This is a genomic window from Indolivaga capnocytophagoides DSM 22835 (assembly GCF_000426485.1).
Lineage (GTDB): Bacteria > Bacteroidota > Bacteroidia > Bacteroidales > Dysgonomonadaceae > Dysgonomonas_A > Dysgonomonas_A capnocytophagoides.
Genome location: NZ_AUFL01000019.1, coordinates 57,672 through 103,023, shown reverse-complemented (window position 1 = coordinate 103,023; position 45,352 = coordinate 57,672). Strand labels below are relative to the sequence as shown.

The 45,352-nt window shown below is 38.2% G+C and carries 41 protein-coding genes, 1 rRNA gene and 1 riboswitch (1 of these 43 running past the window's edge); of the genes, 16 read left to right on the top strand and 26 right to left on the bottom strand.

Annotation, left to right across the window (positions count from 1 at the left end):
- From K322_RS0111540 to K322_RS0111520, 5 genes are all read right to left on the bottom strand, one after another.
- Positions 1–75: ribosomal RNA gene (locus K322_RS0111540) — 16S ribosomal RNA — on the bottom strand; the annotation flags it as partial.
- Positions 76–420: 345 nt separating this feature from the next.
- The gene (locus K322_RS0111535; RefSeq protein ID WP_026627034.1) at positions 421–1,167 is read right to left on the bottom strand and encodes an ATP-binding cassette domain-containing protein; all 747 of its coding nucleotides are present in this window, start codon (positions 1,165–1,167) and stop codon (positions 421–423) included.
- A gap of 148 nt (positions 1,168–1,315) precedes the next feature.
- A complete protein-coding gene (locus tag K322_RS0111530; protein WP_026627033.1) occupies positions 1,316–2,623 on the bottom strand; it encodes an HlyD family secretion protein in 1,308 nt (435 codons plus the stop codon).
- Entirely contained in the window at positions 2,624–4,819 is a 2,196-nt protein-coding gene (locus tag K322_RS0111525; RefSeq protein WP_026627032.1) for a peptidase domain-containing ABC transporter, read from the bottom strand.
- Positions 4,820–5,240: 421 nt separating this feature from the next.
- Positions 5,241–5,666: a cysteine peptidase family C39 domain-containing protein gene (locus K322_RS0111520; RefSeq protein WP_026627031.1), complete on the bottom strand. Its 426-nt coding sequence runs from the start codon at positions 5,664–5,666 to the stop codon at positions 5,241–5,243.
- Between the two features lie 326 nt (positions 5,667–5,992).
- Here K322_RS0111520 and K322_RS0111515 point away from each other — a divergent pair, with 326 nt between their 5' ends.
- The 6 genes from K322_RS0111515 (at position 5,993) to ppc (ending at position 17,236) form a co-directional block, all read left to right on the top strand.
- Entirely contained in the window at positions 5,993–6,541 is a 549-nt protein-coding gene (locus K322_RS0111515) for an NUDIX hydrolase (RefSeq protein WP_026627030.1), read from the top strand.
- 100 nt (positions 6,542–6,641) lie between these two features.
- Positions 6,642–9,641, top strand: a complete 3,000-nt coding sequence (locus K322_RS0111510; RefSeq protein ID WP_026627029.1) for a tetratricopeptide repeat protein — start codon at positions 6,642–6,644, stop codon at positions 9,639–9,641.
- A 48-nt stretch (positions 9,642–9,689) separates the two neighbouring features.
- Positions 9,690–11,465, top strand: a complete 1,776-nt coding sequence (locus K322_RS0111505) for a TonB-dependent receptor (protein WP_026627028.1) — start codon at positions 9,690–9,692, stop codon at positions 11,463–11,465.
- Positions 11,466–11,853: 388 nt separating this feature from the next.
- Positions 11,854–12,062: riboswitch (cobalamin riboswitch) on the top strand.
- 146 nt (positions 12,063–12,208) lie between these two features.
- On the top strand, positions 12,209–12,508 hold the full coding sequence (locus tag K322_RS21375) for a cysteine-rich CWC family protein (protein ID WP_035331951.1): 300 nt from the start codon (positions 12,209–12,211) through the stop codon (positions 12,506–12,508).
- A gap of 269 nt (positions 12,509–12,777) precedes the next feature.
- Positions 12,778–14,508, top strand: a complete 1,731-nt coding sequence (locus K322_RS0111500) for a hypothetical protein (protein WP_026627027.1) — start codon at positions 12,778–12,780, stop codon at positions 14,506–14,508.
- A gap of 91 nt (positions 14,509–14,599) precedes the next feature.
- A complete protein-coding gene (gene ppc, locus K322_RS0111495) occupies positions 14,600–17,236 on the top strand; it encodes a phosphoenolpyruvate carboxylase (RefSeq protein WP_026627026.1) in 2,637 nt (878 codons plus the stop codon).
- Between the two features lie 81 nt (positions 17,237–17,317).
- Here ppc and asnS read toward each other — a convergent pair whose 3' ends face one another.
- The 3 genes from asnS to purB all read right to left on the bottom strand — a co-directional run bounded on the left by asnS (position 17,318) and on the right by purB (position 21,516).
- Positions 17,318–18,712 (bottom strand): asparagine--tRNA ligase, encoded by a 1,395-nt coding sequence (asnS, locus tag K322_RS0111490; protein ID WP_026627025.1) that lies wholly within the window; start codon positions 18,710–18,712, stop codon positions 17,318–17,320.
- A gap of 188 nt (positions 18,713–18,900) precedes the next feature.
- Positions 18,901–20,109: a pseudouridine synthase gene (locus K322_RS0111485; RefSeq protein ID WP_026627024.1), complete on the bottom strand. Its 1,209-nt coding sequence runs from the start codon at positions 20,107–20,109 to the stop codon at positions 18,901–18,903.
- A gap of 63 nt (positions 20,110–20,172) precedes the next feature.
- A complete protein-coding gene (purB, locus tag K322_RS0111480) occupies positions 20,173–21,516 on the bottom strand; it encodes an adenylosuccinate lyase (protein ID WP_026627023.1) in 1,344 nt (447 codons plus the stop codon).
- 425 nt (positions 21,517–21,941) lie between these two features.
- On the opposite strand from purB, the gene K322_RS0111475 reads away from it, so the two are divergent.
- Complete coding sequence (locus K322_RS0111475; RefSeq protein ID WP_026627022.1) at positions 21,942–22,541, top strand: ribonuclease HII; 600 nt, start codon at positions 21,942–21,944, stop codon at positions 22,539–22,541.
- Position 22,542: 1 nt separating this feature from the next.
- On the opposite strand, the gene K322_RS19275 is transcribed toward K322_RS0111475, so the two are convergent.
- The 8 genes from K322_RS19275 to K322_RS0111435 all read right to left on the bottom strand — a co-directional run bounded on the left by K322_RS19275 (position 22,543) and on the right by K322_RS0111435 (position 29,815).
- Positions 22,543–23,124 carry a DUF4468 domain-containing protein gene (locus tag K322_RS19275; RefSeq protein ID WP_051290768.1) on the bottom strand — a complete coding sequence of 194 codons (582 nt, stop codon included), beginning with the start codon at positions 23,122–23,124 and terminating at the stop codon, positions 22,543–22,545.
- Positions 23,125–23,254: 130 nt separating this feature from the next.
- Positions 23,255–24,409, bottom strand: a complete 1,155-nt coding sequence (locus tag K322_RS0111465; protein ID WP_026627021.1) for a 1-acyl-sn-glycerol-3-phosphate acyltransferase — start codon at positions 24,407–24,409, stop codon at positions 23,255–23,257.
- 3 nt (positions 24,410–24,412) lie between these two features.
- Positions 24,413–25,396 (bottom strand): D-alanine--D-alanine ligase, encoded by a 984-nt coding sequence (locus K322_RS0111460; protein WP_026627020.1) that lies wholly within the window; start codon positions 25,394–25,396, stop codon positions 24,413–24,415.
- 196 nt (positions 25,397–25,592) lie between these two features.
- Positions 25,593–26,654, bottom strand: a complete 1,062-nt coding sequence (locus tag K322_RS0111455; protein ID WP_395847159.1) for an RluA family pseudouridine synthase — start codon at positions 26,652–26,654, stop codon at positions 25,593–25,595.
- Positions 26,655–26,656: 2 nt separating this feature from the next.
- Positions 26,657–27,241 (bottom strand): PASTA domain-containing protein, encoded by a 585-nt coding sequence (locus K322_RS0111450; protein WP_026627018.1) that lies wholly within the window; start codon positions 27,239–27,241, stop codon positions 26,657–26,659.
- 256 nt (positions 27,242–27,497) lie between these two features.
- Positions 27,498–27,962, bottom strand: coding sequence for an Lrp/AsnC family transcriptional regulator (locus tag K322_RS0111445; protein ID WP_026627017.1), 465 nt, complete (start codon positions 27,960–27,962; stop codon positions 27,498–27,500).
- Positions 27,963–28,152: 190 nt separating this feature from the next.
- Positions 28,153–29,157 carry an FKBP-type peptidyl-prolyl cis-trans isomerase gene (locus K322_RS0111440; protein ID WP_026627016.1) on the bottom strand — a complete coding sequence of 335 codons (1,005 nt, stop codon included), beginning with the start codon at positions 29,155–29,157 and terminating at the stop codon, positions 28,153–28,155.
- 73 nt (positions 29,158–29,230) lie between these two features.
- A complete protein-coding gene (locus K322_RS0111435) occupies positions 29,231–29,815 on the bottom strand; it encodes an FKBP-type peptidyl-prolyl cis-trans isomerase (protein WP_026627015.1) in 585 nt (194 codons plus the stop codon).
- A gap of 164 nt (positions 29,816–29,979) precedes the next feature.
- Here K322_RS0111435 and K322_RS0111430 point away from each other — a divergent pair, with 164 nt between their 5' ends.
- Complete coding sequence (locus tag K322_RS0111430) at positions 29,980–30,666, top strand: SIR2 family NAD-dependent protein deacylase (protein WP_026627014.1); 687 nt, start codon at positions 29,980–29,982, stop codon at positions 30,664–30,666.
- A gap of 19 nt (positions 30,667–30,685) precedes the next feature.
- On the opposite strand, the gene K322_RS0111425 is transcribed toward K322_RS0111430, so the two are convergent.
- From K322_RS0111425 to K322_RS0111385, 8 genes are all read right to left on the bottom strand, one after another.
- Entirely contained in the window at positions 30,686–30,934 is a 249-nt protein-coding gene (locus K322_RS0111425) for a DUF4834 family protein (protein ID WP_026627013.1), read from the bottom strand.
- 276 nt (positions 30,935–31,210) lie between these two features.
- On the bottom strand, positions 31,211–31,951 hold the full coding sequence (locus tag K322_RS0111420) for a CDP-alcohol phosphatidyltransferase family protein (RefSeq protein WP_026627012.1): 741 nt from the start codon (positions 31,949–31,951) through the stop codon (positions 31,211–31,213).
- A 3-nt stretch (positions 31,952–31,954) separates the two neighbouring features.
- Positions 31,955–32,623 carry a phosphatidylserine decarboxylase family protein gene (locus tag K322_RS0111415; RefSeq protein WP_026627011.1) on the bottom strand — a complete coding sequence of 223 codons (669 nt, stop codon included), beginning with the start codon at positions 32,621–32,623 and terminating at the stop codon, positions 31,955–31,957.
- 323 nt (positions 32,624–32,946) lie between these two features.
- A complete protein-coding gene (locus tag K322_RS0111405) occupies positions 32,947–33,882 on the bottom strand; it encodes a ribose-phosphate pyrophosphokinase (protein ID WP_026627010.1) in 936 nt (311 codons plus the stop codon).
- 258 nt (positions 33,883–34,140) lie between these two features.
- Positions 34,141–34,965 (bottom strand): patatin-like phospholipase family protein, encoded by an 825-nt coding sequence (locus K322_RS0111400; protein WP_026627009.1) that lies wholly within the window; start codon positions 34,963–34,965, stop codon positions 34,141–34,143.
- 190 nt (positions 34,966–35,155) lie between these two features.
- Positions 35,156–35,650 carry a CvpA family protein gene (locus K322_RS0111395; RefSeq protein WP_026627008.1) on the bottom strand — a complete coding sequence of 165 codons (495 nt, stop codon included), beginning with the start codon at positions 35,648–35,650 and terminating at the stop codon, positions 35,156–35,158.
- Positions 35,651–35,745: 95 nt separating this feature from the next.
- Positions 35,746–35,898 (bottom strand): 50S ribosomal protein L34, encoded by a 153-nt coding sequence (gene rpmH / locus K322_RS0111390; protein WP_026627007.1) that lies wholly within the window; start codon positions 35,896–35,898, stop codon positions 35,746–35,748.
- Positions 35,899–36,106: 208 nt separating this feature from the next.
- Positions 36,107–37,810: a SulP family inorganic anion transporter gene (locus tag K322_RS0111385; RefSeq protein WP_026627006.1), complete on the bottom strand. Its 1,704-nt coding sequence runs from the start codon at positions 37,808–37,810 to the stop codon at positions 36,107–36,109.
- Positions 37,811–38,005: 195 nt separating this feature from the next.
- Between K322_RS0111385 and K322_RS0111380 the strand changes: the two genes are divergently transcribed.
- The 5 genes from K322_RS0111380 (at position 38,006) to K322_RS0111360 (ending at position 42,093) form a co-directional block, all read left to right on the top strand.
- On the top strand, positions 38,006–38,815 hold the full coding sequence (locus tag K322_RS0111380) for an alpha/beta hydrolase (RefSeq protein WP_026627005.1): 810 nt from the start codon (positions 38,006–38,008) through the stop codon (positions 38,813–38,815).
- A gap of 148 nt (positions 38,816–38,963) precedes the next feature.
- On the top strand, positions 38,964–39,626 hold the full coding sequence (locus tag K322_RS0111375; RefSeq protein WP_087880862.1) for a DUF5715 family protein: 663 nt from the start codon (positions 38,964–38,966) through the stop codon (positions 39,624–39,626).
- Positions 39,627–39,654: 28 nt separating this feature from the next.
- On the top strand, positions 39,655–40,443 hold the full coding sequence (gene truA / locus K322_RS19270) for a tRNA pseudouridine(38-40) synthase TruA (RefSeq protein WP_051290767.1): 789 nt from the start codon (positions 39,655–39,657) through the stop codon (positions 40,441–40,443).
- A gap of 36 nt (positions 40,444–40,479) precedes the next feature.
- Positions 40,480–41,379, top strand: a complete 900-nt coding sequence (locus K322_RS0111365; protein WP_026627003.1) for an EamA family transporter — start codon at positions 40,480–40,482, stop codon at positions 41,377–41,379.
- A 66-nt stretch (positions 41,380–41,445) separates the two neighbouring features.
- The gene (locus K322_RS0111360) at positions 41,446–42,093 is read left to right on the top strand and encodes a DUF3256 family protein (protein ID WP_026627002.1); all 648 of its coding nucleotides are present in this window, start codon (positions 41,446–41,448) and stop codon (positions 42,091–42,093) included.
- 79 nt (positions 42,094–42,172) lie between these two features.
- Here the strand turns inward: K322_RS0111360 and K322_RS0111355 are convergent, their stop codons facing one another.
- Complete coding sequence (locus K322_RS0111355) at positions 42,173–42,451, bottom strand: GNAT family N-acetyltransferase (RefSeq protein ID WP_026627001.1); 279 nt, start codon at positions 42,449–42,451, stop codon at positions 42,173–42,175.
- A 631-nt stretch (positions 42,452–43,082) separates the two neighbouring features.
- On the opposite strand from K322_RS0111355, the gene trmB reads away from it, so the two are divergent.
- The gene (gene trmB, locus K322_RS0111350; RefSeq protein WP_026627000.1) at positions 43,083–43,865 is read left to right on the top strand and encodes a tRNA (guanosine(46)-N7)-methyltransferase TrmB; all 783 of its coding nucleotides are present in this window, start codon (positions 43,083–43,085) and stop codon (positions 43,863–43,865) included.
- 14 nt (positions 43,866–43,879) lie between these two features.
- A complete protein-coding gene (locus tag K322_RS0111345) occupies positions 43,880–44,989 on the top strand; it encodes an Mrp/NBP35 family ATP-binding protein (protein WP_026626999.1) in 1,110 nt (369 codons plus the stop codon).
- Positions 44,990–45,046: 57 nt separating this feature from the next.
- Here the strand turns inward: K322_RS0111345 and K322_RS20650 are convergent, their stop codons facing one another.
- On the bottom strand, positions 45,047–45,166 hold the full coding sequence (locus tag K322_RS20650) for a ComC/BlpC family leader-containing pheromone/bacteriocin (protein WP_084158571.1): 120 nt from the start codon (positions 45,164–45,166) through the stop codon (positions 45,047–45,049).
- A gap of 170 nt (positions 45,167–45,336) precedes the next feature.
- On the opposite strand from K322_RS20650, the gene K322_RS0111335 reads away from it, so the two are divergent.
- Positions 45,337–45,352: the 5' end (the start) of a sensor histidine kinase gene (locus K322_RS0111335; RefSeq protein ID WP_026626998.1), read on the top strand. 1,373 nt of this gene lie beyond the right edge of the window; 16 of the gene's 1,389 nt are visible here — the first part of the coding sequence; the start codon lies at positions 45,337–45,339; its stop codon lies beyond the right edge, outside the window.

Genomic DNA, 45,352 nt, shown 5'->3' with positions numbered 1-45,352 from the left:
ATGCTACCCCTCGACTTGCATGTGTTAGGCCTGTCGCTAGCGTTCATCCTGAGCCAGGATCAAACTCTTCTTTGTATATCTTTTTTTATATTCTCAGAATTATTCTAACCTTTATTATTGACTCTAGGTATTGACTTAGAGTTGATACCGGTCGTAAGACCGTATCACCCGTCTAATGCTATATTTTTTTGTTCCTTTTCAAATCTTTCAAAGATCGCTTCTTTTATTTTTCGCTTCTCTTAGTGACCGTCTCTCGGTCTTAAAGCGAGTGCAAAAGTAGTCCCTTTTACTATACACTCCAAATATTTTTATGCCTTTTTTTAAAATATTTTTATGCCTCCTTTACAACAACATTATTTACAACTACTTAGAATTATATCTTTTTTTAAAAAAATTACTCGATATGTATCCAATACCCCGTCAACACTGAATTCGGTGGTCTTCCCGTGAAAAACAAACTCGGTGTGGGAGAGGTAAACTCTTTTTCATATTTACTTCTTTTTGGAGGTATTTCTTCACATCCTTAACCTGTCCTTCCAATATAAGATTGCCTTCTTCCAGAAATCCGATGGTTGAACATATGCCTTCGACATCAGTCAACCCCCGATTGGTAAGAAGTATCGTTTTACCTATTTTTCGTAATTTCAGCAACAGTTTATATAACTGGGTTTTGGATTGCTTCCCTAAATCCCTGAAAAGATCATCCAAAACCAAAAAGTCAGGATCGTGATATAATGCCAGTCCTATACTTAATCTTTTTTGTTGCTCCAGTCTCAGGGCTCTGACTTTCTTATTACGCACACTAGCCAGCCCTATTAATCTTAATACTTCGATAATGCGCTCTTCCCCCAAATGATATTTCACCTCAAAGAACTTAAAGTTCTCCCATACCGTCAGAAAATTATGAAAGCAAGGAATGTCTACAACACTCCCCGTAATTACGGGAATTTCTTTCCTACGCTTTGCATAATCCTCACCATACAAATAAATAGTATCTTCGGGAGCACCCAATAATCCTAAGACAAGACCAATGATAGTAGTTTTTCCTGATCGGGGATTTCCGATAAGTCCATATATTTCCCCTTTTTCTATCGATAAATTAAAGTTACTCAAGATAAGGTCTTCTTTGTAACAATAATCCAGGTTTTTGATATCCAGAACAGTCATTCTTCAAATTAGATTTGATTTTGAACGGCAAAAAAACAAAATAGATTCGATATTTTATATAACCATATTTTCATTTAACGTCAACCCTCCTATAATAATCTTATAAAAGATTATAAAAAATTGAGGTATGTTGAGAAACATATATTATCTACTTAAAATTATTTGTCAGAAGATATTTCAAAGGAGACAATATGCGATTAGCCAATGAACGGTCTTCAGTTACAATTTCGGCGGTACCATTCAGTTCTCCTGTAAAATTAAATACTGCACCCGTAGTCGATTTCATACCCGAACAAAGAGCAATCTCTACGGCATACTTATTCTGGTTAGCCACCAACGAAATACTTTTGACGGTCCCCTGCAAAACTCCATATTCAAGATACGGATATCCTGATATTTTCAGATTTGCCAATTGTCCTATTTTTATCTTCCCTGCTCCGGATTCGGGAATCTCAACCTTACCGATCAGGTCTCCCTGATTGGCAGGCACTACAACAAATACCTTGTCTCCTGTACTTACTATCTGATTTTTTGTCCAATAAGAATTAAACGTCACAACTCCTGACTGAGGTGCAATCAGCATATACTTTTGTTCCCATGTTTCGATTTCCGACACCAATTCTCGATACGCAGAAACCAGTTCGGAGTGTTTACTGTTTTTATCCTGAAGATACTCGACCGTTAGTTTTGATGCTGAATTAGACAGCTTATTATTTTCTATTTTTTCTGATAATATAGTTGCTTCAAGTTGTTGCAGAACCAATCTGAGCCCCAGATAAGTTTTCTCCGACTCTTCGACTTCCGATTTAGACAGCACTCCTTTTTCGTACAATTGCTTATCTCTATCATAGGTTGATTTAGCTAAAGCTAATTCCTTTCGCTTCAGGTCTAACTGAGTATTCAGGTTTGAAGTGTAAACAGTTCGTCCTTGTATCTGCTGACGGATAGAAACTTCATCCTGCTTAGTCAAATTTAATGACACAAAATTCTCGTAATTAACTGCAGCTTTTATAAAATCCGAGAATGAAGCCTGCAATTCACCCAATTCATACGTATGGTTAAGTAAATTTTGAGACAGTAAGACAACAGAGTCAGATACAATTGTTTCGGTCTGCAGATATCTCTTTACAGCTTTTACATCTTCTGTTGATGCCGGATTATCAATGACAGCAATCAGATCGCCTTGTTTTACAAACTGCTTATCGGATATATAAAGGTCTTTCAGTCTACCGGTCGATTTTGCTAAAAGCCACGAAGGGGGATTTTGGGTTGTAACACTTACACTTCCCTTCACAATATCGGGATAACGAAAAATAAAGCATCCTACAAAAATCAATCCCAGTACAACAAAAATCACTGTTGTACCATAACGTACCAATGAGTGCGGCGGACGAGTAAGAATATCTTTAACCTCATCGCTCCTTAATTCTATATTTTTATGTTTAGACTCTTTCATTTATAATTCCAATTGATTCTTCACTAAGTGATAATAAGCACCTTTCTTTTCCGATAAATCGTCGTGAGTCCCCACTTCCACCACCTTCCCTTTGTCAAGTACTATAATCTGGTCGGCATCACGCACTGTACTCAATCGGTGAGCAACAATTATGGATGTACGACCTTTGAAAAACTTATTCAGATTTTCCATTATCACTTTTTCGTTATTGGCATCGAGAGCATTGGTCGCCTCATCCAGAAAGACAAATTCGGGATCTTTGTAAATCGCTCGTGCGATGAGTATCCGTTGTTTTTGTCCCTGACTAAGCCCATGTCCGTCATTACCTATCTTAGTATTATACCCCAAAGGCAGAGAGTCTATAAAATCGGATAGATTAGCCATTGTCGCAGCCATCAGCAGCCGCTCTTTATCAATAATTTCAGCTGCCGGAGCAATATTACGGGCGATACTGTCCGAAAATATAAAACCTTCCTGCATCACTATACCGCAACGACTTCTCCATTCTTTGCGGCTATAATTATCTAATCGGTTCTCTCCCAATAAAATGATTCCTTTTTGCGGGGGATAATATCCTAAGAATAATTTCAGAAGGGTTGTTTTGCCGCTCCCGCTGGTTCCCACTATTGCTGTTTTTTTCCCGGATGGAATCATTATTCCGACATCATCCAACACATAAATACCTTCTGATGTACCATCGTAAGCAAAGTACAGTCCTCCGGCAAGCAGATTTTTTCCGGATGGGATCTCTTGAATACGGCTGTCGTCAAGAGTCGCTTCATCTTCCTGAGTCTGTAAGTCGCTCAAACGATCGAGACTCAAACGGGCATCCTGAGTTTTTCTGGCGAATTCAATAATCTGGTCTACCGGACTATTCAACTGCCCAATTATATATTGTACGGCAACCATCATACCGATAGTCATCTCCCCATCGATAACGAATTTTGCGACCAATGCCGTAATAAGTATATTTTTTGTCTGATTTATAAATATAGCTCCCGAATCCTGATACTGACTCAAAGCCATTCCCTTGACCCTTATTCTAAAAAGGCGTGCTTGTATTGCTTCCCACCCCCATCTCTTTTGCTGTTCGCATGCATTCAGTTTTATTTCCTGCATGCCTGTTATAAGTTGTATGACTGTGCTCTGATTAGCAGATTGCTGCGCAAAATTTTTATGATCCAATTCTGCTCTTTTTTTCATGAATAACCAGACCCATAAAAAATACAAAAGGCTGCCTATGATAAATATGGCAAATATCTTCAAGCTATAAAAAGCAAGCACCAATCCCAGAATAACAATATTAAAAAACGAGAATAAAACATTCAGACTCGAATTGGTAAGGTAATCCTGTATGCGGGTATGATCATTTATTCGCTGAAGAATATCTCCCACCATCTTAGTATCGAAATACCCCATCGGCATACGGGTAAGCTTAATCAAGTAATCGGATATCAGCGCAATATTAATACGGCTACCCAGATGCAATAATATCCATCCTCTGATAAACTGAACCGTAGCATTACTAAACGTTAAAACCAACTGAGCCGCAAGTACTAAATAAACAAAATTCAGATTATAGGTACTAATTCCGATATCAACTACCGCCTGTGATAGAAAAGGTAAAATCAGCAACAACAAACTACCCAATATCAATCCCAGTATCAATTGAACCACCATTTTTTTGTATGGTCTCAGGTAAGAAAAGAGAAATCGAAATCCTGTACGCTGCTCAGTCTCTCCTTCATAACTGTAAAATTCGGGCGAAGGCTCCAGCAGCAAAGCTATGCCATGAGGCACCCCCTCGTCTTCGGTAGAGATCCAATTGCGGCAGAATTCATCCTGAGTATACTTAAGCCTTTCTCCGGCAGGATCGGCTACATACACAGTAAAACCATTCTTATGCTTTTTTATATCGTAAACAACCACAAAATGCTGTTGATTCCAAAACACAATGCAAGGCAGTGGGGCTTCACAAAGCTGTTCGAAAGAGATGCTTACCCCCATCGTTCTGAATCCGAGCGATTCGGCGGCCTCACTAACACCCAACAATGAAACTCCTTCTTTTGTAATACGGGATTTCTGCCTAAGTCGTTCCAAGGAATAATGCCTACCATAAAAAGCTGCAATCATACGTAAACATGTAGGACCGCAATCCATTGCATCGTGTTGCTTGTAGTGAGGAAATTTTCGCATATTATAATAGTAAGTAACTGTAAGTTTTAACGATATATTATTTCGATTTAACTATATGTTGTTATGTTTCCTAAAGATCAAAAAGTATTCCGACCTTAATAATAAAGATACCAACACTGCGACCATCCGCAATCAAAAAGACTCAAGGTTTATTATAGCTTTGTAAAATCCTGCTAATGTATTAAAAAAACAGGACATTTCGGAAGCCGGATAAAAGAACATTTAAGTCTCAAACCTATTTGACTCGCCTTTGCTTCGGCGATTGTCAATTGTTGAATTTGCAAGCATAACAGCTAAAGTATATTATCGCATTAAAGTATGTCACCAAGCACCTCCTGTTGCTCATTATTCTTTTCTTACTTAAAAAAAAAGTGGTTTGAATGAATCAAACCACCTTAAAAATTTATGAGAGGATGTAAAATCAGGATCTTACTTTCTCACATTTTTTATTACTACTCTTCACAACACTTTCATTTGAATAGATAACAACATTACTCCAAAGTTTAAGGAAAGCCGGTTTAGAAATCTGTATATTCTTATTGATAACCGGATCAAAAAAAGTAACATTGCCGTCTGTACTTATATTTTTTAACATAACGAAACGTCCATCACTGATTCTAAGATGCAGGAATGCATTTTTCCGCTCTTTTTGCAAAGTATCGAAATCGGCCAGATAAGTCCGGCTCTGCAAATCATAATCTTTTAACAAATTCGCAATTGTAACAATTGAAGACTTCTTAGGCTCAAATTCGTACTGAACCTTCAAAACATTTCTATTATGAACAATATTACGGGCTGATAAAAAAGAAGATACTAAATTTACTATATAAAAATGAGAAGCCTTCATATGACACTGAAACTATAAAATTATTATACAACATCCACATTTACCCTGACAAAGGAAAGGCTTTTATCATCACCTCCTTATAATATTTTAATCATATTTTCTTTACACTTACACAATCCTAGAGTTATGGATATGCAAAAAAACACAAAAAAAACGGGTTAAGTATTACATTTTTCACCCTATAAATTACAAATACACTTCCTTTTTTAATTAAAAAACCTCTTTTTTTTCTCTTTTTTCTTTCCTTTTAGAGTAAAAAAATATCTCCATTAATCATATCTTTTTATTTAGCTATCTTTGTGGTTTAAGTGTAAAACTATTTCGTTATGCCAGAAAAAGAACATCCATTACATTTATTCCGGTATTGCCCCAAGTGCGGGTCAAACCATTTTGTAGAAAACAATTTTAAGTCTAAACGCTGCGAAGACTGCGGCTTCATTTATTACTTCAATCCTTCGTCAGCAACTGTAGCGGTTATTATCAACAAGAATAAAGAATTATTAGTGGCAACCAGAGCAAACGACCCCGCCAAAGGGACATTTGATCTTCCGGGAGGATTTGTTGATATGAACGAAACAGGAGAGGAAGCTGTTATTAGAGAAGTGCTGGAAGAAACAAGCCTGAGCATAACATCGGTGAAATATCTTTTTTCTATTCCTAATACCTATATGTATTCGGGATTTGAGGTACAAACCACCGATATGTTTTTCTTATGTAATACCGATGACGACAGTTCGTTCAAGGCTCACGACGATGTTGCCGCATTACAGTTTATACCGATAGGAGATCTGGATCCGGCTCTTTTTGGGTTGGAATCAGTAAAGAAGGGAATCGAAAAACTAAGATCCGATACTTTCTTGCTGACTATTGAGTAAACGGATTTACTTAAAAATCATTAAACTTAATATTATAACAGGCTTTGGATATTTATCAACCAAAGCAATAAAGAGGTCTGAGACCTTAGTTAGAAAATATATGAAAAAAATATTCTTTATAGTCGGGATTGCATCATCTATTCAATTCTCGAATGCACAGAAAAGCATTACCAATGAATTGCCCGCCAGACTATTTATTCAGGGGAAAGAGATGTTCCTCAATAATAATTACACAGGAGCAGAAAATACACTGACCGAGTTCAAACAATCGAGCAAAGACAAAAGCCTGCTTCTCGAAGCCGATTACATGATTGCAGCCTCATCTTATTTCAGAGGAAAAGAAAATGCCGCAATTGTTCTGCGTGAATACCTCGATACATATCCCGAATCGTATCACCGCAATGATATTTGCTTTTATATCGGATCTTCATTTTTCAAAGACAAAGAGTGGGATAAAGCCTTATACTGGTTCAAACAATCCGATGTTTCCTACCTCAGCCTCAACGATCAGGAAGATTATACCTTCCGTTCTGCATATTCTAATCTGCAACAAGGCAACAAGGCCGAAGCCTATAACAGGTTCAGCGCACTGGCAAAAAACAGCAACAGGTATTACGAACCCGCGACATATTATAAGGCGTATATCGATTTTCACGATGGAAATTACGATGAAGCACTCAATGTTTTCGGCAAGTTGAAAAATGTACCCGAATACAAAGAACAATCACTGTTTTTTATCACACAAGGTCAATTTCTGAAAGGAGATCTCAATGGTGCGATCACCGCCGGACTGAATTATCTGAACAGTTATCCAGATAATCAAAATTCCGGCGAAGTATACCGTATCCTAGGAAACAGTTACTATCGTCAGGGACAACAACAAGAAGCTATTTCGTTTTATGAAAAATACCTGAGCAAAACAGATAAACCTTTCAGAGAAGATATGTTCCAGCTCGGAACAGCGTATTCTCAGTCCGGATCGCCACAGGATGCGATCAGGGCATTACAGTTTGCTGCATCCAAAGAAGACAAATTGGGACAGGCATCTTATATGCTCCTCGGACAAAATTATCTGAAAATAAACGATAATACCAATGCGTTAATGGCTTTCGACGCGGCATCACGCGTTCAGTTCGATCCTGCTGTCAGTGAAGTCGCTCTGTATAATTACGCGATGCTTGTACACAAGACATCATTGTCGGTATTTGACCAATCGATAACAGTACTGCAACGTTTTCTACAAGAATATCCTAACTCGAGATATGTTAACGAGATTAATAAGCAGTTGGCTTCAACGCTTCTTGCCACTAAAAATTATCAGGCGGCTTTAAATGTTATTGACCAGATGCGTAATCCGGGACAACAAATATTGGAAGCTAAACAAACTATTCTTTTCCAATTAGGGGCTCAGGACTTCATCGATGGTAAATACGATAATGCAATCCAGCGTTTCAACAACTGTATAAGCATGGGTAACTACGATATCAAATCGAAAAACGAAGCTTATTTCTGGAGAGGAGAAAGCTACTACCGAAAGAATGAATACACAACAGCAACCAAAGATTACCAGTCATATATATCACAGACAACCCCATCTGCCGAAAATTACACCTCTGCATTATATAATTTGGGATATAGTTTTTTCAAAGAAAAACAATATCCGAACTCTCTGAATAGTTTCCGTCAATATGTTTCGCAGGAAAAAAACAGACAAAATCTTACTTATGCCGATGCTCTGAACCGTATAGGAGACTGTTATCTGTACAGCCGTAATTTTGGAGAGGCTGAACGTGCTTATGCTCAAGCGTCAAACAACAATCAACAAAGTGCCGAATACGCAGAGTTTCAAAAAGCATTTGTCATGGGGCTTCAACATAATTACAATGGAAAGATATCTGCATTGGATGCCATGATTCGCAAATATCCCGAATCTCAGTATGTAGATGATGCCATGTACGAAAAAAGCCGAGCATTGGTGATGTTAAACAGAGAACAGGATGCCACCTCCGTATTAAGTCAAATGCTGAATAAATATCCCGACTCAAATATTGCGGCAAAAGCAGGAGTTCTACTTGGTCAGTCTTATTACAATATCAACCAAACCAATCAGGCTATCGCCGCATACAAGAAAGTAGTCGATATCAATAAAAATACAGAAGAAGCCCGTATCGCATTGCAAAGTCTCGAAGGCATCTATCGTGATATGAATGATATATCATCTTATGCCAATTATGCCAATTCTTTAGGATCGGGAGTTATCATATCTACAAGCCGTCAGGATTCATTGACATATCTTGCCGCAGAAAATGTATATATGAAAGGACGGTCGGCAGAAGCTGTCAATGCCATGAAGAAGTATTTGCAATCGCATCCCAACGGTCAATTTACCGGTGATGCACATTATTATATAGGAATTGTAGCTTACGAGAAAAAAGACAACTCGACAGCCCTGTCGGAATTTAACCGGACAGTACAATCGGGTAATGCTAAAAATCTGAGCAAAGCCCTTCTTCACATAGGAGAAATACAGCTGGCGAATAACGATTCTCAATCGGCATACAATACCTTCAAGCAACTCGAAAGAGCAGCAGTCAATGCCGAAGAACGGAATGCCGCTCAACTCGGAATCCTTAAAACAGCAGGGACTTCCGGTAACAACAATGAAATAATAACTGTGGCAACCCAGCTTTTATCTTCGGACAAAACTTCGCCGGAAGTGATCAGCGAAGCCCGCCTGGCCAGAGCCAAAGCATATTTAGCTACATCAGCCACAAGCAAAGCCATAGAAGACCTGACCAAAGCAGCAACCGATACCCGCAGTATTTATGGTTCGGAAGCTCACTACTTGTTAGCAGAAACTTACTTCAAAGCTAAATCCTATGACAAAGCAGAACAGCAAGTTTTATCGTTAATGAAGCAAGGAACACCTCATGCTTATTGGCTGGCCAGAGCTATTATCGTATTATCAGACACGTATAAAGCAAAAGGAGATAAGTTTCAGGCGAAACAATATCTTGAAAGTCTCAATGCAAATTATACAGGCGATGAATCCGACATAAGAACTATGATCAGCGAACGTCTTGCGTCACTAAACAAATAAGCAGGTTAAAAATTATAAAGAGGTCTGAGACCACAAATATTAGAAACGATGAATATTACATACAAAACCATCCTATCAAGCATTATAGCTGTTTATGCGATACAATCGATTGACGCACAGACAGCCACAAAAGATACACTGCTCAATCGTCAGGTGTCTTTGGAAAGAGAGTACACTCCAACCATACAGGATGCTTCTAAAATAAACACTTTACCGGCATTGCATGAACCACAGAAGAAACAGTACGATATACGATTCGAAAATGCAGCCCCTTCAGTAAACTTTGCATCATACCCTATAGGTGACACCGGATCGGGAGATATCCGCACAGGAATTACATCTTCCAAACAAAGAGGATACCTCAACTTCGGAGCCGGTATGTATTCTAATCTCGAAGGAGCTTTAGGTTACCGTATCGTAGATGCGCCTAATGACCAGTTTGACCTTTTCGGAACACATAATTCTACGAATGGAAAAATCAAATATCTGAACGGCACAGAAGCTTATGATGAAGAAAAAGCCAAGAACATGGAAAATTTCATAAAAGCCCGTTACAGCCATAAATTCGAAACTGCAACATGGTATCTAAGCGGATCGTTCCTCAACAACGGATTCAACTATTACGGTAATCCTAATATATTTTCTACCTTCTCACCTAGTGCTAATATAGTTAGTGCCGACAATAAGAATGTATCGGAAAACCAATCGGTAAATATATTCGAAGTAGAAACCGGAGTCAATTCAATAGAGTCCAGTGACAATCTGAATTACTCGGCCAGTCTTAAATACAACCGCTTTTCATCAAAATATTCTTCTGATATGGCAGAAGATGGTCCAAGAGGAAATATTATAGATGCAAAAGTCGATTTGTCTCAGCCGTTCTTTTCCGATAAGAAAGTAGGTATCAGAGGAAACCTGTTCTACCAAAAATACGATGGACACACCAATAACTACAGCAACGAACAAAACGACCTGTATCATAATCTGACCATATTGAGAGCCAATCCTTATCTGAAAATAGATAACGGAGATGTAAGGCTTCTTATTGGAGCAAATATCAACTGGGCTATCGATGCCAGTAATAAATTTGCTGTTGCTCCGACTGTCGATTTATCTTGGAACTTTAATGACAACAGCCTGCTGTATCTGAATGTTGACGGAGGAATCAACGACAACAGCTTTATCAATATTTATAAAGAAAACCGTTATATCAATCCTATTGGACGTGTGAACATCTCCAAAACATTATATGATGCACGGCTGGGGATCCGTTCGGGAGCAATCACCGGTTTCGAATTCGATATATTCGGCGGTTACAAATATACCAACGATAATCATCTGTATATACAGACACAGACTACATCATGGAACAATGTGAGTGATGTTCTATATGCCAATATGGGAGAAGGACACTTCGGCGGAGCCATCAAAACAAAACTTATTCCATACACCGATTTATCGATAAAAGCAATCGCACACTTTTATAACCTGAGTAAATATTCGAATGATATAGTTTTCAGTGAGAAAAAGGCCTGGGGACTGCCAACATTGACATTTGACTTCAATGCGGATTTTTCGTTTATCGAAAATCTTATTCTGACAGCCAACTATCAATTTGAAGGAGGAAGAAAGACTTGGAACGGCACAGGAGCTACAAGTATGAAAAGTATCAACGAGCTAAACTTCAAGGCGAGTTACCATGTCTTGGAATGGTTGTCATTGTATGCGAAGATTAACAATGTGCTAAGCCAGAAATACGAACGATATTACGGCTATACCTTGCAAGGAATAAATGCTTCGGCAGGATTCAACCTCACTTTTTAAATCAAACTCAAAAATCTAATAATCAAATATTTGCAAAATTCAAAAATTCAAAACAGCGACATTTCTCAGTAATTTTTTATAAAAAAAGGAGATTTTGATTATATTGCGTTACATAAAGTTTTAATTATTTTGTATAACAAAAAATTTAAGGATCAATTATTATCTTCCGAATCTAATAAAGGATAAAACGAGTATACTAGCTGTTGCTGCCCTATAGGCTATTAGAAAGCCGAAAAAAGCAAAAAATACCTAGACCTTGTACTGCGCAGAGTAATACTCTGTAGCTGTAGACTCTCCTTCAACAAAAGGCACATTCTTAAAGGAAAATCTTTTCTGGTTTCAGAAAAGATTTTTTTTATTAAGGCAATACTCTAACCAAAGTTATTTTCTATATTTGCAACGTTTTGGTGCCATCCTTTTTATTCAATAAAGAATGGTGAAAAGGGAATCAGGTGTAAGTCCTGAACAGACCCGCTGCTGTAAACTCTACAAATATTGTTTTAGAAATACTCCCGATACCACTATCTGTAAAACAGATGGGAAGGTGATTCTAAAATAAGAGTAAGTCAGAAGACCTGCCAGAACATTTACTTGGATGAAAACTTTCGGGTTATAAAGTTTACATTTCCGATAAATAGCTCAACTAAAGCCGCAAAACGTTTTATTGACCGATGAAGGATGAAACTAGAAATAGTTACTATCTTCAAGTGCGTCATTAAATACTTTCGGGTACTAAAAAAGTTATGCTATCTTTAAATTCAAAGATGATAATAACCAAAACAGATATGGAAAAGATATGCCCTAGATGTGCCACCGTGTTTGTCTGTCGTGTTGATAATATCAGGCTCTGTAATTGCGGCAAAATAATATTAAACGATGGAGTGCGGGAATATATAAAACAGCACTGGGGAAAATGTTTATGTTTCGATTGTCTCACAAACATTAATCAAAACATAGAACAGCTAATACATAACGACGCAGGATCGAAAGAAGAATCGTTTAAAAGCCAAAGTGACAACCCGATATTACAAAAGGACTCATAAGCAATTATAAATAAGAGTTTTTAGACAAAATTAAAAGAATGGCAGGGTTACTTTTACAATTGAAATTCTTAAATTTGAAAGCATATTGCGGTACATCAGTCAACATTTTTACAGATAAACATACAACTTAGATGCCTTATTTGGACCGCACCTTAGAGAGATCATTTATGACTTTCTAAGTATAATAAGTCAGTTATTACTTTAAAATATATCATTAATACTTTTTGTTACTTAAAAATAAGAATTACTCATAAACAAAATAAATAGCAATGCAAAACGAATTTACCATCAGCCGGGGAAAGGCAATGATCAATTTCTCAGTAAAATACTGCGATAATCGTCAGAAATTGTTGAATAGCTACGGCTTTAGACGGGTGATAGACTCATTTATTCAGGTATTGAAAAAAGATAATGTAATTATTTACGATCAATACAGCAAGAATTTTAAGAACGATGATGAATTTGCAACCACATTGATACAGGTATTCAAATTTCTTACAGTTTGTGACGAAGGAGAAGTTCTGAAAGTAAACAATAAATACTCGGAACACTTCCATGACAAGAATCTGTTTATCGAATTGATCGAACTGCTATACGGATACTGGAGACGTCTGGAACGTATCTCTATCGTACGCAACAACAGTTTAGGAGATGGCTTGCAAAATGTAAGATTTATACAGGCCAACGACCAGTTTAACGATCTTATTCTGGCAACATACCGTCGGATCGAAGAAACCATTATGGGATCTCAGCATAGAGTGTACCGTCAATTGGTTGCGGGAGCAAATGCCGGACTAACGCTGAACAACGTTACATGGAACTGCCCTGTTGAATATACCGGACTATCAGCTGTGCCGTTTATCAGCACTGTTATATTCCAACCGCCATTGATTACTTACACAAAACGTAATACCCGTTCGGGAATTTTCCACGAACACGAGACTAATCCTATTGCTAATCTTACATTAAATGATAACGACTGGTATATATTTCCTGCTTGGGTCGGTAATATGCTTACTTTCGTATATTTCCATAAAGACTTCATCGATCACGGTTTAGGATTATCCAACCTGTTTGAACTTGCAGTAGAAAGCAGCTATATAGGTAAAAAACCCGACATGATCTATATATTCGGATATCCTGACGGACACGAAGAAAAGAGAACCTTCTACTACAAGGACAAGAAAAACGATATCATGATCGGATACGCTAATTACTGCGACGATATCGATTATTTCGGATACATGAAAAAAATGCTGTTGACTCTCCACAACATCAAACAGATGGAAAATAAACGTCTTCCGATACATGGAGCAATGGTAAATATCGCCCTTAAAAACGGTAAAGAATCGAACATCATTATCATGGGAGATAGTGGAGCCGGAAAATCAGAAAGTTTGGAAGCATTCCGTACATTAAACGAAAAATACATCCGCCACATGCGAATAATTTTTGATGATATGGGATATCTGAATATCGAAAAAGACGGATCAGTAAAAGGATACGGAACAGAAATCGGAGCTTTCGTCCGTGTAGACGATCTTGACCCCGCATACGCATATCAACAACTCGACCGGGGTATTTACAGTAATCCCGATAAGATCAATGCCCGTGTTACAATTCCGGTTGCAACCTACGAAGTAATTTCTAAAGGATATACAGTAGACTATATGCTATACGCTAATAACTACAGCGAATCAGAAAAAAAGATCAACTTCTTTGACGACCTTACCAATGCGATTGATGTATTCGAAGCCGGAGCACGCAAGGCAAAAGGTACAACATCCGAAGTCGGTCTTGTAAAATCATACTTTGCAAATCCATTCGGTCCTGTTCAGGAACAATCTCTGGCAGAAACTCTGGTTCGCAAGTATTTTGGCAAGATGAAAGAGAATGGTGTTAAAATCGGAGAAATCCACACATCTCTGGCCATAGACGGACTAACCAAAGACGGTCCAAGAATGGCCGCTGAAGAATTATTCTCTCTGATCAACGAATAATAAATAAGCAACAGAATAACTCATTGCTGATGAGTTATTCTGTCGCTGAAATAACAAACAGGTCTGAGACCTTAACTCAAAAATTTAAAATATGAGTCAATCAAACACTTTAATGAATGAGAACATTTCGATGTTAGGTTCTCTTCTCGGAGACACTATCAGGGAAGCTCTGGGAGAAGCTACATTCGAAAGGGTCGAAACGATAAGACGACTCTCTAAGGCTTCTCATAATGGAGACATTGCCGCTCATGAAGAACTAGTCAAAACCCTGCAAAACCTTCCTGATAAGGATTTTTTACCTGTAGCGCAGGCATTCAACCAGTTCCTTAATCTGACCAATACAGCCGAGCAATACGATACCATATCGCAACATGCTCAGGGAAAAGAAAATCCGGTAAACTTTCCGGCCATCTACAAAACCCTTAAGGATAAAGGCATAAGCGATGAAGAGATTAAGAAGTCTATTGAAGAAATCTCTATTGACCTTGTACTGACAGCCCACCCTACTGAAATAAACCGCCGTTCGCTCATTAATAATCTGAATGAAGTAAGCGATTGTTTACAGCAATTAGATCATGACGATATAGTTGACTACAAGAAAGAGCATATTATGCAAAGATTGAAGCAACTAATCGTTCAATATTGGTTTACGGACGAGATACGTAAAAACCGGCCAACACCGAATGAAGAGGCAAAATGGGGATATGATGTTGTCGAAAACAGTCTTTGGGATGCCGTTCCTCAATTCCTGAGAGAATTAAATGAACAATTGAATAATACAATCGGATACACCATTCCGGTAGATGCACGTCCCATACACTTTTCGTCATGGATGGGTGGAGACCGTGATGGTAATCCCAACGTTACAGCATCTGTAACACGTGATGTATTACTTCAAAGCCGTAAACGAGCTGCATTGCTATTCCTGAAAGATATCGAAGTATTGGTAAAAGAACTTTCGATGTATGCCTGTACTCCTCAATTCAGGGAATATCTGGGAGATAACGATGTACAAGAACCATACAGAGAATTGATGAAACGTCTTCGCTCGAAATTCAGAAAAACAATCGCTTATCTGGACGAAAGAATTGAAGGCAAACACTTACCTGTGACCGATGATATTATTTTCGACAATAACCAACTGTGGGAGCCATTAATGCAATGCTACAATTCACTCATCGAATGCGGTATGCAAAGTATAGCAAACGACAAATTATCGGATACTCTACGCCGGGTGAAGTGTTTCGGTGTGACACTGGTAAAAATAGATGTCCGCCAGGAAAGCACAAGACATACCGAAGCATTGTCGGAAGTTACCCGCTATCTGGGTATAGGAGATTACGAATCATGGTCTGAATCAGAAAAACAAGCGTTTCTTATTAAGGAGCTTTCTTCGAAGCGACCTCTTATTCCGAATAACTGGGAACCCAGTCCGGAAACCAAAGAAGTAATTGAAACCTGTCGAGTGATAGCCGAAACTCCCGAAGGTGCAATTCCTGTATACGTAATATCTATGGCAAGAACTCCATCGGATGTACTGGCCGTTCACTTATTTTTAAAGGAAACAGGATGCCCTTATACCCTTCCGGTAGCTCCGCTGTTTGAAACTCTTAACGACCTCAACAATGCCGAAGATGTAATGAAACAATTACTGAATATCGGTTGGTACAGAGGCATCATCAACAACAAACAAATGGTGATGATAGGCTATTCGGATTCTGCGAAAGATGCAGGTGCATTAGCCGCTGGATGGGCTCAATACAGAGGACAGGAAGCTCTGATCAGAGTATGTTCGGAAGCAGGAGTTTTACTTACCTTATTCCACGGTAGAGGCGGAACAATAGGTAGAGGCGGAGGACCCGCTAAGATAGCATTATTCTCTCAGCCTCCCGGTTCTCTTAAAGGAGGATTACGTGTTACTGAACAAGGGGAAATGATCCGTTTCAAATTAGGACTTCCCGACTTGGCAATCAATACCCTTTCGTTATATATAGATGCAATATTAGAAGCCAATCTTTTACCTCCTCCTGCACCAAAGGACGAATGGCGTAAAGTGATGGATGACTTGTCTGACATATCATGCAAAGCATATCAGGATCTGGTACATCGCAACGAAGACTTCATCCCCTACTTCTATCAATCCACACCGGAAGCGGAGCTTGCAAAACTGCCTCTAGGGTCAAGGCCTGCTAAACGTCGCCCAACCGGAGGAGTGGAAAGTTTAAGAGCTATTCCGTGGATTTTTGGATGGACTCAAAACCGGTTAATGCTGCCGGCATGGCTGGGAGCCGGTCAGGCTTTACAGCAAGTTATAGATGAGGGTAAGATGGGCCTGCTTGAATCAATGTCTAAAGAGTGGCCATTTTTCAACACTCGTATAAGCATGTTGGAAATGGTATTTGCGAAAGCTGACAGACGTATTGCCACATATTATGATAAGCGGCTCGTGGATCCTAAACTTCAGTATCTTGGGACTGAACTTCAAAATCAGTTGGAAAAAGATATCCATACCATATTGAATATTCTGCATGACGATCATCTTATGGAGAATCTTCCGTCGATTGCAAGCAACATTGCGATGCGAAATATCTATACAATTCCGCTGAATTTACTTCAGGTAGAACTGTTGCAACGGTGTCGTAATCAAGAAACTTATCCTCAGGAATTGGAACAAGCATTGATGGTAACAATTTCCGGTATCGCCGCAGGTATGCGAAATACCGGGTGATACATATCCATGTTATACAAATAATAGGGGCTGGATCCATTTGATCCAACCCCTATATATATGAAATCGGTTATTACGATTTTAAAACTCTGCATTTTTAGGTGTTCTTGGGAATGGTATAACATCACGGATATTAAGCATACCTGTAACGAATAACATTAATCGTTCAAAGCCCAATCCAAATCCGGCATGAGGAGCAGTTCCGAATTTACGGGTTTCAAGATACCACCAAATAGGATCGGTATTCATTCCTGTCTCTTTAATTCTTTCCATCAATTTGTCATAATCAGCCTCACGTTCCGATCCTCCGATTATCTCACCGATTTTAGGGAATAAAACATCCATACCTCTGACTGTTTTACCATCTTCATTCTGTTTCATGTAGAAAGACTTGATCTCTTTAGGATAGTCTGTCATTATTACAGGACGTTTGAAATGCTTTTCCACTAGATAGCGTTCATGCTCAGACTGAAGGTCTGCTCCCCAATATACAGGGAATTCGAATTTATGTCCGCTTTCTTCGAGAATTTTTACACCTTCGGTATATGTCAGACGAACAAAATCATTTGAAAGAACAAATTCAAGACGTTCAATCAATTCCTTATCATACATTTCATTCAGGAATGCCAGATCCTCTTTACAATTATCCAGAGCATAACGAATCAGATATTTCAGGAAGTCTTCAGCCAAATCCATATTATCATGAATATCATAAAAAGCAACTTCCGGTTCAATCATCCAGAATTCGGCCAAATGTCGGGGAGTATTCGAATTTTCGGCTCTGAATGTCGGGCCAAAAGTATATACCGCACCCAAAGCCATTGCACCCAATTCTCCTTCGAGCTGACCCGATACTGTCATATTAGTCTGACGTCCGAAAAAATCCTGACTATAATCAATCTTACCATCTTCTGTTCTCGGTAGATTATTAAAATCCAAAGTTGTAGCCTGAAACATAGATCCTGCACCTTCTGCATCGGAAGCCGTAATTATTGGCGTATGCAGATAAAAGAAGCCATGGTCGTTGAAATATTTATGAATAGCATACGACATATGGTGACGCATACGAAAAATGGCTCCGAATGTATTTGTTCTGGGACGTAAATGTGCTATCTCACGAAGAAATTCAAGAGAGTGCCCTTTTTTCTGCAAAGGGTATTCCTGTGCATCTGCTGTTCCGTATATTTCAATTTCGGTTGCCTGTATTTCTCCGTTTTGTCCTTTACCCTGCGATTCTACATATTTTCCGATAACATGGATACATGCACCTGTGGTAATAGGTTTCAGATTGTCTTCGCCAAACTTTTCTATATCTGCAACAATCTGAATATTATTAATAGTAGAACCGTCATTAAGAGCGATGAAGCTTACTTGTTTATTGCCTCGACGAGTACGTACCCATCCTTTAACACTCACCTGATCTCCAAATTTACATTGGGGTAAATCCGAAATTTTTGTCCTACGAATTGTTTCCATTTCTAATTTTAGTTTGTCTTAAGGTCACAGACCTTCTGTTAAATGTAAGCGTAAATATAATAAGGTCACAGACCTTTTTATTTCTTTGGTTTTATAAACCAGAAGTATATCTTATAGCATTTCCTTTAACTGAATAAAACAGTTAGTATAAATTAATTATACTAACTGTTCTTCTATTTTCTCAGTAATTATTCAAAAGCACCCATGCGTAGCATGTTCACCTCAGATTCAGTCAGATACCTCCAGCGTCCTCTCGGGATATTCTTTTTGGTCAATCCGGCAAAGTAAACACGATCGAGTTTCTGTACCTGATAACCTAGTTTTTCGAATATACGACGAACAATACGGTTACGTCCTGAGTGGATTTCAATACCTACTTCGTTCAAAATATCTTCTGCAACATAGGCTATAGAATCTGCATGGATTTCTCCATCTTCAAGATCTATACCATCGGCTATAGCCTGCATATCCTCGATTGCAACATCACGGTCAAGCTTTACCTGATAGATTTTTTTCTTCACATATTTTGGATGCATCAGCTTAGATGCTAAATCTCCGTCATTAGTAAGAAGCAATACACCTGTTGTATTTCTGTCAAGACGCCCAACTGGATAAATACGTTCGGGACATGCTCCTTTTACCAAATCCATTACAGTCTTTCTGTTTTGAGGATCATCTGAAGTTGTCACTGTATTTTTTGGTTTATTCAATAATACATAAACCTTACTTTCCAAACGAACGGGTTGATCATGAAATGTTATACTATCTCCGCGTGTAACCTTCGCTCCAAGTTCAGACACAACTTCTCCGTTTACTTTTACAACTCCGGCTGTAATGTAAGAGTCTGCTTCACGACGTGAACATACTCCGGCATTCGCCAGATACTTGTTTAAACGAATAGGTGTGCTGGGATCAAGATTTTCTTTATATTTAACCGGTTTCACCAATTGTTTCGGTCCTTTATTATTATCCCTTCTTTGGAATGAGCCTCCACGGTTATCTCTCTGATCTCTGTTATTATAAGGATGACGATCGTTATCCCTGTTATTGTCTCTTCCGCCTGATTGATATCCTCCGGACTGGTATCCTCCAGATCTGTTGCTACCCGATCTGTTTATAGAACGGCTTCCACCAGACTGGTACGAATTATTTCCGTAAGACCCCGATCTCCTGTCATCAGAGTTATAGCCTCCACTACGATTATCTCTGTTATAATCACGAGAATCGCGGTTATCCCGACTGTCCCTATTGTTATACTCACGGTTAAGGGACGGACGTGCATCACCAACACGAGGGCGTTTTTTCTTTATTTCGCCGCCTTGGTTGTTTTTGTTGATAGATGGTCTGTTCGATGATGAATAACCATCCCGGCGTTCATTATCTCTGTCTGTAATCATCTTTGGTTAAATTTAGTTTTTATAAATTATTTATTTAAATAACCTCACGGCTATATTGTTGTGTTATACTCCCGTATAGGTCTGAGGCGTAATTTTCTTTAATTCTTCTTTAACGGATTCAGTAACAGATAATCCATTGATAAAATTCTCGATAGACTTAGCTGTTATAGCTTCGTTAGTTCGGGTCAATTCCTTCAGGGCTTCATAAGGCTTAGGATATCCTTCTCTGCGAAGAATAGTCTGAATAGCTTCTGCTACCACTGCCCAATTATGCTCAAGGTCTCGTTCCAAAGCATCCTTATTCAGGAGCAATTTACCCAATCCTTTCAATGTGCTTTGCAATGAGATGACAATGTGCCCCACGGGTACACCTACATTTCTCAAAACTGTTGAATCAGTCAGATCTCTTTGCAATCGGGATATCGGTAATTTGGATGATAAATGCTCTAGAATAGCGTTGGCAATACCTAAGTTCCCTTCTGCATTTTCGAAGTCTATCGGGTTAACTTTGTGGGGCATTGCTGACGAGCCTATTTCTCCGGCTTTGATCTTCTGCTTAAAGTACTCCATCGAAATATACTGCCAAAAATCCCGATCCAAATCAATGATTATCGTGTTGATTCTTTTCAGTCCGTCAAAAATTGCAGCTAGATTATCATAGTTAGATATCTGTGTTGTATATTCTTCCCTGACCAATCCTAATTTCTCAGAAGTAAACTTCGAACCGAATTCTTTCCAGTTATATGCCGGATAAGCAACATTATGGGCATTATAATTACCCGTTGCTCCTCCGAATTTTGCAGTAAAAGGAATTGTCTGCAATTGTTGCAGTTGGTTCTCTAACCTACTTACAAATACCATAATCTCTTTACCTAAGCGAGTCGGGGATGCAGGCTGCCCATGCGTTTTTGCCAACATCGAAACATCCGACCATTCTTCGGCACGAGATCTTAAATGTTCTATCAATTCTTTTAACAACGGATAATACACTTTGTTCAATCCGTCTTTCAACGATAAAGGAATGGATGTATTATTTATATCTTGCGAAGTTAAACCAAAATGAATGAACTCCTTATACTTTTCCAATTTCAAAACGTCAAACTTTTCCTTAATGAAATATTCGACAGCTTTTACATCATGGTTTGTTATACTTTCTATTTCCTTGATATGGGTTGCATCTTCTTCCGAAAAGCCGCTGACTATTTTACGTAATTCTGGAAATACGTTTTTATCTATATCCTGGAGCTGGGGCAATGGCAATTCGCATAAAGCGATGAAATATTCCACTTCGACATGTACCCGATATTTTATCAATGCATATTCCGAAAAGTAATCGGCCAGTTCCTCAGTCTTATTACGATAACGTCCATCAATCGGGCTGATGGCTGTTAGGGTATCTAATTTCATGATGGATAAATATTTATCTATTCAATATAAAACAAGTTCAATACTTGTGATTATGTGTTTTATTACTTCCTAATTAACTAACAGGCTGAAATTATTCAGTCGTTTAATGGCTTAATAACCAATTATTGTCATACAAATTTCACTAACAAACAAGGCTAAAGCCTTAACCCTAACAAAGGTAGTTTTTTAAATTAATAATTTACAGTGATAATAACAAAATATTCATTAAATATGCTACAATTCGTGATTTTGATGCAAATTTTCTAATTTTGAAAGAAAATCAAGAGATTAAGGTCTCAGACCCATTTATTGTACACCAAGGTATAACTCCAATAGGACGGTTATTACTTTAAAACATGACATTAAATACTTACTGTTACTTTGGAGATTATCCAAGCCCACAGTATGGAATAAAAAGACAAACAATGCTTGAACTTTGCCTTAATCCGGAGCAAGTAGAAGCCGGCTGCGATGAAGCCGGAAGAGGATGTCTTGCAGGTCCGGTATTTGCTGCCGCTGTTATTTTGCCTAAAGATTTTCGTTGCGATCTATTGAACGATTCGAAACAAGTAAAAGAAAAAGAAAGGTACGAACTTCGCTCTATTATCGAAAAAGAAGCTGTGGCTTGGGCTGTAGGCATTGTCGATCAGACGGAAATTGACAAAATCAATATACTGAATGCCTCTTTTCTGGCAATGCACAGAGCTCTCGACCAGTTATCCATTATACCCGAAAGCCTCTTAATAGATGGCAATAGATTTAAAAAATACAAAGAAATCAATCACACATGTATCATCAAAGGTGACGGGAAATATCTCCCAATAGCCGCAGCATCTATACTTGCAAAAACATACCGTGATGATTTTATGTTAAATCTGCATAACGAATATCCGGCCTACGGCTGGGACAGCAATAAAGGCTACCCTACCATAAAGCACAGGAAAGCAATAGAGCAATTCGGGGTAACACCTTATCACCGGATGACATTTACTCTACTCAACAAACAGCTCTCATTGGATTTTTAGCCTACTTTGCGAGGATTGCCGGGTTATTCACCGCAATTTCAATATTATCGGCAAGTTCATTCAGAAAGTACAGTGTACTTTTTTTGACATTCGCTCTGATTTCGTGTTTGTCATCACTAATCGCAAGTGTCCTATCTGTAATTAACGATTCGGCTTTCACTGCTTTCTTCTCGTGAGGCAGCACATATGAAATATCTTTTATTTCCAAGATACACTTACTGTCAAAAATAAATGTATTGAAATGATATGTCATCATTACCTTCTCTCTCACATTCTTTGCGTTTGGAGGTAAAAGCAATTCTATTTTCGACCGTATCACAATCTCTTTATTCGTATTATCATACCTGATATTGGAGATCAGAGGATCAGAAGCGTAATTCATTTTACACCACTCTTTCAGGTGCAGATAGCTGTTATTCTGATTAGAATATTTTAATGGGATTTCCTTGAGAAAAATCACTTTACCTTCGAATGTCGGCACATAACTGAATTTTTCATTCTGCAGTAAATCCTGCGAATATGCTTCTGTCGCGAGCAAACTGATAGATATAATTAGAACAATTGTTTTAAATAATTTCGACATAGACTGATGTTTAATTCTGTAAAAAAGTGCAATTCCGTCTTTATACGGTCAGGAGTTATCATACCACTTATGCAAAAATAAAAAGAAAGAACAGAATCTGCTCTTTCTTTAACTTTAAATATAAAAAATTTTATTCTTCTCCTTTTGCTATAAGATAGTTCTTAAGGGTATTGGAGTACATTTCCAGAAGCTTTAACCTCAGGAATGGTATATCCTTATTTTCCAAATCTATTTTATTCATCTGTTTTGCCAGATAGTTTTCGAAATCAGCCTTTTGATCATCATTATATTTTTCAATAAATCGATCGGTCTGGTTCAATAAGTCAAAAGCAATATAATTACAAGGAAAAAATTCATAATTGAGATGTATCTCTCTGTCAATAACATGAGCAACAGCAGATGTCTGCTCTTTTTTTTCCAGCTCTTTTATTGGATCAAGTTTATCGTTGATTACCCGTCCGAATCTAAAATGGATATTCCCCTTGAAGCCAAGCAGCCCGATTTCCATATTACGGAGATCATCTATCTGAGCTTTTTTATATTCGGGATTATCTCTTTTCAACTGAAATTCTTTTGCCTTCAGGTAATCACATGGATCGAACTCATACGATATAGACATCGGTATAATATTCAATTCCTTAATACGATCAACAAAACATCCGGTCTCCGGCCACAAGGCTAACATTTTGAGCAGGCTTTCCTGAGTACGGTCATTAGAGTCCTTTGCTCTACCTTCCCTTTGGGCAAGCCATACAGACTCTTTCTTTTCGTTTATAGTATAGTGGATATATTCCGACATGTGCTTAGAAACCTCAAGCATCTGCCGTACAGACACTCCTCTCTTTACAAGAAAACTTTTATTTAGTTTCACCAGTTTTTCTATCCATGGATGTATCAGCAGATTATCTCCAATAGCAATCTCTGTTGTTTCCAGACCTTTTGAATTCAATGAAATATTGAGTATTCCGGCGTCCAGAATAATATCTCTGTGATTCGATATAAATAGGTGCGACCTATCCCTGCTGATATTTTCCCAACCTGAACTTTCGACCGAAGTCGCAGTTCTTTTGGTCAGCCCCCATACAGTTGGGGCGATCATTTGAGATTGAAAGTCGAATTTAGTATTATACTTAGACATTTCAGCCGAAAACTCCTCCCAGTTCACATCAGGCAGGATGTACTTTACGGCATGAAGAAATCCAGGATCAACGAGTAATTCCTGAATAGTGCTTTTTACCTGATCATCTTCCAACGGTGCTATGTCGCTGAACCTGTCGCTACTCATAAATTATTTTGCGTTTTTAAGATATTCATTTTCAATTATCTCAGACAATACATCCGCCATATTCATACCTGCGGCTTTTACCTGTTGAGGGATAAAACTGGTTGCAGTCATTCCCGGAGTTGTATTGACCTCTAATAAATACGGTGTTCCATCTGATATAATAAAGTCTGCCCTGATTATACCTTTAGCATCTACCAGATCGTAAATCTTCGATGTCAAAGCCTGTATACGGGAAGTTATTTCTTCGGGTAATCGGGCGGGAGTTATCTCTTCCACCTGTCCCATATATTTTGCATTATAATCAAAAAACTCATTCTGAGTCACTACTTCCGTCAATGGAAGTAATACAACTCTTTCTTTTGTTTTATAACAGCCGCATGTGACTTCCCTGCCGCTGATAAAGCTTTCGATAATCACATCCGATGCTTCTCCAAATGCCGAATCGATGGCACTTTGCATATCTTCTCGAGATTTAACTTTGGTTGTAGCAAAACTCGATCCGCCTGTATTGGGTTTAACAAACACAGGAAGATTCAGATAATCGATTATTTCAGCGATATCGTATTTTGTTTCTCTGCTTAAATATACTGATTTCGCAACATTGAATCCAAAGTTTTTAAGAAAATTATTGCAAACAAACTTATTGAAAGTTATCGCCGAAGCCATCATTCCACATGTCGAATAAGGAACATTCAACATATCGAGATAACCCTGAAGATGTCCGTCTTCTCCGGGAGTTCCATGTATTGTAATATAAGCAAAGTCTATTTTGATTCTGCCTCCGGCAGTTTGTATCGTAAAATCATTCTTATCAACAAGGCATTCCTGCCCGTCGATCTCAGCTGTCCAGCTATCTCTTGCTATTTTTACTTTATAAATATCATAGCGGTTTTTATCCATAAAAGAATAAATACCTTGCATGCTCTTTTCCGAAACTACACTTTCGGACGAGTAGCCGCCCCATACAATTGCGATATTTTTTTTCATGCTCTGTTGATACTAAGGTCTCAGACCTATTTGTTATATTTGACAGGTATAAACACAACTGAATGTTATACCCCGACAATTTTCTAATTAATATTAAAGCCTCTTGTTTTTTAGATTTATCACCTTTACAGGCATAACAACAGCCTGTTATCGCTAAAAAACATATCATTAAGTACTTTCTCTTACTTAATTTATTTCAAAAATCACGGCTGGAGATGTATCCTCTCCACTTCTCTATTAATTGCTGCATATCTGCAGGCACAGGACTTTCGAAGAGCATTTCTTCTCCGGTCGAAGGATGTACAAATCCTAAACTACGGGCATGCAATGCTTGTCTCGGACATATATTAAAACAGTTTTGGACAAACTGCTTATATTTAGTAAAAGTCGTACCTTTCAATATCTGATCACCACCATAGCGAGCATCGTTAAACAAAACATGTCCTATGTGTTTCATATGAACACGTATTTGATGCGTGCGTCCTGTTTCGAGTCTGCACTTCACCACCGATACATACCCAAGCCGTTCTATGACCTCGTAGTTAGTCACCGCCGGTTTACCATGCTTTCCATCTTCAAAAACCGTCATTTGCAAACGGTCTTTCACACTTCTCCCGATATTTCCTTCTATACGGCCTTTATCCTCTTCGACAGCCCCCCATACTACAGCAACATACTCCCGTTTTGTAGTTTTATTGAAAAACTGGGCTGAAAGATGAGCCTTTGCATTCGGATTTTTAGCAATGACCAATAATCCCGATGTATCTTTATCAATACGGTGTACCAGTCCCAATCGAGGATCTTTAGCGTCGTATTCTGGCGTATCTTTCAGATGATATGCTATCGCATTTACAAGAGTGCCTGTATAATTTCCGTGTCCCGGGTGTACGACCAATCCGGGCTGTTTATTAATGACCATCAAGTCATTATCTTCATAAACTATATCAAGGGGTAAATCTTCGGGAATAATTTCGAGTTCACGCTTCGGTCTATCCATCACGATGGTTATCACATCGTTTGGCTTCACCTTATAATTAGATTTTACAGCAACACCGTTGGCAAGAATACATCCAGCATCGGCAGCACACTGTATCCTGTTTCTCGAAATGCCTTCTATGCGGCAAGTTATAAATTTATCTACTCGTAGTAAACTCTGTCCTTTATCGGCTACAAACCGGTAATGTTCGTATTGTTCAGATGCCGATTCATCTTGATCTTCATCAAGAAGATCATCTATTTCTTCGTTAGGATCGATCATCATTAATATATTTCAGTCGTTGTAGTATCTATTTCGGTACTATCTGCTGATACACCTCCATCTCCGACCCTAAGGGTAAGCACTGAGTTTTTAGGTATTTTTTGACCTGCTTTAACGGTTACTCCTCTATAAGCTACTCCAAAAACAAGATCCTGATACTGAGAAGGAACTTTTTCTATATTTATCCGACTAAAGCCTAATGCTTTAAGCAACGCCTCAGCCTGCCTCAGCGAAGCATCTTCCAGATCAGGCATAGAAACAAGCTGTTCACTTTTCGCCTGCACAGTAAGATATATGGTTCGTCCTTCTTTCACATGTGATTTTCCGAGAGGAATCTGTTCAACGATCGCACCGGGTACACCATCCTGATTATACACAGAGTCTACTACCTCATAGCGAAGGCTCGACGATGCAATAATAGATGCTGCATCCTGAACCTGAAGCCCTTTTAAATCCGGCACTTCTATCGACTCATTATGGCGTGTATATTTATTCAGGCAAAATAAAGTTATCGCAATCAATATAACAGCCAGGATAAGCATTAATAAGACATTCCTGACATATATGTTAGTTGTTATCTTTTTCAAAAAGTCTACCATTTTGATTTCCTATTTATGGACAATACATCCGAATTGCAAAAGTATTAAAAAATATATGAAAGCATATGCTTTTCACTTTTTTTGTATGAAGAGGAAGGTGTTGATGTCCGGATTTTAGCATAACGGAATCATGTAAAACACGGTAAACTGCATAAAAACCAAAAGGATAATCTACTTTTAGCAGACTATCCTTTTGATTTCTTATGTGAAATAAAGAAGCTTGAAAACTTTAAGGTCTCAGATCTTATTCAGCCTTTGTTATAGGGATCTGCCGTTTTACACCCTGGCTCAAAGAGATCATTGTTTCGGTAGCCACAACTCCGGGGATTTCCTGGATTTTGTTATTCAATAAGTCCATTAAGTGTTCGTTGTCTCTAGCATAAAGTTTCACTAGGATTGTATAAGGTCCTGTAGTAAAATGAGATTCTACAATCTCGGGAATTTTATCCAACTCGGGTATAACGGTTTTATACATAGAACCTTTTTCAAGTTTTACCCCGATATAAGTACATGTATTATATCCTAAAACTTTAGGATTGATTATATAACCCGAACCGATGATCACTTTCATCTCTATCATTCGCTGCACACGCTGATGAATAGCCGCACGCGAAACACCACACTCCAAAGCCACATCCTTGAATGGGATACGGGCATTCTGAGATATTATCTCCAGAATCTTTTTGTCAAGTTTATCGATTTTCTCCATATTCTATCTTTTTATTAGATTTAACTGCCAAATATAATGGTATTTTTTTGATATACCGCTTTTTTATATAAAAAGACTCACTTTCACTTACTATTTATTGTAAAAAAAGACATTTTAAGATATTCTTAAATAAATAAAATGCTCTGACATATATTGCCAGAGCATTTTATTATTATCATTTTGTATGATATTACTTCTCGATGCTAACTAGTTCGATATCGAAGATCAAAGTAGAGAAAGGAGAGATAGAGCCAGCTTGCTGACCGCCATAAGCTAAATCGTAAGGGATATATAATGTCCATTTTGATCCGGCAGGCATCAATTGCAATGCTTCTGTCCAACCTTTAATAACCTGTCCAACTCCGAATACAGCAGGATCTTTACCTTCATTTGTTTCGAATACAGTTCCGTCGATCAAAGATCCTTTATAGAATACTTTCACACGGTCTGTTGCAGCAGGTTTTGCCCCGGCTCCTTGTTTTACCACTTTGTATTGAAGTCCGCTAGGAAGTGTTACAACACCATCTTTAGCTTTGTTTTCTGCAAGGAATTTCTGTCCTGCTTCAATTTGTGGCTGATATTGAGCTTTCAACTCTTCTTCGTGTTTAGCCTGAGCTCTTTTTTGAGACTCCATTGCTTTAGTCTGAACCAATTCAGAAGAATTTGCAATAGCAATCTTTTCATGTTTCAAAGAATTCAAAACACCGGCAAGTAAAGCAGTTTTGTTTATCTTAGCTGAGTCCAGCACTTGATTTTCGAAATTTTCAGACATTTGTTTCAATTGTCCTCCGATCTGAAGACCATTGAAATAAGCATCCTGATCTTTGCTGCTTGAATTGAAGCTTTCGTTAAGACCTTTTATAAACAAAGCAAGGTTTTTAGAATTAGCTTTATTTAGAGAGTCCAATTTTGTTGTCAATTCTTTTTCTAAAGTAGCTTTTTTAGCAGCATCAGATTCAGCTGCGATACGCTGAGCGTACGAAGCCTTGAACATAGCAGTATCTTGTGTTACTCCTAATTGGGTCAAGTATTGGCTAAGACCGCTTTCAGCTAATTGTACTCCATAAGCATAAGATAAAGAGTCAACTTCTGTTTTTAATGATGCGTTAGGAGTTGCAGTTCCTCCATCGCAAGAAGCTACTGAAGCTCCGATTGCAGCAATCGCACCTAGTGCTAGAATTTGAAATTTTTTCATTGTTAAGGCAAATGTATTTAATAAGTAATTATTTACTTGTTTCTTTAAAAAAAATATTTCTTTCAAATATTGATTATACGATATCCAAAACTTCTACCTCGAACACCAAAGTCGAATTAGGCTCGATAGACTGTCCGGCTCCTTGTGCTCCGTAAGCAAGATCCGATGGGATAAAAAGTTTCCATTTAGAACCAACCGGCATCAACTGTAAAGCTTCTACCCATCCTTTGATAACCTGATTAACACCGAATGTTGCAGGTGTACCACGCTGAACACTGCTATCGAAAACAGTACCATCGATCAATGTTCCATGATAATGGCATTTTACCTGATCGGTAGCCGCAGGAATCTTTCCGTTTCCTTCTTTAATTATCTCATATTGTAATCCGCTGGGAAGAGTAACTACGCCTGGACGATTTTTATTGATAGCAAGAAACTCTTGTCCTGCTTTCAGATTTATAGTCAGTTTTTCGTCTTGTAATTTGGTGAAGTATTCGTTGATTACGTTTTTTGCTTCATCGTAATTCATCGATGTCTGCTTTTGGTTCAATACATCATCTATAGCTTTAGCGAATGTTTCTATATCAAGCTTATTGATTCCCGAACTTAAAAAATTATTGGCGATGCTCAGACCTAAAGCATAACTGATTTTATCCATTTGTTTTTCAATTAAAAAATAGGGATTTATTCCCTGTTTGGTTTATTACATACTTTGTTGCTGCAAAAGTAATTCTTTTAGCGATATTTTATCTAACTTTCGTTCTCGAAATTATATCTTATTTGAAGAGAGATCTGTTAAATCTTTCAAAAAAATGTGTGAAAATGAAGAATATAGTAGTTCTGACAGGAGCAGGGATGAGTGCAGAAAGCGGAATCGCAACATTCAGGGATTCCGGAGGTTTATGGGATCAATATAAAGTAGAAGATGTAGCCACTCCCGAGGGATTTATGCGCAATCCCCAGCTGGTTCTTGATTTCTATAATAAAAGACGTCGGGAGACAATTAATGCAAAACCGAATAAAGGACATCTGCTGCTAGCATCTCTGCAGGAAAAGTACAGTGTACACATTATCACACAGAATGTAGACAATCTTCATGAAAAGGCAGGAAGCAAACATGTGCTGCACCTGCATGGAGAGTTAATGAAAATACGGTCGTCCCGAAATCCGGATCTGATTATGGACGCCGACCCTCAAAATCCCGATACCAAACTTGGAGACAAAAGCTCGGACGGCTCACAAATCCGCCCTCATATTGTTTGGTTCGGAGAAGCCGTTCCTATGATGTACGAAGCTGAGAAAATTACCGAACAAGCCGATATCCTTATCGTAATAGGAACCTCCCTCAATGTATATCCTGCTGCAGGTTTAGTAAATTACGTTTCACCTGATACTCCGATCTACCTGATAGACCCGAAAGATGTTTCGATATACCGTCCGAATGTAACTTTCATAAAAAAAGGCGCATCAGAAGGAATGAGTGACCTTATTAAATTACTGGAAAAGTAAGAATCCCTAATCGTTTTTACTATTTGACTTCTTCGTAATCGACATACTCGCCTTCGTCTTTACTGAAGACTTTTCCCTGAGGCTGCTGCCCCGCATCAGACGTAGAACTATCGTTATGAGATTGTTGATTGTTGCGGGATGTACCGCCGAATGACGATGAGACTCTTGCCCCTTTCGTGAAAAGCCGCAGGAATCGAAGAATAAATCCCACTCCTAATCCAATGATCAGGAAAAATATAAGTAATATGAAGAGTAAAAAGCTGCCCATTTTCTATTTCCGTTTGGAGTTTTAAAGGTTTTCGACCTTTTTAAGGTTCCAGATCTATTTATTGACTTTATAAGCATAAAAGCAACAAGTAGTTATTACTCTATAATGCATCATTAAATACTTTCTGTTACTTAATTTATCGAATTACATAAACACTAAGGTATGATAACGAAACTTATCATAAGCCTAAAAATACGGCAAAAGACATTAACGAGGAAAACTTTTTGTAAAATTTAACGACTATACAGGCTTACCGCCTTTCCTGGTCATGAGGTATCAACCGTTTTTTGACTGAGTACGCTTGGCTGACACGACTGACAATATGATATATAAAATAATCCCTGCTGCTATGCCCAATACATTCCAAAGTATAACTGCCGCTATCATAAAAACAACCAAAAGGTAGCGAAGTTCATTTCCTTTCAATTTCAGGCTCTTGATTTTTAGTGAAAACATAGGTATTTCAACAATCATCAACAACGAAAATACAATAATAAGAACAACGGTCGGATAAAAAAGAAATAGCTGCGTCAGCTCATCAAAACGGCTTGCCCCAAGACAAAAGCTAATCCAGAACAAAGCATTGGCAGGAGTCGGCAATCCGATAAATGTAGTTGACTGCCTCTCATCTATATTAAATTTTGCAAGACGCAGACCTGAGAATATAACCAATAAGAAACTTATATAAGGAATAAGTTCACGCAGATAAAAAGAAGTCCCATCAGAAAAATCAAAAAAAGGAGACCCTAAAGTGTTATTTGTGGATAGAAAATGAAAAACAGCCAAAGCCGGCGCCAATCCGAAACTAACCATGTCGGCGAGAGAATCCAACTCCTTTCCCAAAGGAGAATAAGCCTTCAACAGACGAGCCGAAAAGCCATCGAAAAAATCGAAAACAGCTCCCGTAATAACCCAAATCACCACCCATAAATAATTACCGTTAAACGCCATAACACAGGCGATACAACCCGAAAGGATATTCATGGATGTAAGGAAATTGGGTATATGCTTTTTCATTTTCTATATTTTTTGAGGAAGTTCTCCTATTACAGTCTGGTTACCGATTACATTCTGATCAAGAGTAACATTGATTTTGGTATCAAGAGGCAAGAACAAATCCACTCGGGATCCAAGTTTTATAAATCCCATATGATCATCAATATGCGCACGTTCTCCTTCTTCGGGATATGTAACGATACGCTTAGCCATGGCTCCGGCTATCTGACGCATAAGCACTTCCACCCCGTCGTCTCTTCGTATAACAACTGTCGATCTTTCGTTTTCGACACTTGATTTTGGCAGATATGCAGCCTGAAACCGTCCGTTATGATGTTTTTTAAAGATCACTGTTCCATTCACCGGAAACCAGTTGGCATGAACATTCAACGGCGACATAAAAACAGATACCTGTAAACGATTATCTTTAAAATATTCGGATTCGAATACTTCTTCTATCGCAACAATCCTGCCATCGGCCGGACATACTATCGAATTATCCATATCTCCTTTGAATCGTCTGAACGGGCTTCTATAAAAATTCAGAACAATAAAAAAGAAAACGACTGATGCACTTAATACTACATATGTGAAAATATTTTTCCCGAAAAAGTAAACCAATGCGCCGTTTATAACAGATAAGATTATAAACAGAATTACTAGTTCGCTACGTCCTTCATGATGCAATTTCATTCTTAAAACTTATTTTAAGGTCTCAGACCTATTTTAATTCACATTCATTATGTTGATTGTCTATTATTGCGTATTCTTAGATAACAATAACAATCACCCCTTGCGAATAAGATACAAATTTTCTTGAATATTTATTCTTCAGTCGCTATTTTTCGTGGAGCAAAAATATTCTTATTTATGCAAACTGCAAAATAATCAGAAGATATAAAAGCCGGAAGCACCGGATATGCAAGCAACATTTGTGTTGCGAACATCTTATAATAAAACAAAAAAGCCGGAACGAACCATTCTGATTCAGTTCCGACCTTCTTATATAAGTTTTATTACAATACGTATAATGAGCTGATAGATTCGTTATTACAAACCCTTCTGATAGAGTCTGCAAAGACATCCGCAATAGACAGAATAGTCACCTTTTCGCATTTTTTAGAATAAGGTATACTGTCTGTAAATAACATCTCGGAGAGAGCCGATTTATCCACTCTTTCGGATGCAGGGTCAGACATCACCGCATGGCTGGCAATCGCCCTCACCGAACGGGCTCCGTGAGACATCATCAAATCGGCAGCCTTGGTTATTGTTCCGGCAGTATCTACAATATCGTCAACCAAGAGAACATCCATTCCTTCAACATCTCCGATAATTTGCATTTCCGATATTTCATTTGCTTTCTTTCTGAGCTTGTAACAGATTACCATCGGTACTCCGAAATATTTCGCATAAGAACTGGCACGTTTCGTACCTCCGACATCGGGCGTTGCTATAACGAGATTTTCTTTATCGAGAGTGTCGATATAATTGGTAAAGATAGCCGAAGCATAAAGGTGGTCTACAGGAACATCAAAGAACCCTTGTATCTGGTCGGCATGCAAGTCCATTGTGATCAAACGGTTTATTCCGGCTGCACCCAGCATATCGGCAATAAGTTTTGCACCGATAGACACACGGGGTTTATCCTTACGGTCTTGTCTTGCCCAACCGAAATACGGAATAACAGCGACAATAGATCTGGCCGAAGCTCTTTTGGCTGCATCAATCATAAGAAGCAGTTCCATCAGGTTATCTGAAGATGGATAAGTAGACTGTATCAGAAAAACCTGACGTCCACGGATTGATTCTTCGTACGATACAGAAAACTCTCCATCGGCAAAACGCTGTATGTTCATGTTACCAAGGGGACAGCCTAGACTGTTACAAATTTTTTCTGCTAAATAACGGGAATTAGTTCCGGAGAAGATTTTAAATGGTATTGATTCCATTGATGAGCTTTTTATGATCTCAGACCTTTTATTACATTGGTAAATAAAATAATCTAAGCCAGTTATGATTGAAATTAATATATTTTTTACTTATCTACTGATTTACGCATGCAAATTTACAAAACAAATCATTACCAGTTAAATATCAACTGTGAAAATATCAGGAGTTCAAAACTTTTTTATCATTTTGACAGACAATCATAGGTTGAACGGCATATACATCAGAGATATACTATAAATATTATCACACTTCCAGGCTCAGATCTTCTTGATCTCCTTATTTTCGCTGACTCTGTTTATAATCGCCTGATTCTTTATTTTTTCAAATTCTTTCTGCGCAGCCTCGTATCCGATATTCGCTATTTCCTGAGTATGATCGAGCGTAAACATGGCATATTTCGACAGAGCGTTAGTTTCAATTAATATATCACACAGCTTACGGTCGGCAAACGAATTAGAGACCGACATATAATGAAATGACCGCTCGGCAATATACAGCAACGAGTTTTTATACTCCTGCTTAGTCAGTGGCGCAACGTTTACTCCGATAACCGTTTCGCAATCGAACCGGATAGGGGTAACAGGAAAATTCTTAAACAATCCTCCATCAACATAATACACTTCATTAATCAATGCGGGAGTAAATATAATAGGAAAAGCACATGACGCTATGACAGCAGGAATGAGAGGTCCCCTATCGAAAACAACGCTGGTTCCGTTCGCCAGATCCGTTGCTATTATCTTCATGGGTATCTGCAGATCTTCGAAAGTTTTAGCCTTAAGATGAGTTTTTAGAAAACGCTTAAACCTATCCGTTTTAAATATTCCTGTATGAGGAATAGTTAATTCGGCAAATTCTTTAAATGATTTTTTCTTGAAGAACGACATTATTTCATCCGGACTATTTCCGTCCGCATAAAGCACACCGGCAAAGGCTCCGGCACTGGTCCCGGCTATAATATCAGGATGCAGCCCCTGCTCATCCATGGCTTTCAGCACTCCGATATGGGCAAAGCCTTTAGCTCCACCACCACTTAATGCTAAACCCAGTTTATATTTATATTCTTCATCTTCGTGAGGCATAAAACCCGAGTATTAAGGTCTCCGACCTATTTATCTGTATATTACAGAACAACTAAACAGGATTATTGTTAAGCAGTTCAATTTCCAAATTTAAGTAAAAAAAAGGATTTAATAGTATGCTTCTAATTTGTAACCGATTTGAGGCATTTTATTCACCATCGTAACAAAAAAATCTAAGATCTTAGACTAATTATTCTTTGTCAAACTCGAATTTCAAAAACGGAACAATATGCGGTGCAAATGGCTGCACGTACTTATACATTTTAGAGCGGTTGATTGTATCTTCGCTTATTATATAGTGTTTTGAATCAATCTTCCCTATTAAATTTATCACTATACTTATTGCCAACATCCACTTAACAAGGCAAAGAACTACTCCTGCCAACCGGTTCAGAGTCCCCATCTTTGCGGCTTCAATCACGCCTTGAATCAAAGTACCCAACAAATAAAATGCTAACATAATAAGGGCAAATGCCAGCATATACGAAAGGGGAGCCAGTATATATTCCGACGAATGGCTTTTACCTTGCAACACCGGCAAAAGAATAGATGATATCTGACCGGACAATATAGCACCGGCAATTAATCCCGCCAAAGTCGCCAGCTGTTTAATCAAGCCAGTCTTATATCCTTTAAAGACACAATATATAACAACAATGTATATCAATATATCAAACCAAGTCATCTCTTTATCTGTTAAGGATTCAGATTTAAAACAACAAAAGTAAGAATTAATTAATTCTTACTTTTCGATATTGTCAGGTTTTACTGATAAATTCCTTATTTCGCAGCTTCGTCAGATACAGAAAGTTTAGCTCTTCCTTTTGCTCTGCGTGCAGCCAATACTCTGCGTCCATTAGCTGTAGCCATTCTTAAGCGGAAGCCGTGTTTGTTTATTCTCTTTCTTCTTGAGGGTTGAAAAGTTCTTTTCATCGCTTTATATATTTTTTCGTTATTATTTTCTGAAATCTGAATTCGGCTTGCAAAAGTAGAGAGTTTATTTTAAATATACAAGAATATTCCAATTTTAACTTACCAAAATCATTGTATATTAAGTAATAGTCCATATTCGACCTTTATTTTAATCCATGTATCAACTTTTGCAGTAATATTACACCATACAATAGAAAGGTCTGAGAGCTTAGTTCCCCTCTTCTGTATCGATTGTCTTTTTATCTATTATCTCGTTTGCTCTTTCAAGCGCAACTGTGATATTCGGACATACGTTTTCCTTGCTAAGAATCTCCGAAAAGCCGAACTTATCCAATGCCTCATGCACGTTGGGACGTACACCTGACAAAATAATCTGAATATCCTCACCCTGGGACTTCATACATAAGCTTTCCAGATTGTGCAATCCTGTAGAATCGATAAAAGGAACTTTACGCATACGAATAATCCGAACCAACGGTTTATCTCCAATAATCCGCATGCTCTCTTCAAACTTATTGGCAATACCGAAAAAGAATGGTCCGTCTATCTCATAAACTTCCACTTCTTTGGGAATAGAAAGCATATCTTCATTCGTTCCGCTGTCGGTCGGATTTAATTCATCTGTAATAACAGATATCTGAGTGACATCCATAATACGTTTAAGGAAAAGAAATACAGCTAACAATAATCCGATTTCGATTGCTATTGTCAGATCAAAAATAACGGTCAGCAAAAAAGTTGTTACCAACACAACAACATCGGCTTTGGAGTTCCGCAGTAAAGCTAAGAACGAACGCCACTCACTCATATTATATGAGACTACAATAAGTATTGCCGCAAGACAAACCATAGGTATATGCTGAGTCAGTCCACCAAGAAACAAAACCACAAGCAGTAAAAAGGTAGCATGTACTATCCCTGCAACAGGAGTCCGTCCTCCATTACTTACATTGGTCATTGTTCGCGCCAATGCTCCTGTTGCCGGAATACCTCCGAACAGCGGAGCTATTATATTAGCAACACCCTGCGCAACAAGCTCCATATTGGAATTATTCTTCTCGCCCGTAACACCATCAGCAACATTCGCAGAAATCAGAGACTCTATAGAACCCAAAATCGCTAACGTAAAAGCATACGGAAACAACAGATTTATTGTTCTCATATTAAATGAGACACCTTCTATATCGGGCAATGTACTTTTGAAACTAAATCGATCCCCTATCGTTTCCACAGAATCTATCCCAAGAAAATGCCTCAGACAGTAAGCCAAAACAGTAATAAAGATGACAGCCAAAAGAGACCCGGGTATTTTTTTTGAAATTTTATGGGAGAATATAATAATCAATAAACTCAACACCCCTACTCCAAAAGTTATATAATCAATAGTCGAGAAATTATTCAGATACAAAGACCATTTCCCTAAGAAATCAGGAGGAATATTATCGACTTTCAATCCGAAAAAATCCTTTATCTGGGTCGAGAATATAGTCACGGCTATACCACTCATATACCCCACAATAACCGGATAAGGTATATATTTAATCACCACCCCAAGCTTAAGTACTCCCATGAGTATAAGCATTATTCCCGACATTATGGTTGTGATAACCAAGCCATCGAAACCAAACTGCTCTATAATATTGTAAACAACAACAATAAATGCTCCGGTAGGGCCTCCGATCTGTACAGTACTACCTCCCAATGCAGAAATCACAAACCCTGCAATAATAGCCGTATAAAGCCCCTTTTCGGGACTAACCCCTGAAGCAATACCAAAAGCTATTGCCAAAGGCAAAGCAACTATCCCCACTATAAGCCCGGCCATGACATCTGCCATGAACTTATCTTTATTATAGCCTTTAAGAGAATCGAGTATCTGCGGCCTGAATGTTTTGAATCTATCCGAAACCATTGTTTTGAGTAGGTTATTTTTTAAGGTCAGCAAAGGTATAAAATGATTTGCTGTTTAACGAAGTTATTCTCAGTATTAAATAGAAGGAAAGTTTATTTCCGCAAAATCGGACTAAGCTTAATCAATAATATTTATCTTTATCGAAGAAGATATACTTAACCTGTATCTGGCCGGATACACCATATTTTAAATATTATGCAAAAAAATTTCATCCTCTTCCTGTTACTACTTTCGGTAAACCTCACCGGATTTTCCCAGAATTATGAATTAAAGAAAGACATTTCTTATATATCGGAGACCGAAAAAGATCCCTATAAGAAAGATCGTTGTAAACTCGACATCTATTATCCTACTGACAAAAAAGACTATCCAACCATCGTATGGTTTCATGGAGGTGGACTGGAAGGAGGAGGAAAGGATATTCCTCAGGAACTGAAAGACAAAGGAATGGCTGTTATCGCCGTCAACTACCGGCTAAGCCCAAAAGCAACCAATCCGTCATATATCAATGATGCAGCCGAATCAATAGCATGGGTATTCCGTAATATAGAATCATTTGGAGGAAATCCTCAAAAAATTTATGTATCCGGACATTCTGCGGGAGGATACCTTGCTCTGATGGTCGGGCTTGACAAATCTTATCTGAATAAATACGGAATTGATGCAGACCGCATAAAAGGGTTTATACCCATCAGCGGACAAACCAATACCCACTTCACTATAAAAAAAGAACGGGGCTTACCTTACGACATTCCATATATAGATGAATATGCACCTATCAGCCATGCACGGAAAGAAGCATCTCCAATTCTGCTTATTACAGGTGATAAAAATCTTGAGATGACAGCCCGTTATGAAGAGAATGCACATTTATATGCCATACTGAAAGCAGTAGGGCATAAAGATGTTACTCTATACGAACTCGAAGGGTTTGACCATGGAGCAGTGTATGCCCCGGGCTGCTATCTGGCCATCGACTGGATCAGAAAACATGAGAAGCAATAAAGTTTCAGAAACAGAAGAAACAGGGTAACGTTTGTCACCTTTGTCACCTTTTAAGCACAGAAAGGCATAGAGGTAATGTCTTATTCCCCATTTTTATTGCTATTTTTGTCCCCCGAACAAAATGATTTTTACACATTCTTTTTTATTGATGTTTGTATATAAGACTATTATATATGCTATGCTTGCATTAAGCATATTCGCATGTAAAAAAAAGGACAAAGAAGCAGAAAAAACCGAAGAAAGTATACCGAAGGTGTACACTCGGTTTCGAGGTGATTATAAAACCTTCAATGATATGCCCGAAAAGCATTTGTCGGCAGCAATGGCTAAAGGTATCACCCCGATGATAAACAGGGAAGATACAGCCAAACATGTAAAAGACATGGTGAGGTTACCGATGGAGCTGAATCTGTATAAAATAGACAAGCTGACTCATTCCGTGCCTTATCTGGTTCCCGATGCGTCGGCTCTGCTTATTCAGATCTGCGCCAATTTCAGGGATTCTCTTAAGTCCAAAAAGCTGCCTTATTACAAACCTATCATAACCAGCATCACCCGCACGCAGGAAGATGTTACTGGATTGACCAAACGGAACCGTAATGCAAGCGACAATTCGGCTCACACTTACGGAACAACATTTGACATCTCGTGGAAACGTTTTCAGAAAATAGGAGTAAGCGGAACCAACGATGTCAGCGTAGATAAATTGAAGTTAATATTAGCTCAGGTATTACACGACCTTAGAGAAAGAGATAAATGCTACATAGTACATGAGCGCAAGCAGGCCTGTTTTCATATAACAGTACGATAAGGCTTGCTTTCAGATAAACCATTTTGGGATGAATCGCTATTTTATATATCTGGCATATAATGGAGCAAATTATTGCGGATGGCAGACCCAACCGAACGGGCTGGCCGTACAGGAATCAATAGAAAAAGCTCTGTCGACACTACTTAGAACTACTACTCCGATTGTAGGAGCAGGACGCACCGACGCCGGAGTACATTCGCGACGGATGGTAGCCCACTTCGACGGAAATGTAGAAGACACGGAAGTACTCAAAGACAAAATGAACCGGATACTTGCCAATGATATTGTGATATATGATATTGTTCCGGTGACCAGTGACGCACACGCCCGTTTTGATGCCACATCCAGATTGTATCGCTATTATGTGACCACTCGCAAAGATCCGTTTATGCATCCATTCAAATATAAGGTACATGGCAACATGGATATCGACAGGATGAACCGATGCGCCAAGGTACTTTTCGAATATGAGGATTTTACCAGCTTCAGTAAACTGCATACAGACGTTAAAACGAATAACTGTACCATTATGCAGGCAGAATGGATACGGCAGGATGACGACTATGTATTTACGATCAAGGCAAACCGATTTCTCCGAAACATGGTACGTGCCATTGTCGGCACCTTAATTGAGGCAGGGCGAGGCAAACTGGACGAACAGGGAATGCGGCGCATTATAGAATTGAAAGACCGGGGCGCAGCCGGATTATCAGTTCCTGCGCAAGCCTTATTTTTGGATGAGATAGAATATCCTTCACACTTATTTTTGAATAAAGATCACAAACCGTTTTATTATAACAGGCAAGACCTGTTGTAACATAAAAATACACCTTTAAAATACAATCTTCTGATTATGTGGTTAGCTTTAGCCTTTGTTTCGGCTTTTTTCTTAGGATGTTATGATATAAACAAAAAGATGTCGGTGCACAACAATGCGGTCATTCCCGTATTGTTTCTCAACACTCTTTTCTGTACGCTGCTGTTATCGCCGCTTTTTTTGATTTCCCGTTTTTCAGAAGCAACCTTAAGCGACACAATATATTATGTACCGACGGTCACGCTGGAAGCACACGCATACATTATCCTGAAATCCATCATTGTACTTTCATCGTGGATATTCGGATATTTCGCCACCAAACATCTTCCGCTTACCATAACAGGCCCTATTAATGCAACCCGCCCTGTAATGACACTTGTAGGAGCTCTTCTTATATTCGGAGAACGTCTCAACCTGTATCAATGGATCGGAGTTTTGCTCACTATCGTTTCGTTTTTTCTACTCTCGGCTACAGGAAAGAAAGAAGGTATAAATTTCCGGCAAAACAAATGGATTCTGTTTATCTTCATTGCCGCTGTTCTTGGAGCAATCAGCGGATTATATGATAAATACCTCATGCAGAAGTTCAGTTCCACAGCTGTTCAGTTTTGGTATAACCTGTATCAATGCATCATGATGTTTGTTGTGCTTATCATTCTATGGTATCCAAAGAGGGAAAAATCAACTCCGTTTTCATGGAAATGGAGCATACTATTGGTCTCCCTTTTTCTGACAATAGCAGACTTTGTATATTTCTATGCTTTGGCTGATCCGGATGCTATGATTTCGATTGTGTCTATGGTTCGCCGGGGATCAGTTGTCGTATCATTCATCGGAGGAGTATTGTTCTTCCATGAAAAAAACTTAAAAGGGAAAGCTATCGATTTAGTTTTGATAATAATAGGGATGTTTTTCCTATATTTGGGTACAAAATAGGGGCGTAAGCTCATTATCCATGGAGAGAGCTACTCTCTTATTAATTCAGATCAGATTATTTTAAATATGAAAAAGATACTATCAGCACTATTTATACTTCTTCCTTTGATTAGTACAAAAGCTCAGGACATTGCTGCTCTTGTTGTAACAATGCCCGATAACATGACAATAGGCGTAACAGTGGATCAGAAGAAAGAACTGGCTGTTGCCGAAACCGATTCTATCGAAAAGAAAGTATTTGTAATAAACGCGGTAGGAGATTCGATTGAAAGACTGGCTTATTCGGACGATTATATTTCATTGAAAACTTCCGACGCAGGCACTCTTCAAATCAAACTATTGCCATTAGTAAACAATACCAATATAGTAGGAGTTATCACCACGGTTTGCGGAGATCTTTGCGACAGCCGTATCGATTTTTATACAACATCGTGGCAGCCATTGGATAAATCAACGTTATTTCCGACAATAAACAAAGATTCCTTTCTGAAGAAGGATATTGACCGCAATTCAGTTGATTATGTGAATGCAAGTGCTCCAGTTGATCTGACTCCTGTAACATACAACTTTTCAGAAAAGGACAAAAACATTACAGTTGAATACCAGTTAGAAAATTATCTGGCAGCAGATGACTACAAAGCTATACAACCCTATTTAAACACAGAGCCTAAAATTTTCGAATGGAATAAATTCGCATACAAAGAAAAACAATAAAGTCTCTATCTTTTTAGCTCCATCCGACATTATAGCGAATGCAAGCTATATGTCGGTAAGTCTCTAAATTTGCCCCCTACTACAGTAACTTGTGATATTCGGGATGTCGGTCGATATACGTTTTCGTATATGGGCAAATAGGCAGCACCCTGTATCCGTTTGTTTCGGCAAAGTCCAGAAGAGCTTTGGTCATAGCTCCGGCTATACCCTGCCCTTCGTATTTAGTATTAACTTCGGTATGAGGTACAATCATGACTTTTTCATCAGTCAATTCGTAATCGACCAATCCGATAACTTCCGTATCGAGCTTGGCTTCAATACGGCTATTCGTGACATTATTTACAATCTTATATTCCATAAATTAAGGTCTCTGACCTATTTATTGACTTTGCAAGCATAACAGCAACAGCAGATTATAGCTTCAAAATACATCATTAAATATTTACTATTATTTATAAACAAAACTGACCTCTATTTGGTTTTAAGGTTTTCGGCTTTTTAGAATTAAGGTCTCAGTCCTTTTTATAATATTGCCAGATATCGATATCAGATACTTTTGAGAGATAATTCGGTTATTCACATATCCCTTTTCCAGAATTACATCTTTTGCCGTATCTTTGTTTATGATTAACGAGGTATGTTTACAGTATTTTATCTATTAGATGAGTTCTTTGAACAGTTGGCGTAAATCAATTATCAGTCAATAAAAAGGGAATGAGATTGCCGAAAAAAGTATCATCCGAAAAAGTGAATATAAAAAATGTAACTTTTGTTACCTTTTGGAAAATAATCCCAAACCCAGAGAGGTTTACCCTGACGGCAGTAAAATCCCTTTTAGGGGACAGAGGGATAAAAGCAACGGTGAGAAACGGACAAATTTGGTGTAACTTTTGTCACCTTTTTCATTTAGGCAACTGATAAACAAGGACAAACAAAACTTATAACTTTAATAATAAATAAACAGGTCTGCGACCTTATTTCGATTTGTAATGGGAAAAAATAAGCTGGCTAAGTTTGCCAATATGGAAGAATATCCTCATGTATTTCAATACCCGTTTTCGGTACTACGTGAAAAAGGGTTTGAGATGAAGGGCAAATGGAATGAACAATTCTTTAAAAATGACCACCCCATAGTTCTTGAACTGGGATGCGGCAAAGGAGAATATTCGGTTGGCCTTGCGAAACTATTCCCTGAAAAAAATTTTATAGGCATCGATATAAAAGGTGCACGTATGTGGACAGGTGCAAAACAGTCGTTGGAAGAATCGCTTTCGAATGTCGCTTTCCTGAGAACACATATCGAATTACTTGAGAATTTCTTTGCGCCATCGGAAATTTCGGAAATATGGATAACATTCCCCGATCCTCAAATGACCAAAGTCAATAAACGCATGACATCAACTCGCTTCATGAAACTCTATCGTAAGTTTCTGAAACCCGAAGGAGTCATTCATTTAAAAACTGACAGCAACTTTATGTTTACATATACATCGGCGATGGTCGATGCAAACAAGCTGCCTGTATTATTCCGCAATGATGATTTATACGCATCGGATCTTCAGGATAAAATTCTAGGTATTAAAACCTACTACGAGCAGCAATGGATTGCACGGGGATTAACGATAAAGTATATCAAATTTGAGTGTATCGACAAAGCAGAATGGACTGAACCTGAAATAGAAATAGAACAAGACAGCTATCGTAGTTTTGGGCGTAATAATTCCCAGACACTGAGCAAACAATTATCGAAACAAGACGAATCAACTAAATAATAAAAAAGATGAGCATAAACATATATCCTAAGCTTATATTAGACGCTCTGAAAAATGTGCGTTACCCCGGAACAGGGAAAGATATTATCGAAATGGGATTTGTTTCAGATGATATCCATATTGATGGGAAAAAAGTGAGTTTTTCGTTAGTTTTTGAAAAACCGAATGATCCTTTTATCAAATCTGTGGTAAAAGCATGCGAAACTGCCATACTTACTTTCATCGATCCCGATGTCGAAATCAAGGGAAATATCGAAGTTTTAACAAAAGAATTACCGAAGGCAGAACCTGCAAAATTATTACCGGATGTTAAAAATATCATTGCAATAACATCAGGAAAAGGCGGTGTTGGAAAAAGTACGGTGACTGCAAATCTTGCCGTTGCTTTAGCCATGAAGGGCTATAAAGTGGGGCTGCTTGATGCTGACATCTTCGGACCTTCCATGCCCAAAATGTTTAATGTAGAAGACGATCAGCCCTTTCTGGAAGCGGTAAATGGAAAAGAACTCATTGTTCCTATCGAAAAATACGGGGTTAAGATGCTTTCTATAGGTTTCTTTGTCAAGAAAGAAAGCGCAATAGTCTGGCGTGGAGCAATGGCCGGAAATGCACTGAAACAGCTAATCACCGATGGCAACTGGGGTGAACTCGATTATTTCTTAATAGACTTTCCTCCCGGCACAAGTGATATACACCTGACCCTGGTACAAACATTACCTATAACCGGTGCAGTGGTCGTAAGTACCCCTCAGGAAGTGGCATTAGCCGATGCCCGCAAAGGTATAGACATGTTTACCAATGATAAGGTCAATGTCCCTATTCTAGGTATAGTCGAGAATATGTCGTGGTTTACTCCTGCCGAACTTCCAGATAACAAATACTATATATTCGGTAAAGATGGAGCTAAGAACCTCGCTGAAGAAATGAATATTGAACTGATAGGACAGATACCTTTAGTACAAAGCATACGTGAAGGAGGAGACAATGGAAGCCCTGTTGCTTTAAACGAAAATTCGATTACAGGAGCCGCATTCGGCGTACTAGCTGACAATCTGGTTACTGCTGTTGATAAGAGAAACAAAGAGAAAGCACCAACCACAAAGGTTGATGTCAGTCATAAATAAACAAAAAGCGGCAGGGTATAAAAATCCTACCGCTTTTTATTATTTCTTAACAATCACTTACATCTCTACTACAACAACTGAACCATTAATTTCAATGTAATATTTTATACCACCTTGAATCTTATTTAGTTCTTTTGCGTTCAATTGTTTGAAATTATTCAATCCTGTCTTTTTCATAACCTTAATTATTTATTTGTTTAGTACAAAAAAAGCAAGGTTTTACGACATCGTTTATAATTAAATTGTAATATTTTTCTAATATTTCTCTTGATATATTATTCTATTTAACTACAATAACCGAAAATATATTCTTATATTTATCTTTACTTTAAGAATAAACAATATTTATGGAAAATGTATCAT

What these genes read in the sequence shown, in the direction of transcription:
- truA (WP_051290767.1), top strand. Translation starts at nt 39,655, where the DNA reads ATGAATCGCTATTTTATATATCTGGCATATAATGGAGCAAATTATTGC.
- K322_RS0111405 (WP_026627010.1), bottom strand. Translation starts at nt 33,882, where the DNA reads ATGGAATCAATACCATTTAAAATCTTCTCCGGAACTAATTCCCGTTAT.
- K322_RS0111415 (WP_026627011.1), bottom strand. Translation starts at nt 32,623, where the DNA reads ATGAAATTGCATCATGAAGGACGTAGCGAACTAGTAATTCTGTTTATA.
- K322_RS0111505 (WP_026627028.1), top strand. Translation starts at nt 9,690, where the DNA reads ATGAATATTACATACAAAACCATCCTATCAAGCATTATAGCTGTTTAT.
- K322_RS0111515 (WP_026627030.1), top strand. Translation starts at nt 5,993, where the DNA reads ATGCCAGAAAAAGAACATCCATTACATTTATTCCGGTATTGCCCCAAG.
- K322_RS0111460 (WP_026627020.1), bottom strand. Translation starts at nt 25,396, where the DNA reads ATGAAAAAAAATATCGCAATTGTATGGGGCGGCTACTCGTCCGAAAGT.
- asnS (WP_026627025.1), bottom strand. Translation starts at nt 18,712, where the DNA reads ATGGAAACAATTCGTAGGACAAAAATTTCGGATTTACCCCAATGTAAA.
- K322_RS0111525 (WP_026627032.1), bottom strand. Translation starts at nt 4,819, where the DNA reads ATGCGAAAATTTCCTCACTACAAGCAACACGATGCAATGGATTGCGGT.
- K322_RS19275 (WP_051290768.1), bottom strand. Translation starts at nt 23,124, where the DNA reads ATGTCGAAATTATTTAAAACAATTGTTCTAATTATATCTATCAGTTTG.
- K322_RS0111365 (WP_026627003.1), top strand. Translation starts at nt 40,480, where the DNA reads ATGTGGTTAGCTTTAGCCTTTGTTTCGGCTTTTTTCTTAGGATGTTAT.
- K322_RS0111475 (WP_026627022.1), top strand. Translation starts at nt 21,942, where the DNA reads ATGCTTGAACTTTGCCTTAATCCGGAGCAAGTAGAAGCCGGCTGCGAT.
- K322_RS0111435 (WP_026627015.1), bottom strand. Translation starts at nt 29,815, where the DNA reads ATGGATAAAATCAGTTATGCTTTAGGTCTGAGCATCGCCAATAATTTT.
- purB (WP_026627023.1), bottom strand. Translation starts at nt 21,516, where the DNA reads ATGAAATTAGATACCCTAACAGCCATCAGCCCGATTGATGGACGTTAT.
- K322_RS0111380 (WP_026627005.1), top strand. Translation starts at nt 38,006, where the DNA reads ATGCAAAAAAATTTCATCCTCTTCCTGTTACTACTTTCGGTAAACCTC.
- trmB (WP_026627000.1), top strand. Translation starts at nt 43,083, where the DNA reads ATGGGAAAAAATAAGCTGGCTAAGTTTGCCAATATGGAAGAATATCCT.
- K322_RS0111420 (WP_026627012.1), bottom strand. Translation starts at nt 31,951, where the DNA reads ATGAAAAAGCATATACCCAATTTCCTTACATCCATGAATATCCTTTCG.
- K322_RS21375 (WP_035331951.1), top strand. Translation starts at nt 12,209, where the DNA reads ATGCTATCTTTAAATTCAAAGATGATAATAACCAAAACAGATATGGAA.
- K322_RS0111400 (WP_026627009.1), bottom strand. Translation starts at nt 34,965, where the DNA reads ATGCCTCACGAAGATGAAGAATATAAATATAAACTGGGTTTAGCATTA.
- K322_RS20650 (WP_084158571.1), bottom strand. Translation starts at nt 45,166, where the DNA reads ATGAAAAAGACAGGATTGAATAATTTCAAACAATTGAACGCAAAAGAA.
- K322_RS0111355 (WP_026627001.1), bottom strand. Translation starts at nt 42,451, where the DNA reads ATGGAATATAAGATTGTAAATAATGTCACGAATAGCCGTATTGAAGCC.
- K322_RS0111375 (WP_087880862.1), top strand. Translation starts at nt 38,964, where the DNA reads ATGTTTGTATATAAGACTATTATATATGCTATGCTTGCATTAAGCATA.
- K322_RS0111360 (WP_026627002.1), top strand. Translation starts at nt 41,446, where the DNA reads ATGAAAAAGATACTATCAGCACTATTTATACTTCTTCCTTTGATTAGT.
- K322_RS0111455 (WP_395847159.1), bottom strand. Translation starts at nt 26,654, where the DNA reads ATGATCGATCCTAACGAAGAAATAGATGATCTTCTTGATGAAGATCAA.
- K322_RS0111520 (WP_026627031.1), bottom strand. Translation starts at nt 5,666, where the DNA reads ATGAAGGCTTCTCATTTTTATATAGTAAATTTAGTATCTTCTTTTTTA.
- K322_RS0111465 (WP_026627021.1), bottom strand. Translation starts at nt 24,409, where the DNA reads ATGAGTAGCGACAGGTTCAGCGACATAGCACCGTTGGAAGATGATCAG.
- K322_RS0111430 (WP_026627014.1), top strand. Translation starts at nt 29,980, where the DNA reads ATGAAGAATATAGTAGTTCTGACAGGAGCAGGGATGAGTGCAGAAAGC.
- rpmH (WP_026627007.1), bottom strand. Translation starts at nt 35,898, where the DNA reads ATGAAAAGAACTTTTCAACCCTCAAGAAGAAAGAGAATAAACAAACAC.
- K322_RS0111485 (WP_026627024.1), bottom strand. Translation starts at nt 20,109, where the DNA reads ATGATTACAGACAGAGATAATGAACGCCGGGATGGTTATTCATCATCG.
- K322_RS0111510 (WP_026627029.1), top strand. Translation starts at nt 6,642, where the DNA reads ATGAAAAAAATATTCTTTATAGTCGGGATTGCATCATCTATTCAATTC.
- K322_RS0111535 (WP_026627034.1), bottom strand. Translation starts at nt 1,167, where the DNA reads ATGACTGTTCTGGATATCAAAAACCTGGATTATTGTTACAAAGAAGAC.
- ppc (WP_026627026.1), top strand. Translation starts at nt 14,600, where the DNA reads ATGAGTCAATCAAACACTTTAATGAATGAGAACATTTCGATGTTAGGT.
- K322_RS0111425 (WP_026627013.1), bottom strand. Translation starts at nt 30,934, where the DNA reads ATGGGCAGCTTTTTACTCTTCATATTACTTATATTTTTCCTGATCATT.
- K322_RS0111395 (WP_026627008.1), bottom strand. Translation starts at nt 35,650, where the DNA reads ATGACTTGGTTTGATATATTGATATACATTGTTGTTATATATTGTGTC.
- K322_RS0111500 (WP_026627027.1), top strand. Translation starts at nt 12,778, where the DNA reads ATGCAAAACGAATTTACCATCAGCCGGGGAAAGGCAATGATCAATTTC.
- K322_RS0111440 (WP_026627016.1), bottom strand. Translation starts at nt 29,157, where the DNA reads ATGAAAAAATTTCAAATTCTAGCACTAGGTGCGATTGCTGCAATCGGA.
- K322_RS0111385 (WP_026627006.1), bottom strand. Translation starts at nt 37,810, where the DNA reads ATGGTTTCGGATAGATTCAAAACATTCAGGCCGCAGATACTCGATTCT.
- K322_RS0111445 (WP_026627017.1), bottom strand. Translation starts at nt 27,962, where the DNA reads ATGGAGAAAATCGATAAACTTGACAAAAAGATTCTGGAGATAATATCT.
- K322_RS0111530 (WP_026627033.1), bottom strand. Translation starts at nt 2,623, where the DNA reads ATGAAAGAGTCTAAACATAAAAATATAGAATTAAGGAGCGATGAGGTT.